At 73.2% G+C, this 57671-nt stretch carries 50 protein-coding genes, 1 tRNA gene and 2 pseudogenes (2 of these 53 cut by a window edge); 17 read left to right on the top strand and 36 right to left on the bottom strand.

Annotated features, from left to right (window positions below; genetic code table 11):
* Window positions 1-9: the start of a PadR family transcriptional regulator gene (locus tag ACGF5C_RS17015; RefSeq protein WP_393302589.1), read on the bottom strand. 333 nt of this gene lie to the left of the window's left edge; the window shows 9 of its 342 coding nt (coding positions 1-9); its start codon is at window positions 7-9; its stop codon lies beyond the left edge, outside the window.
* A 117-nt stretch (window positions 10-126) separates the two neighbouring features.
* Here ACGF5C_RS17015 and ACGF5C_RS17010 point away from each other — a divergent pair, with 117 nt between their 5' ends.
* The 3 genes from ACGF5C_RS17010 (at window position 127) to ACGF5C_RS17000 (ending at window position 4804) form a co-directional block, all read left to right on the top strand.
* Complete coding sequence (locus ACGF5C_RS17010; RefSeq protein ID WP_393302586.1) at window positions 127-1065, top strand: DNA primase; 939 nt, start codon at window positions 127-129, stop codon at window positions 1063-1065.
* Window positions 1066-1105: 40 nt separating this feature from the next.
* Complete coding sequence (locus tag ACGF5C_RS17005) at window positions 1106-3451, top strand: transposase (protein ID WP_393302583.1); 2346 nt, start codon at window positions 1106-1108, stop codon at window positions 3449-3451.
* A gap of 129 nt (window positions 3452-3580) precedes the next feature.
* Window positions 3581-4804 carry an ABC transporter substrate-binding protein gene (locus ACGF5C_RS17000; protein WP_393302580.1) on the top strand — a complete coding sequence of 408 codons (1224 nt, stop codon included), beginning with the start codon at window positions 3581-3583 and terminating at the stop codon, window positions 4802-4804.
* A 55-nt stretch (window positions 4805-4859) separates the two neighbouring features.
* Here ACGF5C_RS17000 and ACGF5C_RS16995 read toward each other — a convergent pair whose 3' ends face one another.
* The 5 genes from ACGF5C_RS16995 to ACGF5C_RS16975 all read right to left on the bottom strand — a co-directional run bounded on the left by ACGF5C_RS16995 (window position 4860) and on the right by ACGF5C_RS16975 (window position 11049).
* Window positions 4860-5729 carry a hypothetical protein gene (locus ACGF5C_RS16995; protein ID WP_393302577.1) on the bottom strand — a complete coding sequence of 290 codons (870 nt, stop codon included), beginning with the start codon at window positions 5727-5729 and terminating at the stop codon, window positions 4860-4862.
* A gap of 133 nt (window positions 5730-5862) precedes the next feature.
* On the bottom strand, window positions 5863-6456 hold the full coding sequence (locus ACGF5C_RS16990) for an ATP/GTP-binding protein (RefSeq protein WP_091260490.1): 594 nt from the start codon (window positions 6454-6456) through the stop codon (window positions 5863-5865).
* A 1-nt stretch (window position 6457) separates the two neighbouring features.
* On the bottom strand, window positions 6458-6835 hold the full coding sequence (locus ACGF5C_RS16985; RefSeq protein ID WP_393302770.1) for a DUF742 domain-containing protein: 378 nt from the start codon (window positions 6833-6835) through the stop codon (window positions 6458-6460).
* Between the two features lie 93 nt (window positions 6836-6928).
* Window positions 6929-7333: a roadblock/LC7 domain-containing protein gene (locus ACGF5C_RS16980; RefSeq protein ID WP_067370442.1), complete on the bottom strand. Its 405-nt coding sequence runs from the start codon at window positions 7331-7333 to the stop codon at window positions 6929-6931.
* Window positions 7330-11049 carry a nitrate- and nitrite sensing domain-containing protein gene (locus tag ACGF5C_RS16975; protein ID WP_393302574.1) on the bottom strand — a complete coding sequence of 1240 codons (3720 nt, stop codon included), beginning with the start codon at window positions 11047-11049 and terminating at the stop codon, window positions 7330-7332. The genes ACGF5C_RS16980 and ACGF5C_RS16975 overlap by 4 nt, the downstream gene beginning before the upstream one ends.
* A 459-nt stretch (window positions 11050-11508) precedes the next feature.
* On the opposite strand from ACGF5C_RS16975, the gene ACGF5C_RS16970 reads away from it, so the two are divergent.
* Window positions 11509-11847, top strand: a complete 339-nt coding sequence (locus ACGF5C_RS16970; protein ID WP_393302571.1) for a hypothetical protein — start codon at window positions 11509-11511, stop codon at window positions 11845-11847.
* Window positions 11848-11868: 21 nt separating this feature from the next.
* On the opposite strand, the gene ACGF5C_RS16965 is transcribed toward ACGF5C_RS16970, so the two are convergent.
* Complete coding sequence (locus ACGF5C_RS16965) at window positions 11869-12948, bottom strand: adenosine deaminase (protein ID WP_393302568.1); 1080 nt, start codon at window positions 12946-12948, stop codon at window positions 11869-11871.
* A 160-nt stretch (window positions 12949-13108) separates the two neighbouring features.
* A pseudogene (locus ACGF5C_RS16960) lies at window positions 13109-13522 on the bottom strand (PPOX class F420-dependent oxidoreductase).
* 62 nt (window positions 13523-13584) lie between these two features.
* On the opposite strand from ACGF5C_RS16960, the pseudogene ACGF5C_RS16955 reads away from it, so the two are divergent.
* From ACGF5C_RS16955 to ACGF5C_RS16935, 5 genes and pseudogenes are all read left to right on the top strand, one after another.
* Window positions 13585-13926 (top strand): annotated as a pseudogene (locus ACGF5C_RS16955) (MarR family winged helix-turn-helix transcriptional regulator); the annotation flags it as partial.
* Window positions 13927-14042: 116 nt separating this feature from the next.
* The gene (locus ACGF5C_RS16950; RefSeq protein WP_393302564.1) at window positions 14043-16214 is read left to right on the top strand and encodes an MMPL family transporter; all 2172 of its coding nucleotides are present in this window, start codon (window positions 14043-14045) and stop codon (window positions 16212-16214) included.
* Window positions 16211-17428 (top strand): sensor histidine kinase, encoded by a 1218-nt coding sequence (locus tag ACGF5C_RS16945; RefSeq protein ID WP_393302561.1) that lies wholly within the window; start codon window positions 16211-16213, stop codon window positions 17426-17428. The genes ACGF5C_RS16950 and ACGF5C_RS16945 overlap by 4 nt, the downstream gene beginning before the upstream one ends.
* Window positions 17416-18060: a response regulator transcription factor gene (locus ACGF5C_RS16940; RefSeq protein ID WP_350712079.1), complete on the top strand. Its 645-nt coding sequence runs from the start codon at window positions 17416-17418 to the stop codon at window positions 18058-18060. Before ACGF5C_RS16945 ends, ACGF5C_RS16940 begins: the two co-directional genes overlap by 13 nt.
* A gap of 1 nt (window position 18061) precedes the next feature.
* Entirely contained in the window at window positions 18062-18937 is an 876-nt protein-coding gene (locus ACGF5C_RS16935) for a putative RNA methyltransferase (protein WP_393302558.1), read from the top strand.
* Window positions 18938-19010: 73 nt separating this feature from the next.
* Here ACGF5C_RS16935 and ACGF5C_RS16930 read toward each other — a convergent pair whose 3' ends face one another.
* The 9 genes from ACGF5C_RS16930 to ACGF5C_RS16890 all read right to left on the bottom strand — a co-directional run bounded on the left by ACGF5C_RS16930 (window position 19011) and on the right by ACGF5C_RS16890 (window position 29083).
* Entirely contained in the window at window positions 19011-19691 is a 681-nt protein-coding gene (locus tag ACGF5C_RS16930) for a DUF4272 domain-containing protein (protein WP_357457322.1), read from the bottom strand.
* A gap of 110 nt (window positions 19692-19801) precedes the next feature.
* A complete protein-coding gene (locus ACGF5C_RS16925) occupies window positions 19802-21082 on the bottom strand; it encodes a thymidine phosphorylase (protein WP_393302554.1) in 1281 nt (426 codons plus the stop codon).
* A gap of 138 nt (window positions 21083-21220) precedes the next feature.
* The gene (locus tag ACGF5C_RS16920) at window positions 21221-21925 is read right to left on the bottom strand and encodes a cytidine deaminase (RefSeq protein WP_393258397.1); all 705 of its coding nucleotides are present in this window, start codon (window positions 21923-21925) and stop codon (window positions 21221-21223) included.
* A gap of 14 nt (window positions 21926-21939) precedes the next feature.
* Window positions 21940-23220, bottom strand: coding sequence for an ABC transporter permease (locus tag ACGF5C_RS16915; RefSeq protein WP_393302551.1), 1281 nt, complete (start codon window positions 23218-23220; stop codon window positions 21940-21942).
* 3 nt (window positions 23221-23223) lie between these two features.
* The gene (locus tag ACGF5C_RS16910; RefSeq protein ID WP_393302548.1) at window positions 23224-24555 is read right to left on the bottom strand and encodes an ABC transporter permease; all 1332 of its coding nucleotides are present in this window, start codon (window positions 24553-24555) and stop codon (window positions 23224-23226) included.
* Window positions 24552-26045, bottom strand: a complete 1494-nt coding sequence (locus ACGF5C_RS16905; protein ID WP_393302768.1) for an ABC transporter ATP-binding protein — start codon at window positions 26043-26045, stop codon at window positions 24552-24554. The genes ACGF5C_RS16910 and ACGF5C_RS16905 overlap by 4 nt, the downstream gene beginning before the upstream one ends.
* Window positions 26046-26311: 266 nt before the next feature.
* Complete coding sequence (locus ACGF5C_RS16900; protein ID WP_393302766.1) at window positions 26312-27376, bottom strand: BMP family protein; 1065 nt, start codon at window positions 27374-27376, stop codon at window positions 26312-26314.
* 277 nt (window positions 27377-27653) lie between these two features.
* Window positions 27654-27995: a hypothetical protein gene (locus ACGF5C_RS16895; protein WP_393302545.1), complete on the bottom strand. Its 342-nt coding sequence runs from the start codon at window positions 27993-27995 to the stop codon at window positions 27654-27656.
* 47 nt (window positions 27996-28042) lie between these two features.
* Window positions 28043-29083, bottom strand: coding sequence for a hypothetical protein (locus tag ACGF5C_RS16890; RefSeq protein ID WP_393302542.1), 1041 nt, complete (start codon window positions 29081-29083; stop codon window positions 28043-28045).
* Window positions 29084-29182: 99 nt separating this feature from the next.
* Here ACGF5C_RS16890 and ACGF5C_RS16885 point away from each other — a divergent pair, with 99 nt between their 5' ends.
* A complete protein-coding gene (locus ACGF5C_RS16885) occupies window positions 29183-29773 on the top strand; it encodes a TetR/AcrR family transcriptional regulator (RefSeq protein ID WP_393302539.1) in 591 nt (196 codons plus the stop codon).
* Window positions 29774-29849: 76 nt separating this feature from the next.
* Here ACGF5C_RS16885 and ACGF5C_RS16880 read toward each other — a convergent pair whose 3' ends face one another.
* From ACGF5C_RS16880 to ACGF5C_RS16865, 4 genes are all read right to left on the bottom strand, one after another.
* On the bottom strand, window positions 29850-31712 hold the full coding sequence (locus ACGF5C_RS16880) for a glycoside hydrolase family 13 protein (RefSeq protein WP_393302536.1): 1863 nt from the start codon (window positions 31710-31712) through the stop codon (window positions 29850-29852).
* 143 nt (window positions 31713-31855) lie between these two features.
* On the bottom strand, window positions 31856-32773 hold the full coding sequence (locus ACGF5C_RS16875) for a sugar ABC transporter permease (RefSeq protein ID WP_393302764.1): 918 nt from the start codon (window positions 32771-32773) through the stop codon (window positions 31856-31858).
* Between the two features lie 5 nt (window positions 32774-32778).
* Window positions 32779-34419 carry an ABC transporter permease subunit gene (locus tag ACGF5C_RS16870; RefSeq protein ID WP_393302533.1) on the bottom strand — a complete coding sequence of 547 codons (1641 nt, stop codon included), beginning with the start codon at window positions 34417-34419 and terminating at the stop codon, window positions 32779-32781.
* Window positions 34419-35672: an extracellular solute-binding protein gene (locus tag ACGF5C_RS16865; protein WP_393302530.1), complete on the bottom strand. Its 1254-nt coding sequence runs from the start codon at window positions 35670-35672 to the stop codon at window positions 34419-34421. Before ACGF5C_RS16865 ends, ACGF5C_RS16870 begins: the two co-directional genes overlap by 1 nt.
* A gap of 200 nt (window positions 35673-35872) precedes the next feature.
* Between ACGF5C_RS16865 and ACGF5C_RS16860 the strand changes: the two genes are divergently transcribed.
* Complete coding sequence (locus ACGF5C_RS16860) at window positions 35873-36964, top strand: LacI family DNA-binding transcriptional regulator (RefSeq protein ID WP_393302527.1); 1092 nt, start codon at window positions 35873-35875, stop codon at window positions 36962-36964.
* A 200-nt stretch (window positions 36965-37164) separates the two neighbouring features.
* A complete protein-coding gene (locus ACGF5C_RS16855) occupies window positions 37165-38799 on the top strand; it encodes a glycoside hydrolase family 13 protein (protein WP_393302524.1) in 1635 nt (544 codons plus the stop codon).
* Between the two features lie 182 nt (window positions 38800-38981).
* Here ACGF5C_RS16855 and ACGF5C_RS16850 read toward each other — a convergent pair whose 3' ends face one another.
* The 6 genes from ACGF5C_RS16850 to ACGF5C_RS16825 form a co-directional block, all read right to left on the bottom strand.
* Window positions 38982-39425, bottom strand: a complete 444-nt coding sequence (locus tag ACGF5C_RS16850) for a hypothetical protein (protein ID WP_393302521.1) — start codon at window positions 39423-39425, stop codon at window positions 38982-38984.
* Window positions 39426-39537: 112 nt separating this feature from the next.
* On the bottom strand, window positions 39538-39906 hold the full coding sequence (locus ACGF5C_RS16845) for a GntR family transcriptional regulator (protein WP_393302518.1): 369 nt from the start codon (window positions 39904-39906) through the stop codon (window positions 39538-39540).
* 14 nt (window positions 39907-39920) lie between these two features.
* A complete protein-coding gene (locus ACGF5C_RS16840; RefSeq protein ID WP_393302515.1) occupies window positions 39921-40844 on the bottom strand; it encodes a YihY/virulence factor BrkB family protein in 924 nt (307 codons plus the stop codon).
* A gap of 120 nt (window positions 40845-40964) precedes the next feature.
* Window positions 40965-41522 (bottom strand): 2'-5' RNA ligase family protein, encoded by a 558-nt coding sequence (locus ACGF5C_RS16835; protein WP_357694248.1) that lies wholly within the window; start codon window positions 41520-41522, stop codon window positions 40965-40967.
* Between the two features lie 46 nt (window positions 41523-41568).
* Window positions 41569-42594, bottom strand: a complete 1026-nt coding sequence (gene trpS / locus ACGF5C_RS16830; protein WP_393302512.1) for a tryptophan--tRNA ligase — start codon at window positions 42592-42594, stop codon at window positions 41569-41571.
* A 33-nt stretch (window positions 42595-42627) separates the two neighbouring features.
* The gene (locus ACGF5C_RS16825; RefSeq protein WP_393302510.1) at window positions 42628-43653 is read right to left on the bottom strand and encodes a hemolysin family protein; all 1026 of its coding nucleotides are present in this window, start codon (window positions 43651-43653) and stop codon (window positions 42628-42630) included.
* A gap of 174 nt (window positions 43654-43827) precedes the next feature.
* Between ACGF5C_RS16825 and galE the strand changes: the two genes are divergently transcribed.
* From galE to ACGF5C_RS16810, 3 genes are all read left to right on the top strand, one after another.
* Complete coding sequence (gene galE, locus ACGF5C_RS16820; protein ID WP_393302507.1) at window positions 43828-44811, top strand: UDP-glucose 4-epimerase GalE; 984 nt, start codon at window positions 43828-43830, stop codon at window positions 44809-44811.
* Window positions 44808-45968, top strand: a complete 1161-nt coding sequence (gene galK / locus ACGF5C_RS16815) for a galactokinase (protein WP_393302504.1) — start codon at window positions 44808-44810, stop codon at window positions 45966-45968. Before galE ends, galK begins: the two co-directional genes overlap by 4 nt.
* A gap of 77 nt (window positions 45969-46045) precedes the next feature.
* Window positions 46046-47323 (top strand): tetratricopeptide repeat protein, encoded by a 1278-nt coding sequence (locus ACGF5C_RS16810; protein WP_393302502.1) that lies wholly within the window; start codon window positions 46046-46048, stop codon window positions 47321-47323.
* Window positions 47324-47326: 3 nt separating this feature from the next.
* On the opposite strand, the gene cysN is transcribed toward ACGF5C_RS16810, so the two are convergent.
* The 9 genes from cysN to ACGF5C_RS16765 form a co-directional block, all read right to left on the bottom strand.
* Window positions 47327-48631, bottom strand: coding sequence for a sulfate adenylyltransferase subunit CysN (gene cysN / locus ACGF5C_RS16805; protein WP_357694155.1), 1305 nt, complete (start codon window positions 48629-48631; stop codon window positions 47327-47329).
* A complete protein-coding gene (gene cysD / locus ACGF5C_RS16800) occupies window positions 48631-49542 on the bottom strand; it encodes a sulfate adenylyltransferase subunit CysD (protein WP_357694153.1) in 912 nt (303 codons plus the stop codon). Before cysD ends, cysN begins: the two co-directional genes overlap by 1 nt.
* Before the next feature lie 80 nt (window positions 49543-49622).
* Window positions 49623-50456: an inositol monophosphatase family protein gene (locus tag ACGF5C_RS16795; RefSeq protein ID WP_357694150.1), complete on the bottom strand. Its 834-nt coding sequence runs from the start codon at window positions 50454-50456 to the stop codon at window positions 49623-49625.
* 111 nt (window positions 50457-50567) lie between these two features.
* Window positions 50568-51158: an aminoacyl-tRNA hydrolase gene (pth, locus tag ACGF5C_RS16790; protein ID WP_393302497.1), complete on the bottom strand. Its 591-nt coding sequence runs from the start codon at window positions 51156-51158 to the stop codon at window positions 50568-50570.
* A gap of 105 nt (window positions 51159-51263) precedes the next feature.
* Window positions 51264-51953, bottom strand: a complete 690-nt coding sequence (locus tag ACGF5C_RS16785) for a 50S ribosomal protein L25/general stress protein Ctc (RefSeq protein ID WP_393302494.1) — start codon at window positions 51951-51953, stop codon at window positions 51264-51266.
* A 298-nt stretch (window positions 51954-52251) separates the two neighbouring features.
* A complete protein-coding gene (locus ACGF5C_RS16780) occupies window positions 52252-53232 on the bottom strand; it encodes a ribose-phosphate diphosphokinase (protein WP_350712050.1) in 981 nt (326 codons plus the stop codon).
* A gap of 57 nt (window positions 53233-53289) precedes the next feature.
* On the bottom strand, window positions 53290-54876 hold the full coding sequence (gene glmU, locus ACGF5C_RS16775) for a bifunctional UDP-N-acetylglucosamine diphosphorylase/glucosamine-1-phosphate N-acetyltransferase GlmU (RefSeq protein ID WP_393302491.1): 1587 nt from the start codon (window positions 54874-54876) through the stop codon (window positions 53290-53292).
* 32 nt (window positions 54877-54908) lie between these two features.
* Window positions 54909-54979, bottom strand: a tRNA-Gln gene (locus tag ACGF5C_RS16770).
* 43 nt (window positions 54980-55022) lie between these two features.
* Window positions 55023-55778, bottom strand: coding sequence for a resolvase (locus ACGF5C_RS16765; RefSeq protein ID WP_393302488.1), 756 nt, complete (start codon window positions 55776-55778; stop codon window positions 55023-55025).
* A 133-nt stretch (window positions 55779-55911) separates the two neighbouring features.
* Here ACGF5C_RS16765 and ACGF5C_RS16760 point away from each other — a divergent pair, with 133 nt between their 5' ends.
* Window positions 55912-56871, top strand: coding sequence for an acyl-CoA desaturase (locus ACGF5C_RS16760; protein ID WP_393302485.1), 960 nt, complete (start codon window positions 55912-55914; stop codon window positions 56869-56871).
* Between the two features lie 226 nt (window positions 56872-57097).
* A protein-coding gene (locus ACGF5C_RS16755; protein WP_393302762.1) for a TetR family transcriptional regulator crosses the window boundary here: on the top strand, window positions 57098-57671 show its 5' portion. 110 nt of this gene lie beyond the right edge of the window; 574 of the gene's 684 nt are visible here — the first part of the coding sequence; the start codon lies at window positions 57098-57100; its stop codon lies beyond the right edge, outside the window.

Below are 57671 nucleotides of genomic sequence, written 5' to 3'. Positions count from 1 at the left end.
GGCCTTCATGCGTAGATAGGCTACTTGTTGGCGGGCCGCTCCGCCACCGGGGTGCGACCACGGTCACCCGGAGTCGCCCACTAGGGTATGTGCCCAGAGTCACTCGTCGGCGGCGCACGTCGGCGGGTGGGCAACCCGAAGCACACGGAGGTCAGCGTGGCCCGCCAGTCGCCCCAACGGCCCGACGCCGACGAGCCCGAGCTCGACGACGTGGACGACACGGCCGAGTCCGACACCGCAACCGTCTCGGCCGAGGCCGCCCGCGCCCTCTGGGACGAGCTGCGGATCGACCCGGTGGAGATCGCGCTGCCCGCCGGCACCGGCTACACGCTCCGGGCGTACCGGCCGGCTCGGGAGCTGACCCCCACCGACGTCGCCGAGCGCGACCAGGACGACCCGTTCCTGGCCCGCCGCCAGGTCGTCGAGGAGGACGAGGACGACGAGACGGTCGTCATCCTCGACGAGGAGGTCGCCCAGGAGTTCGCCGAGAGCGACGAGGAGGACGGCAAGGCCCGCCGAGGCAAGGCCGACGACGAGGACGCCGAGGCGGCCGCCGAGGACGAGGACGAGGCGGGCGACGAGGAGGTCCCGGTCTTCCTCAGCCATCGCGGCAAGCTGCTGCTGTTCAAGACGCCCGAGTCGCTGGTCAGTTTCATCCGTTCCGGCGCGCCCAACGACCTGTCCCAACTGGACAGTTGGAGCGAGCTTTCCGAACGGGTAGAGCCGGCCGACATCGCGCCGCTGGACGAGGACATCTACGAGCTCGACCTGGTGGTGGAGAACCTCCGCGGCGGGCACGACACCTGGGACCCGACGCTGCTCATCGAGGCCGGCGAGGTGGCCCGTGACCTGGCGTACGCGCTGCGCCTGCCCGCGGTGCTGGACATGCTCTCCGCCGGTTCCAGCCTGGACGACCTGGACGAGGCGCTGCGCGCCACGGTCGACGGCGGCGTCGGTGGGTTCTTCGGCCGCCGGCGGCTGAAGAAAATCGGGGCACAAACCGCAAGTCTGGGTTGGCGCACCATTGTCGGCAAGATCTCTGCGGTCGTGGACTGGCGCGACTGACCCTTTACGGGGAGCATCAGTCTCTGGCAGAAAAAGCCTTGTGTCCCGGGAGGAGGACGACGCCGTGGCGCTCGTGCGCGTGTACTGCGGTCTGGCCTCGGCGGATCCGGCCGACCGACCGGCTTCGGCCGGTTCGACGCTGACGTCCGCTGTGGTCGACGACGCAGGCCGTCTGCTGCATGTCTGCGAGATCGGCGACGACCCGGCTGGCTACGCCCAGCTGGTCGCGCTGCTCGTGGAGCGGTCGGGCGGGCCGAGCGGTGCGGCGATCGCCGCCGACAGCGACGACCACACGGTCACCTCGCTGCTCAGCGCCGCGGGTCGCCCCCTGGCGATCGCCGACGACGACTCCGTCGACGACTTCGCCGAACGGTTCGCCGACGACGACTCCCTGGAGGAGATGCAGTCGCCCCCGGCCGAGCGGCGCGCCGTCGGCCTGGCCCGCGCCCTGCAGGCCGGCGCGCTCTCCGCCGTCACCCTCCCGGCTCCCCGGGACCTCGCCGGATACAAGCAGGTGCTCGCCGCGCACGCCGCGCTGGCCAGCGGGCGGCACTCCGCCGCCGTCGCGCTGCGCGAGGTGCTCCGCGAGCTCTACCCGGCCGCGTTACGCGCGTACCCGGACCCGGCCGAGCCGGTCTCGCTGGCCGTCCTGGACGCGCTGCCGGAGCCGGGCATGCTGAGCGGGCGAGAGGTCCCGGTCGCCGCCGACGCGATCGCGGCGCAGCTCGCGGCCGACGGAGTCGCGGGCGCCGAGGAGCTCACCGAAGCCGTGACGGCCCTGCGGGTCGCCATCAGCGAGACGCCGCGGCGCGCCACGGTCAACCGCGTCCTCACCTCCGCCGTGGCGGAGACCGTGCGGCAGGCCGTCGCCTCCGTCCGGGCGTGCGACGCCGGCTGCGAGGCCCTGGTCGGCGCGCTCAACGCCCGCGCCGGCACGCCCGCCGCGGCGGCCCCCGGCCGTCGGGCCGCAGCCCGACGCGGCGAGCCGGTCGGCGGCCTGCCCGGCCTCGCCCCCGCCGGAGCGGGCCTGCGTCCCGTCCGGGCCACGGAGCCCGAGCCGGCCCCGTCCGGCGGTCGCCGGAGCCGGCCGGAACCCGTTTCCGGCGCGACGCCGCCCCCGGCGCCCCGGCCACTCGGCCCGCCGCCGGTCGCCCCGGCGCCCGTCGCGCCGCCGCCGGTCGCCCCGGCGCCGGTGACCCCGGCCGCGGTGGCCGGTCCCCCCGTCTCCGCGCCGCCCTCGCGACCGGCCTCGGCGCCGAGCCGGATCGACGGCCCGACCAACCGCCCGGTCTCCGCGCCGCCGCCCCCGCCGCCCGGCATCACCCCGATCGCCCCGGCACAGCGCGGCACCGTGCCCCCGGCCGAGGCCGGGGAGCCGTTCCGGCCCACGCTGACCACCGCGGCGATCCAGAGCGCCCGCGCCGAGCGGCAGCGCACAGTGATCCCACCCCGGCCCAAGACCACCGGCGAGCCCCCCGCACCCACGGGCGGCTTCAGCGCCACCGACCACAGCGTGCCCGTGCCCACGCCGCGGCCCGACCAGGAGTCCGCTCCCCCCGGGTCCCGGGCCAACTGGCCACTGGTCAACAACCCGGAGGACCCGTCCGACAGCCCGGCCAAGAACCCGGTCGGCGGCTCCTACGGCGACCGGGGCGGGAGCGGCATCGACGCGCCGACCGACCCGGGCGCCGAGCGTCGGATCACCCCGCCCTGGCTCGCCGACGACCTGCCCCAGGAACCGCCGATGCTGCGCCTGGTCGAGCCGCCGCCGCTGGCCGACCGCGCGCTGCGCGGCGGGCCGGGCCAGGCCGCGGACCCGGAGACGCCGCCGCTGCGGCTGGTCGACCGCGAGGAGCCCGGACGCAACGGCCGACCGGCCCCCCGCGCCGAGCGCCCGGTGGCCGAGCACCCACCGGCGCCGCCCGTGGAGCGGCGGCCCCCACCGGTCTCCGACGAGGGCGACGGCGACCTGCTGATCTTCGCCCAGGCGAAGTCCGCCTGGTTCGTCGGGCACGCCGAGGAGTCCGACCTGGACTGGTCCACCACGGCCGACACCGGCTGGCAGGCCGCCGAGCAGGCCGCCCGCCCGGCGGTCGGCGCGGAGACCCCGGCCGGGCTGCCCAAGCGGGTCCCGCAGGCCAACCTCGTCCCCGGGTCGCCGTTGCGGGACGAGCGTCCGCTGCGGATCGTCCGGGACGCGGCGAGCCTCGCCGAGAACACCACCGGCTACTTCCGCGGCTGGCGCCGCGGGCAGGAGATCGGCGGGTTCGCGGTCGGCGGCCGACCCGGCCGGGAGGCCGCCGGGGGCTGGGACTTCAGCCGCGACACCGGCGACCGCGACGACGACCGGGAATACGAGTACCGCTCCGCCGGCTACCGCTCCTGAACGGGCAAACCCCCTTCCACCTGCGTGTTCCTGCCCACACCCGGATAATTTGACGCCGGGTCGCGGCGGCCGGGAGCATACCCGGCGGAACAGCCGGCGGCAGGGGTCGCCGGGGTGGGAAGGCGACTCGTGGCGACATCGGCAACCAACCCCTCCGTGCTCACCCGTCGCGGCCTGCTGGCCGCGACGGCGGGCAGTCTGCTGCTCAGCGCCTGCGGGCGCGGCGACGCGGGCGAGGGAGATCCCGTCAGGACGGCCGCGCCGGGCGGTCAGGAACTGCTGATCGGGGCCAGCCTGGAGCTGACCGGGCCCGGTGCCGCGCTCGGCGTACTCCAGCAGCGGGCGCTGGACATCACCGTCGAGGCGCTCAACGACAAGGGCGTGCCGGTCGGCAACCTGCGCCGCACCGTACGGCTGGAGGTGCGGGACAACGCCGGCGATCCCCGGCTGGCGGCCCGGCAGGCCACCGAACTGGCCCGCGACACCGGCGTGCACGCCCTGCTCGGCGGCACCATGGCCGAGACCTCGATCGCCCTCGCCGAGGTGGCGCAGCAGCAGCGGGTGCCGTTCCTCTCGCTCGGCTTCGGCGACGGCATCGTGCTGCCGCTGCCGCAGCGGACGTACGTCTACAAGCTGACCCCGGACGCCGGTGACATGGCCCGGCGGCTGGCCCGGCTGGTCGCCTCGCAGCGGCTGCGCCGGGTGGCGGTGCTGGCCGCGCACGGGCTGCACGGCGACTCCGGGGTGCGGGCCATGACGGGGGCCCTGCGGACGGCCGGGGTGGAGCCGGCGGCCAGCATCCGGCTGCCCCGCACCGGCGAGGACTTCCGTCGCGCCGCCCGCTCGACGGTTGCCGCCCGCCCGGACGGCGTGGTGGTCTGGGCGACCGCCCCGGACTCCGCCGCCGCCGTCGGGGCGCTGCGCCGGGCCGGTTACGACGGGCCGGTGTTCCTCGACGCGGGCGCGGTCGCCGAGGAGACCCTGGAGGGCACGAACGCCTCCCTGATGGAGGGCGCGTACGCGGTCCACCCGGTCTCGCTGGGCGGGGCCATGCTCGCCAACACCACCATGTCGGCGTTGCAGCGCAAGGACTTCGTCTACCGCTACGTGCAGCTGCACGGCGGGTTCAGCGGCTTCGCCCCGTACGCGTCCGACGCGGTGCAGTTGATCGCCGACGCGGCCCGGCTGTCCACCAGCGTCGACCGTGGACGGCTGCGGGCGTTCCTGCAGAACCAGGTCACCGAGGGGATGGTGGGGATGTACTCCTTCACCCCCATCCGGCACGGTGGCATGGACCAGGGGTCGCTGGGTCTCTACACCGTCAGCTCGGGCGCCTGGACCCGGGTGTCCTGACACCCGCCGCCACAACGGTGCACGCCGGCCGCTGCGCGTCGAGTTCCCCGCTCACTCAGTCGGCATCCACGCTCACCACGGCCGTGGCCGCCCGGACGGCGGCGTACCGCAGGATGACATCCGGCGCCCGCATCCCGAAAAGCTGCAGCCGGTCACAGACCTCGACCACACTGAGCTCCAGTTCCTGCGACAACTCCATGACGTGCCGCAGCGGAACAGCCTTCTCGATCGTCCATCCGTCCCGACCGAAGTCGAGGGCCAGGAGACGGGCGTCGATCGAGGAGATCCGTTCCGGCAGGGCCGAGGCGTCGTCCGGGCGGAGCCCGAAACGGTCGATGTGCTCCACCACCGTGGGTACCGGAAGGCCACAGCGGTCCGCGGCGACGGCGATCGCGGTCACCGAGGTGGGCGGGCAATACTGGCGTATGCCGTCGAGCGCCACGACGATGGCGACGTCGTCACGATCCGGCACGTGTGCCGAGAACTCGTCCCCAGGAAGGGTGAAGCCGAAGAGCCTCAGGCGCCGTGCGACCTCGTCCAGTCCCAGACCCGCGCGCTGTGCGGCGCGGAAGAGCCGCAGCAGTGGGGGGCGTCGGGCGACGACCGGCCTCGTCCTCGCGGTCGGCCCGCCGATCCGTTGGCGGACCGTGACCGGCTGGGCGGCCGAGACCTCGAGTGCGCTCTCCACGATCGCCCTGTCCTCCGCGGACAGCGCCTCGGGGATGGACGCCTCCGCGGCGGCGAGGCCCAGTGCTTCCAACGCCGACCGGACGTACGCGAGGTCGACGTTCAGCTCCGTCATGGCCGCGAGTTGCCGTGCCGCGGTCACCGGCCGGTCCACGCGGAGCCACGTCGTGCCGCCCGGTCGCAGGACCTCGACCAGTTCCCTCTCCGTGAAGCGGGCCAGGCCGTCGACGTCGGGCACGCGGAAACCGAGGCCGACCTTCGTCCATCATCGCGCCCGACGACCGCCACGGCGCCGAGTCGCCTACCGACAGGCGGGCAGCGACGAGCGCCCGGTGACGGCCGAAGCCGATGCCGGGCGCTCGTCGAAGCGATCAGGCCGGGGCGACGGCGCGCGACCGCCGCATGGTGAGCACGTACTCGACCAGCGAGATCAGCACGTGCTTCGTCGACTCCCGGTTCCGGGCGTCGCAGGCCACCACCGGCACGTCGCTCGAGATCGCGAGCGCGTCCCGGACGTCCTGTGGGTCGTGGTACTGCATCCCGTCGAAGCAGTTGATGGCCACCAGGTACGGCAGCCGCCGGTGCTCGAAGAAGTCGATCGCCGCGAAGCAGTCGGCCAGTCGGCGGGTGTCCACCAGCACGACCGCGCCGATCGCGCCGCGCACCAACTCGTCCCACATGAACCAGAACCGGGTCTGACCCGGCGTACCGAACAGGTACAGGATCAGATCGCGGTCGATCGAGATGCGACCGAAGTCCATCGCCACCGTGGTCGTCGTCTTGCCCGGCACCTGCCGGGTGTCGTCGACGCCCACGCCGGCGGAGGTCATGATCGCCTCGGTCGTCAGCGGCGTGATCTCCGAGACCGAGCCGACCAGCGTCGTCTTGCCGACGCCGAATCCACCGGCGATAACGATCTTCGCCGACGTCACGCGCCCGCTCGGGGCCGGCGGCCGGTGCGACATGTCAGAGCCTGCGAAGTCCACTCAGCACCCTCTCCAGCAGTTCAGTGCCCACCGCGTCGTCCGAGTCGTCCAGAATGGTCGGCTCGTGGACCGCGACCAGGCCGTCCGTCGCCATGTCGGCGATGAGCACCCGGGCCACACCGAGCGGAAGCTGCATCCGCGCCGCGATCTCGGCGAGCGACTGCACACGTCCGTCACACAGCGCGGCGATGTACTGGTGCTCGCGGCCCTGGCCGCCGTTGCCATTGGCAGCGGCCCGGCCGCGCACCGTCGTCTCGACGAGCGCCTCCAGCGCGATGTCGAGACGGGGGCGGGTACGACCGCGGGTCACGGCGTATGGACGGACCAACGCTCCGGTCGGTTCGTCACGATCGGGCATGTCGCCGCTCACCTCCTTCGTACCCGGCACCGGCTCCGGATGGAGCCCGTCGTTGTCGTTGTCGCCCCGCCGACCTCACCGGTCAGCAGGTCGTCAGCCCAGCATCCCTGCGGCCGCACGCGGCTGCGGGGTCAACGCGTCGCCCACCCGGTCGACCAGCAGGGCCATCTCGTAGCCGACCTGCCCGACGTCGCAGCTACGGGCGGCGAGCACCGCGAACGACGAGCCGTCCGAGATGGACATCAGGAACAGGAAGCCGTTGTCCATCTCGACCACCGTCTGCAGCACCGCGCCTCCCTCGAAGCAGCGGGCCGCGCCCTGGGTGAGGCTGACCAGGCCGGACGCGATCGCGGCCAACTGGTCGGCCCGGTCACGCGGGAGGTCCCGAGACGACGCGAGGAGCAGGCCGTCCGCGGAGACGGCGACCGCGTGCGCGACACCGGGCACCCGGTCCGCGAAGTTGGCCAGCAGCCAACCGAGATCCTGCGTAGTTGTCATCCTTCTTGCTCCTTCTGCCTGCTCCCGGCCACCGGGCCTGAGCCAGACTGCGAGGATTGCTGCCCTCCCGGAGTCGCCTCCGGGCTGGTCGGGTTGCTGTCCGACGGGTGCGTACGCCCCCGCTGCACGCCCCGGTGGTATGCCGAGAGCAGGCCACGGACACCCTCCGGCGTGCGCCGCTGCACGGAGGTGGTGGGCTTCTCCACCGCGCCCGGCACCAACTGTGCCATGGGGGTGCGCTTGGGCAGCCCCGTCGAGGTGGTCGCCGCCACCGGCACCTCGGTCGCCGCCGAGGCCGCGCGCCACCCGTCGTCGGCGGCGGTCTGCCAGCCGCTGCCCTGCTGCTGCGAGGGCCGGCGATGACCGAAGCTGTCGGCGACACCGGGGCGGGCAGCCCCGTTGACCGTCGATCCGTTCTCGCTCGGCGCTCCTCCGGCCGTCGGCTTTTCTGCCATCGGTGCGTTACCTGTCCCGAGTGGTGTCTGCTGCGGGCCCCGACCGCCGGCGTCGACCCGGGCGAACTGCTGGGTCGCGGCGCCGTTGGCCGCCGTCTTCGCGGCGGGCGCTGCCGCCTCCTCCGGGCCCGGCCGACGGGTCCGGAACCAGGCGGACTCGAGCTCCCGGAAGATCGGCAGCTCCATCGTCTCGTCCGCGTACCGCTGCCGGTTCTGGGCCTGCTGCGGGGCAGTCGGCCGGGCCGGTGCGGCGGCCGGCTCCGGCTCCGGCGCCGGGGCCAGGGCCGGCTCCGGGGCGGCCGGGTGCTCCGCGCCGGGGCGAGGCACCCGCGGCAGCTCGGTGGTCATGTCCAGCGCGGCGGCGAGGCGCTCGGGCACCGGCGGGGTCACGGCGTCGCGCTCCGCCCCGGCGACCGGCGGCCAGGCCGGTGGTGCCGGCGTGGCCGGGCCCTGCGCACCGGGGACCGGGCGCTGCGGCAGCGGGCTGCTCGGCGGCGCCGAGACCGGCGGGCCGGAGAACGGCGCGGCCGAGACCGGGTGTCCGGAGACCGGCGACGCCGAGACCGGCATGCCGGAGACCGGCGGGCTGGACACCGGGGGCGCGGAGTAGGGAATCGGCGGGGTCGACACCGGCGGGCCCGCGTAGGGCACCGGCGGCGCGGAGGTCGGCGGGCCCGCGTAGGGCACCGGCGGCGCGGAGATCGGCGGGGCCGGCGGGGCCGAGTAAGGCCGGGCCTCGGGGCTGCTGGGCAGCTGCCGCGGGACGGCGGACTGCTGGCCGGCCGCATCCGGGTCGTCGCTGGACCGCCGCTGCGGCAGCGGGTCGATCGGCTGGCCGTTGGAGGTGCGCGGCCGGAATGCCTCGCCGTTGGTGGTGCCGCTGGCGCCGGTCAGGTCGGACCAGGCCGGCATGGACCGCGTCCCGCCCGTCGAGGCCGACGTGCCGGCCCCGTTGCGCGGCGCCGGGTCGAACGGCCGACCGCCCAGGGTGACCTGGTTGCCGGACTCGCCGGGGCGCTGGGTCGGCGTCGGGTTGGCCGGGCGGCTGCCGAGCGCCGGCAGCGCGCCGAAGGCCGGGGCGGGGCCGGACAACGGCCCACCGAACGCCGGGGCGGGGCCGGACAACGGCCCACCGAACGCCGGGGCGGGGCCGGACGACGGCCCACCGAACGCCGGGGCGGGGCCGGACGACGGCCCACCGAACGCCGACGACGGGCCGGACGACGGGGCGCCGGAGACGGGCAGGGCGGGCGACGGCTGCATGCGGCCGGAGAGGGCCCGGGGCACGAGCACCGACGTGGGCATGACCACCTCGGCGACGGTGCCCCGGTCGGTGCCGGGACGCAGCTCGACCTTGACGCCGTGGCGGGACGCCAGCCGGGCGACCACGACCAGGCCCATCATCCGCGAGACCGCCACGTCCACCTGCGGCGGCGTGGCGAGACGCTCGTTGAGCTCGTTGAGCTGCTCGGGGCTGATGCCGATGCCCCGGTCCTCGACGTAGAGCGACGCGCGGTCGCCGACCCGGCGGGCCTCGACCATGACGTGCGAGTCCGGCGGCGAGAACGCGGTGGCGTTGTCGAACAGCTCGGCGACCAGGTGCACCAGGTCGTTGACGGCGTGTGCGGCGACCTCGATGTCCCGGTCGATCACCCCGAACTCGATCCGGGTGTAGTGCTCGACCTCGGACTGGGCGGCCCGGAGCACGTCGATCAGCGCGGCCGGCTCGCGCTGCACGCGGGTGGAGTCGGCGCCAGCGAGCACCAGCAGGTTCTCGTCGTTGCGGCGCATCCGGGTGGCCAGGTGGTCGAGCTGGAACAGCTCGGCCAGCCGGTCCGGGTCCTCCTCGCCGCGCTCCAGCCGGTCCAGGTGACCGATCAGGCGGTCGACCAGGATCTGCGATCGGCGGGCCAGGTTGACGAACATCGTGGCGACGGACGCGCGCAGCGCGGCCTGCTCGGCGGCGGTGCGGACCGCCTCCAGGTGCACCGCGTTGAACGCCTCCGTCACCTGGCCGAACTCGTCCTTGCTGCGCACCGGCAGCGGCTCGGCGATCTGGTTGGCGAGCTGCACCGGGGAGAGCTGGCCGGTGACCTGGGGATCACGCAGCCGGGCCACCGCCTGGGGCAGGCCGTACTGGGCGATCGAGAGGGCGCCCTGCCGCAGGTCGCGCAGCGAGCGGGCCATCGAGCGGGCGACCAGGTAGGCGAAGAGGATGGCCAGCAGCAGCATGCTGAGCAGCAGGCCGGTCTCCAGGAACACCTGGCGCTGCACGTCCGAACGCAGGTCGTCGGCGACCGCGACGACGTCGCCGTCGATCTTCGACTCGACCGTGCGGATGAGCTTGGCGTTGGCCACCATGGCCGCGTCCCACTCGTCCGCGTCGAACGGCGCGCCGGTCAGGGTGTCGGCGGTGGTGATGCCGTTGAGCCAGCTGTTGTAGGTGTTCGCCTCGCGCAGGTCGGGGCCGGCGACCACCTGCGCGTAGTACTCCTGCTCGGACTGGGAGGCCACCACCCGGAAGCTCTGCAGCCACTGGCTGGAGCCGGTGCTGGCCGCGATGTACTCGTTGCGCAGGTTCGGCGTGAGCCGCTGCTGGATGAACGCGCGGTGCACCACGTCCCGGCGGCGGGACAGGAACTCCTTGTTCCGGGCGGTGGCGGTCGCGGCGCGCATCTGGTCGCTCAGCTCGTTGTCGCCGGCGAGCTGGGTGGCCGAGTCGCGGACGCTCAGCAGATTGTCGATCAGGCCGTCGTACGCCTGCATCGCCGGGACGAGCCCGAGCTTGCCGTTGAAGACCTGGCTGCGGGTGCCGGGAAGGTCGGTCAGGGTCTGGTCGATCTCGCCCAGCAGGGTTTCGAGGTTCGCCGGGAGGTCCTCGACCTTGCCCCGCTGCTGGGAGTACGGCCCCTTGACCTTGTCGACCCGGCCGTTGGCCTCCTCGTACGCCTGCTTGAAGCGGGCCGCGTCCTGGCCCTTCGGCACGCCCAGCAGGCGCAGCGCGTTGGTCCGCTCGTCCTGGAGCGTGTCGACCAGGTCACCCGAGTAGCCGACGAGATTGGCCAGGTCACCGGCGCGGTTGGCATTGTTGAGGGTCTCCAGGTGGTCCACCAGACCGCTGGTGCCCACGACGACCGTGGCGATGGTCGGCACGATCATGATGAGACCGAGCTTGGACCAGATCGGCATGTCACGGAGCCGGCCGGCCGGCCGGCGCAGCCGCGACAGGAAGGAGCCCGCCGCCTTTGGCCGTTTGCTCACGTCACCGCCCTCGCGATTAAGCGTCCGCGTCGCCCTCGGGCAACGCCCAGCGGCCGACCCGGCGGGTCGGACCATCCGAGATTCCATCACGCTACCCCTGAAAGAGAAAGCCCAGGTTGGCCGTCACTTGAGGTGTGATGAGATGTTGATGCAATTTGATCGCAGTCCGTCTGGCCGGAGTCACTGAAGGTAATGGATCACCCCCACCGCGTTGTCCTGCTCGCCGGCCCTTCCGGCTCGGGAAAGTCGTACATAGCGCAGCGAACCGGCCTCCCGGTGCTATGCCTGGACGACTTCTACAAGGACGGCGACGACCCTACGGTGCCGCGACGCGACGGCCTTGTCGACTGGGAGTCCCCCCGGTCCTGGGACGCCGAAGCGGCCGTGGAAACGATTGCCCGACTGGCCAGGGAGGGCAAGGCCGATGTGCCGGTTTATGCGATCGGTGAGGACCGCCGCGTGTCCACCCGGCCATTCGACATAGCTGGTTCGCCACTTTTCGTTGCCGAAGGGATCTTCGCTGCCGAGATCGTCGAGGAGTGCCGCCGGCAGGGTCTGCTCGCCGGGGCGTACGCCCTGCGCCGGCCGCGCGGCGCGACCTTCGTCCGCCGGCTGGCCCGCGACCTCGCCGAGCAGCGCAAGGCGCCCCGGGTGCTGGTGCGCCGGGGGCTGACGCTGCTGCGCAGCGAGCCGGCCGTGCTGCGCCGGCAGACCGGCCTCGGCGCGGAGGCCGCCCGGGCGGGCGAGGTGTTGCGCCGGGTGGCCGGCCTGCTCGCCGGCCACCCGCACCGCCCCTGACGCCGGCCGCGCGGCCCGCGCTCAGCCCAGCAGCTTGGCGTACGCCGGCTTGATCACCTCGTCGATGATCTTCAGCCGCTCGTCGAACGGGATGAAGGCGCTCTTCATCGCGTTGATGGTGAACCACTGGAGTTCCTTCCAGCCGTAGCCGAAGGCGTCCGCCAGCAGGGCCATCTCCCGCGACATCGAGGTGCCGCTCATCAGCCGGTTGTCGGTGTTCACCGTCACCCGGAAGCGCAGGTCCCGCAGCAGCCCTATCGGGTGGTCGGCGATCGAGGCGGCGGCGCCGGTCTGCACGTTCGACGACGGGCACAGCTCCAGCGGGATGCGCTTGTCCCGCACGTACGCGGCCAGCCGGCCGAGCACCGGCTCCGGGCCGGGTGTGATGTCGTCCACGATCCGCACCCCGTGGCCGAGCCGGTCCGCCCCGCACCACTGGATCGCCTGCCAGATCGACGGCAGGCCGAACGCCTCACCGGCGTGGATGGTGAAGTGGAAGTTCTCCCGCTGGAGGTACTCGAAGGCGTCCAGGTGCCGGGTGGGCGGGAATCCGGCCTCGGCGCCGGCGATGTCGAAGCCGACCACCCCGGCGTCCCGGTGCCGGACGGCCAACTCGGCGATCTCCTGCGACCGGGCGGCGTGCCGCATGGCGGTGAGCAGGGTGCCGACCCGGATGGGGGTGCCCGCCTCGGCGGCCAGCGCGCTGCCCTCGGCGAAGCCGGCCAGCACCGCCTCCACCACCTCGTCCAGGGTCAGGTCCCGTTCCAGGTGCTGCTCGGGGGCGAACCGCACCTCGGCGTAGACCACCCCGTCGGCGGCCAGGTCCTGCGCGCACTCCCGGGCCACCCGGCGCAGCGCCGGAGCGGTCTGCATGACGGCGACGGTGTGCGCGAACGTCTCCAGGTAACGCTCCAGGGAGCCGGAGTTGGCCGCCTCGACGAACCACCGGCCGAGCGCCTCGGGGTCGGTGGTGGGCAGCCCGTGGCCCGCCTCGGCGGCCAGCTCGACGATTGTCGCCGGCCGCAGGCCGCCGTCGAGGTGATCGTGCAGCAGCGCCTTCGGGACCTTGACGATGTCCTCGTAACGGATTGTCGCGACCATGCCCAGACCCTAGTCGGCCCCGTCCTCCCGGCCCACGCTGCCGTACTGCAGAGCCAGACCGAGAGGCCCCAGACCGCGCCGGCGACCGGCGGGGGGCGGGGTCACGCGCCCCGGGAGGCCGCCCGTGTCATGCCGGCCCGACCGGGTGACGGCGCGCCGGTCAGGGGCGCCAGCCGTAGAGCCGGTCGACGGTGAGCTGGAGCACCAGCCGGCCGTCGGCGACCATCGCCGCCCGTTAGTCGGCCCAGTCGGGGTGCTCGCCGCGGATCCGCCGGTAGACCTCGACCAGCTCCTCGACGGTGGCGTCGTCGGGCGCCGCCGCCGGCGGGGTGAGCGCGGCCATCCCCTCCGCCACGGCGTACGCCCCGCCGTCGGCCGTGGTGACGTGGAGGCTGACCCGGGGGTCGCGGCGCAGGTTGCGCACCTTGGCCCGGCCGGCGGTGGTGGAGCACCGGATCAGGCCGGGCTCGGCCAGGTAGTCGACGTTGGAGAGCCGCGGCCGGCCGTCCCGGCGCAGGGTGACCAGCACGCCCCGGCCGCGTTCGCCGAACAGCTCCCACAGCCGGCCGGTCACGCCGACACCCGCAGCGGGGCGAGGGCGGCTGTCAGCACGAGGCCGGTCAGCAGCCGGACTACGACGTCCTGTCCGACCTCTCGGAGACCCCCGACCAGCGGCTGCGCCTCAGCGAGCTGGCCGACCGGATGCTCTGGTCCCGCAGCCGGCTCTCCCACCACCTCACCCGGATGCAGCAGCGCGGCCTGGTCACCCGCGAGGAGTGCGCGACAGACGGCCGGGGCGCGGTCGTCGCGCTCACCCCCGAGGGCCGGCGTGCGATCGAGGCAGCCGCCCCGGGCCACGTGGCGGCCGTCCGCCGGCACCTCATCGACCTGCTGACCCCCGACGAGGTCGCCGCGCTGGACGCGCTGACCCACCGAGTGGTCGACCACCTGACCGGGATGGACCGGGCCCGACGGTGAACCCGATGGTGGTGCAGGCACCACCATCCGACCGGCGTGCGCGCACCATCGAAGTGACCCGTCCGGCTGCCTAGCGTCACTGGCATCACCAAAAGCCGACGCGGGGAGAGTTACACGTGTTCACGACATTGGCCACGGCGGTGGTCCGGCGTCCGGGGCGGGTGATCGCCGGCTGGCTGCTCGCCATCGCCGCGCTGACCGCCGCCACCTTCGTCGTCTACGGGCCGGAGGGACCTCGGCCCGCCGACAGCCAGGCCGAGTTCCTGCCCGACCGGTACGAGTCCGCGCGGGCCGCCGGGATCGGATCCCGGATCTTCCCCGAACCACCGGGCAGCAGCGCCGTGCTGGTCGTCCGACGGGCCGACGGGGCGGCGCTGACCGCCGACGACAGCGCCCGGATCGACCGGCTGCCGCAACAACTGCGGGTCGTCGGCGTCACCGGGGTGACCGCCGGCGCGACCGCCCCGGACGGGCGGCTACGCCTGGCCGAGGCGCGCCTGCCCGACGCCGCGCACGCGGAGACGACCGTCCAGACGGTCAAGCGGCTGCGGGCGGCCACCGACGACGCGCTGGCGGGAACCGGCCTGGTCGGCGGCTGGACCGGGGAGGCCGCCGGCGCGGCCGACAGCTTCCTGCTCGACCTGATCGTCCACGGCGCCATGATGCTGGTGATCCTGGTCCTGCTGCTGGTCGTCTTCCGCAGCCCGGCGATCGCGCTGCTCAACCTGTTCCTCGTGCTGCTGGTCGCGCAGGCCGCCGTGGGCCTGCTCGCCCTGGGCGGGAAGGTCTTCGGATACGCCCTGGACGCCTCCACCACGGGCCTGCTTCCGGTCGTGCTGCTCGGCATCGGCACCGACTACGCCGTCTTCCTGCTCTTCCGCTACCGGGAACGTCTCCGGGCCGGCGACGACCGCCGTACCGCGATGGTCCACGCGGCCAGCCGGATCGGCGGGGTGGTCACCGTGTCCGCGCTGGTCGTGGCGGTGGCGTTCGGCGCGTTGGTGCTCTCCCAGCTCGCCTCCTTCCAGGTGCTCGGCCCGGCGCTGGCCGTCGCCGTCCTGCTCATGGTGGCCGCCGCGCTGACCCTGTTCCCCGCGGTCTACTCCCTGCTCGGCCGCCGGGCCTGGTGGCCGGCGAAGCTGGTCGCGCCGGGCGCCGGGTCGACGCCCGGCCACGGCGGCGACGAGCCGACCGGGCGATCGGCCCGGACCGCCCGCCTGGTCGCCCGCCGGCCGGCCCGGGTCGCGCTGGCCACGGTCGCCGCCCTCCTGCTGCTCGGTCTCGGCGCGCTGCAGCACCGGCCCAGCTACGAACTCGACACGCTGCCGCCCGGCTCCGAGTCGGCCCGGGCCCTGGAGTGGCTCCACTCGGGCCTGCCCGCCGGGACGCTCTCCCCGACGGTCGTGTACCTCACCGGCGCCGGGGTGGACGCGGCCACCACCGAACGGTTCGCCGCACGGCTCGCCGAGGTGCCGATCGTGGCGGCCCCAGGCGGGGTCGAGATCGAGGGGGACGTGGCCCGGGTGCAGCTGCTGCTCACCGAGCCGCCGTACTCGCAGCGGGCGATGGACGCGGTGGAGGACCAACTACGCCCGGCCGCGCACGCCGCCGCACCGGCCGGCACCCGGGCGTACGTCGGTGGGGAGACCGCCACCTTCGCCGACATCCGGACCGTGCTCGACGAGGACCTCCGGCTGATCTTCCCGGTGGCCGCCGGGCTGATCGGGCTGCTCCTGCTGCTGATGCTGCGCGGCCTGCTCGCCTCACTGGGCCTGCTCGCGGCGGTCGCGCTCGGGTTCGCCGCCACCCTCGGCACCAGCGTGCTGGTGTTCCAGGTCCTCGGCAACCAGTCGGGGCTCAACTTCCAGCTGCCGCTGGTCGTGTTCCTCTTCGTCACCGCGATCGGGACCGACTACAACATCCTGATGATCGCCCGGTTCCGGGAGGAACTGCGTGCGGGACGGCCGCCCCGTCAGGCCGCAGCGGAGGCGGTACGTCGGGCCGGCCCGGCGGTCGCCGCCGCCGGGGTCATCCTGGCCGGCAGCTTCGGGGTGCTCGTGGCGTCGCCGATGCTGGCCCAGATCGGGCTCGCCGTCGCGGTCGGCGTGCTGATCACGACGTTCGGGCTCTCCTGGCTCCTGGTGCCGGCGCTGGCCGCGCTCACCGGTCGGGCCGCCTTCTGGCCGGCCCGTACCCGCCCCGCTCCCCTGCCGGGCCACGCACCGGAGGCCGGGCCGGTACCCGCGCCGGCGGGGCACACCGTGCCAGCTGGGACAATGGCCCGATGAGCGGGGTGCGGCGGGCATGGCGGGAGCTGCACCAGTTGGCCGTCGCGGCGGGGCTGGCCGGGGCGGGCATCGGGTTCGCGCTGGCCACGCTCCTCACCGCCGGGCTCAGCCTGCTCGGCGTCGGCCTGCCCCTGCTCGACCGCACCCTCGCCGGCACCCGGACGCTGCTGGACCGGCAGCGCCACCGGGTGCCGGGCCCACCGGTCCGGTCCCCGTACCGGCCGGTGACCGGCGGGCTGGCGGCCCGGTTGCGGACGGTGGCCGGGGATCCGGCCACCTATCGGGACCTGGCGTTCCTGTTCGCCCACTTCTGCTTCGCCCCGGTCGCCGTGGTGCTCGCCGCGGGGCTCTGGCTCGGCGCCGCGCAGGGCCTGGTCATGCCGCTGATCCACGCGGTGTGGCCGGACGCCGTCGACAACTACCTCGGCATCCCGGTCGACTCCCCCCGCAACGCCGGGCTGGCCGTCGTGGGCGGGCTGCTGGTGGCGGTCGGGGCGTACTGGCTGCCCCGGGGGCTGCTCCACCTGGAGCACCGGCTGACCCGTGCACTGCTCGCGCCGACCGCCCGGGCGGCCCTCGCCGAGCGGGTGGAGGAGCTGGCCGACACCCGCGCCCAGACCGTCGACGCCCAAGCGGCCGAGCTGCGCCGAATCGAGCGCGACCTGCACGACGGCGCACAGGCGCGGCTGGTCGCGATGGCGATGAACCTCGGCCTCGCCGAGGAACTGCTGGCCCGGGACCCGGAGGCGGCCCGTGGGCTGGTCACCGAGGCCCGCTCCGCCGCCGGCACCGCCCTGTCCGAGCTGCGCGACGTCGTACGCGGCATCCACCCACCGGTGCTGGCGGACCGGGGGCTCGCCGGGGGCGTCGCCGCCCTCGCCCTCGGCGCGGCCCTCCCCGTCGACCTGGACGTCGACCTGCCCGAGCGGCTGGCGCCCCCGCTGGAGTCGGCGCTCTACTTCACCGTCGCCGAGCTGATCACCAACGCCGCCCGGCACAGCGGCGCGGCCCGGGTGGCGGTGCGGCTGCACCGGGTCGACGGCACGGTCCGGCTGACCGTTTCCGACGACGGTCGGGGTGGCGCCGACCCGGCGCGGGGCACGGGCCTGGCCGGCATCCGGCGGCGGCTCGCGGTCTTCGACGGCCGGGTGCGGATCAGCTCGCCGGACGGTGGGCCTACCGTGGTCGACGTGGAGCTGCCGTGCGCATCGTGATCGCCGAGGACCTGGTGCTGCTGCGCGACGGGCTGATCCGGCTCTTCACCGCGTACGGCGACGAGGTGGTGGCCGCCGTGGAGACCGGTGACGACCTGCTCGCCGCCCTGCTGGAGCACCGCCCCGACGTAGCCGTGGTGGACGTCCGGCTGCCGCCCGGGCACACCGACGAGGGGCTGCGGGCGGCGCTGGCCGCCCGAGCCCGGGTGCCCGGCCTGCCGGTGCTGGTCCTCTCCCAGTACGTCGAGCAGCTCTACGCCCGGGAGCTGCTCTCCGACGGCGCGGGCGCGGTGGGCTACCTGCTCAAGGACCGGGTGGCCGACGTGGCGCAGTTCGTCGCCGCGGTGCACCGGGTGGCCGGGGGCGGCATGGCGATGGACCCCGAGGTGGTCTCGCAGCTGCTCGCCCGGCCAGCCCACGCCGCGCCGCTGGGCCGGCTCACCCCGCGCGAGCACGAGGTGCTGGCGCTGATGGCCGAGGGACGCTCCAACGGCGCGATCGCGCAGCGCCTGGTGGTCACCGAGAAGGCGGTCAGCAAACACATCAACTCGATCTTCACGAAGCTCGACCTGCGCGACTGCGACGACGACCACCGGCGGGTACGCGCGGTGCTGACCTACCTGGACGCCTGACGTGGACCCCCGCATCGTCGACCGGCTCCGCTGCCCGGTCTGCGCCGAGCCGCTGGCGGAGGCCGCCGCCGGCACCGCCACCGCGCTGCGCTGCCCGCGCCGGCACAGCTTCGACGTCGCCCGGCAGGGCTACGTCAACCTGCTCGCCGGCCGCGCCCCGCACACCGGGGACACCGCCGAGATGGTGGCCGCCCGCGCCGACTTCCTGGCCGCCGGCCACTACGACCTGATCTCGACCGCGCTCGCCACCGCCGCCACCGAGGCCGCGGACCGGGTCCGCCCGGCGCGGCCCAAGGCGTACCCCCTGGTGGTGGACGCCGGGGCGGGGACCGGCCGGCACCTCGCGGCGGTGCTGGCGGCGCTGCCGGACGCGGTGGGCCTGGCCCTGGACGTGTCGAAGCCGGCACTGCGCCGGGCGGCGCGGGCGCATCCCCGCGCGGCGGCGGCGCTGGCCGACACCTGGCAGCGGCTGCCGCTGGCCGACGCCGGCACCGCGTTGCTGCTGAACGTCTTCGCCCCGCGCAACGGCGCGGAGTTCCACCGGGTCCTCGACCCGGCCGGGTCCCTGCTGGTGGTGACGCCGGCCGAGGACCACCTCGCCGAGCTGGTCGGCGCGCTCGGCCTGCTCCGGGTGGACCCGGCCAAGGCGGACCGGGTCGCCGAGAGCCTGGGCGGGCGCTTCGCGCAGGTGGCGTCGACCGGGCACCGGCGGGAGCTGGCGTTGACCGGGCCGGAGGTCGCGACGCTGATCGGGATGGGGCCGAGCGCGTGGCACACCGACCCGGCCGGGCTCGCCGCCCGCGTCGCCGCGCTGCCCGAGCCGGTCCGGGTGACCGTCGCGGTGGACCTCACCGTCTGGCGGCCAGCCCCCCGCTGAGGTGTAAGGAAGGGACCCTTCCTCTACCTCAGGCGTTAGTAAGGTGCCCTTCCTTACACCTCAGTCCGTCCGGTCAGGTGGAGAGGTCGACCTCTTCCCAGCCCGGGGGCTCGTCGTGGTAGGGCCCCCGAAGGATCACCGCCCACTCCAGCGCCCACCGGCGCTGGCCGATGGCGTTGGCGTCGACCAGGCCGGGCGGCGTGCGGCCGGCCCGCTCCGTCTCCAGGTACGCCCAGTCGAGGCAGTAGTGCAGGTCGAGCAGCGCGGCCGCGTCGGCGGGGTGCTGCGGGGCCGCGAGGATCCGGGCACGCCACTGGCCGAAGGTCTCCCCGCCGGGGATGTGCGGCATCCGCTCCACCAGCCGCTCGTCCACGGGCAGGGTCGGATCGAGCTGCTTGGTCAGGCCGAGCACCCAGGCCAGCGCGAAGAGCGCGTCGTGGTGCAGCACGAACGACCGGTGGTCGCCCTTGCCGCCGGTCACGAACTGGAACTCCGGCGGCGTGACCATCTCGACCAGGTGCGAGGTGAGCAGCCAGCTCATCGCGGCCTGCGGCGGCATCCCGAAGCAGCGCGCGAGGATCAGGTGCAGCACGGCGATCCGGGCCTCGATCTCCGCGGTGGGTCGCAGTTCGATCTGGTCGCCGGGCTCCCACACGAGCGGGAACTGGGGTGGCGGCAGCGGGAGACGCAGCCGGGACAACTCGTCCAGGCTCGCCTCACGCACCTCCCGTGGATCGGGGGCAGGTACGGTCACGGCGGAAATGTCCTGTCTGCTCGCGACGACTCGGCGCCGGTTGTCCCCCTGGCCAGGGAGGATAGCGCTCCGAGCCGGCCGGCACCATGCCGCCCCGGCGACCGCCCCGCTCAGCCGACGCGCTCGATGACCAACGGCGTCGCGGCGGGCGCGGTCGGCGAGATCCGCACCGCCCGCGCGGCGTCGTCCCGCGCCGCCGGGATCCGGGCGGCGTGCTCCGCGCGCAGCTCGTAGAGGGGGTCGCCGGCCCGCACCGGGTCGCCGGGCCGCTTGTGCAGCACCACCCCCGCCGGCACGCTGACCGGGTCCTCCTTGCGGGCCCGTCCGGCGCCGAGCCGCCAGGCGGCCACCCCCATGGCGTACGCGTCGACCGAGGCGACGAAGCCGTCCGCGTCCGCGCGGACCACCTCGACCTCGTTCGCGGTCGGCATCGGGGCGTCCGGGTCGCCGCCCTGGGCGCGGATCATCGCGCGCCAGGAGTCCATCGCCCGGCCGTCGCGCAGCGCGGCCTCCGGGTCGGCGTCCGGCAGCCCGGCCGCGTCGAGCATCTCCCGGGCCAGCGCCAGGGTCAGCTCGACCACGTCGGCGGGGCCGCCCCCGGCCAGCACCTCGACCGACTCGGTCACCTCGACGGCGTTGCCGATGGCCAGGCCGAGCGGGGTCGACATGTCGGTGAGCAGCGCGACGGTCCGCACGCCGTGCGCACCGCCCAGCTCCACCATCGTCCGGGCCAGCTCGCGGGCGTGTTCGACGGACTTCATGAACGCGCCGGAGCCGACCTTCACGTCGAGCACCAGTGCCCCGGTGCCCTCGGCGATCTTCTTGCTCATGATCGAGCTGGCGATCAGCGGGATGGCCTCGACGGTGCCGGTCACGTCGCGCAGCGCGTACAGCTTGCGGTCGGCCGGGGCGAGCCCCGCGCCGGCCGCGCAGATCACCGCGCCCACGTCCCGGAGCTGGGCGATGAACTCGTCGTTGCGCAGCGCCGCCCGCCAGCCGGGGATGGACTCCAGCTTGTCGAGCGTGCCGCCGGTGTGGCCGAGGCCACGGCCGCTGAGCTGCGGCACGGCCGCGCCGCACGCCGCCACCAACGGGGTCAGCGGGAGGGTGATCTTGTCGCCGACGCCGCCGGTGGAGTGCTTGTCGACGGTCGGCCGGTCGACGGCGGAGAGGTCGAGCCGCTCCCCGCTGGCGATCATCGCGGCGGTCCACCGGGCGATCTCCGGCGCGGTCATGCCGCGCAGCAGGATCGCCATGGCCAACGCCGACATCTGCTCGTCGGCGACCAGCCCCCGGGTGTACGCATCCACCACCCAGTCGATCTGCGCGTCGGAGAGCACACCCCCGTCGCGCTTCACCCGGATGACATCAACCGCCGCAAAACCACTCATCACAAAGATCTTCCTAGTCGTATGCAGATACCGATCCGCGAACCGCGACCACCGACGGCTGGGGCCTGCCGTGCCCGGCGGAGGGATCAAGCCTGACCGCCCGGAGCCGGGCACGGCAGGCTCCAGCCGGCCTTGAGCTCAACCACCCCAGCGGATCGGGATCTCCATCGGCGGCTCGCCCTCGCCGGCCCAGAAGATCGTGCCGGAGGCGTCCACGACCACGACCCGGGGCGTGCGGGCGTGCCCCCAGGCGATCGCCTCCGCCGGGTCGTCCCAGCTCGGGCCCTCCTCCAGCACGCCGGTCTCGGCGCCCTCGCTGTCCCCCGCGGACCGCTCCCAGTAGGCCGTCCAGACCTGCTGGCCGGCGGACAGGTCGGGGTGCACGAAGACCGTGCCCCGGCCGCGCCAGGCCGCCAGCCGCTCCGGCACCACCGGCACCGGCGCCTCCCCGGTAACCGCCTCGAGGTCGGCCACGTCGAAGGCGTGCGGCAGCAGCTCGGCCATCCGCAGCGGGCCGCCCTTGGCCTCGATCAGGCACTCCGGGCCGCCCTGCTCCCACAGCAGCTGGCGGCACCGGCCGCACGGCATCAGCGGCTCGCCGGTGGCGTCGACGCAGGACAGGGCCACGATCCGGCCGCCGCCGGTGGCGTGCAGCGAGGAGACCACGCCGCACTCGGCGCAGAGCACCACGCCGTACGCGGCGTTCTCCACGTTGCAGCCGACCACCACGCGGCCGTCGTCGACCAGGGCGGCCGCCCCGACGGGGAACTTCGAGTACGGCACGTACGCGTGCCGCATCACGTCCGTGGCGGCGGCCCGCAGCCGCTCCCAGTCGATCTCCATGTCGTGCTCCCCCGTCAGCCCTTGATGTACGGCTTGCCGTCGGCGGCCGGCGCCCGGACCCGGCCGACCAGACCGGCCACCGCGAGGATCGTCGCCAGGTAGGGCAGCATGGCCAGGAACTGGCTCGGGATGGCGCTGTTGATCGCGCCCAGGTAGGTGGCGAGCTGGTCGGCGAAGCCGAAGAAGAGCGCCGCGAGCAGCGCTCCCGTCGGGCTCCACCGGCCGAAGATCAGCGCGGCCAGGGCGATGAAGCCCTTGCCGCCGATCATGTTCTTGGTGAACGAGTAGAGCGCCAGCGTGTACGAGGCGCCGCCGATGCCGGCGACCACCCCGGCGAGCAGCACGTTGCGGTAGCGCAGCCCGAGCACCCGGACGCCCAGCGTGTCGGCGGCGGTCGGGTGCTCGCCGACCGAGCGGGTCCGCAGGCCCCACCGGGTGCGGAACAGTGCGATGTGGATGACCAGCACGAGCAGCAGGCCGAGGTAGAGGAAGATGTTGCCCCGGAACAGCGCCGGCCCGATCAGCGGGATGTCCGACAGCAGCGGGATCTCCCAGTTGCTGAACCGGGGCGCGCTGTTGTACTTCTGCGCGTTGGTCTGCATCAGCCGCTCGTAGAGGAAGCCGGTGACGCCGACCGCCAGCAGGTTGAGCACGATGCCCATGACCACCTGGTCGACCAGGTAGCGGATCGAGAACACGGCCAGCAGCAGCGAGATGAACGCGCCGCCGAGCGCCGCCGCGACCAGGCCCACCCAGACGTTGCCGGAGAGGCTGCCGAACAGGGCGCCGCTGAAGGCGCCCATCAGCAACTGCCCCTCGATGGCCACGTTGACCACGCCGGAGCGCTCGCAGAGCACGCCGGCCAGCGCGCCGAAGATCAGCGGCAGGGCCAGGAAGAACGTGCCCCGGACGATGTTGACCAGCGGCATGAAGTTCTGCCCGTTCGGCGCGGCCGAGACCTGCCAGCAGAGGAACGACAGCACGAAGCCGACCAGGCCGACGCCGAGCACGAGGGTGAACCAGCGCTTCGGCAGCCCGGCGAGCATCGCGACGCCGGCGGCCACCGCGACGATCCCGAAGAGGATCGCGCCGAGCGTGCCGTCGATCTTCAGCGCGGCGCCGGCGGCATCCTCGCTGAGGGTGAAGCGGGCCTGCTCGCCGGTGGCGAGTGCCCCGAACAGCACCGTCGCCAGCAGGCCGAGCCCGAGCAGCACGGCGCCGACCTTGCGGGTGCGGGTCCAGAATCCCAGGTCGACGGGGGCGACGGCGACGTCTTCGACAGCCATGGTGGACATGAGTTACCAGCCCTTCGCCAGGCTCGTCTGCAACCGGGCGGCGCGGGCGGCCCGGAGCTGGAAGATCGCCTTCACCAGGGCCGGCGCGGCGATGAAGATGACGATCAGCGCCTGGAGCACGGTGACCAGCTCCAGCGAGATCCCCGAGTACGACTGCATCCGGTTGCCGCCGGCCTGGAGGGCGCCGAAGAGCAGCGCGGCCAGCGCCACGCCCCACGGCTTCACCCGGCCGAGCAGCGCCACCAGGATGCCGTCGAAGCCGATCTGCGCAACCACCAGCGGGGTCAGCGCGCTGGCGGTGGTGCCGAGCACCATGTTCGAGCCGCCGAGGCCGGCCAGGATCCCGGCGAAGACCATGATCAGGACGTACGTCCGGGTGACGCTGATGCCGGCGGTCCGCGCGGCGTCCGGGTTGGCGCCCACCGCGCGCAACTCGAAGCCGAGCGTGGAGCGGTTCAGCAGCCACCAGACGGCCCAGGTGGCCAGCACCGCCAGGATGATGCCGGCGTGCACCCGCAGCCCGTCGCCGAGCAGCCGGGGCAGCTGGGCCGACGGGTCGACCGGCCGGCTGATCGCGTCCGTACGGTTCGGGTCCTGGATGCCGTTCTGCACGATGATCCAGGTCAGGAAGTACATGGCGATGTAGTTGAGCATGATCGTGTTGATCACCTCGTGGGCGCCGGCGCGCGCCTTGAGGATGCCCGGGATGAAGCCCCAGATCGCCCCGCCGAGCGCACCGGCGAGCACCGCGACGAGCAGGTGCAGGCCGGGTGGCAGCGGCAGCAGGAAGCCGGCCAGCGCGGCCATGATCACGCCCATCGTGGCCTGGCCCTGGGCACCGATGTTGAACAGGCCGCCCCGGAACGCCAGCGCCACCGACAGGCCGGTGAAGACCAGCGGCGCGGTGTAGGTGAGCGTCTCGGAGATCGGGCTCATCACGGCCTGGAAGCCGACCGCCTCGGGGTCGAAGACGGCGCCCTTGAACAGGTTGCCGTACGCCTCGCTGACCAGCGTCCAACTCGCGTTCAGCGCGTCGGACGGCCGGGCGGTGATGTAGCTGTAGGTGGCCAGCACCTCGGGGTCGGAGACGATCATCAGCACGGCGCCGACGACCATCGCCAGGACCAGCGACAGCAGGGTCACCGTGAAGGTGTTGGCGGCCCAGAGGTTGTCCAGGAACAGCCGCCCCAGCGAGGGCTTCGCCTCCGGGGCCGGCTGCTTCGGGGAGGTGGCCGCCTCGGCGCGTTCGGTGTTGCCGAGCGCGGTCTGCGCGGCCTGCGCCTCGGTCGCCGGCTCCTTGTCCGGGGAGCCCGACGGGGGGTTCGGGTTCGTCATGCCTCGTCCTCGCTACCAGGGCCCTCGGCAGCGGCGGGCGCCGCGTCGGGGGTGATGCCGGCCATCAGCAGGCCGATCTCCTCCCGGGGGGTGTCCGGGCCGACGATGCCGATGATCCGGCCGCGGTACATCACGGCGATCCGGTCGGCCAGGCCGATCACCTCGTCGAGTTCGCTGGAGACCACCATGACGGCGGTGCCGACGTCCCGCTCGCGGATGACCCGGCTGTGGATGAACTCGATGGACCCGACGTCGACGCCCCGGGTCGGCTGGGCGGCGATGAAGAGCTTCAGCGGCCGGGACAGCTCCCGGGCCACGATCACCTTCTGCTGGTTGCCGCCCGAGAGGGTGCCGACCGGCGCGTCGGCCGAGGAGGTGCGGACGTCGAACTGCGCGATCCGCTCCTTCGCCGACTTCGCGATGGCGTCCGGCCTGAGCGCCAGGCCCTTGCCGAAGGGCGGCCGGTCGTAGATGTCGAGCACCAGGTTCTCCGCGACGGAGAACTCCTTGACCACGCCGTCGACGCTGCGGTCCTCCGGCACGTAGCCGACGCCGGCGCGGAGCACCTTCTTGGTCGACCAGCCGTTGACCTGCTGCCCGTCGAGCGTGATCGTGCCGGCGAGCGTCGGGCGCAGCCCCATGATCGCCTCGATCAGCTCGGTCTGACCGTTGCCCTGCACACCCGCCACGCCGAGCACCTCGCCCGCGCGTACGGTCAGGTCGACCCCGTCGACCGCCCGGATATGCCGGTCGTCGTCGACGACCAGGCCGGCGACCTCCAGGATCGGCTTGCCGGGGGTGGCCGGCTCCTTCTCCACGGTGAGCCGGACGCTGCGGCCGACCATGAGCGCGGCCAGTTCGTCCCGGCTGGCCTCGGGCGAGGCGGTGCCGACGGTCTTCCCGCGCCGGATGACGGTGATCCGGTCGGCGATCGCCTTGACCTCGCCCAGCTTGTGCGTGATGAAGACGATCGACTTGCCGGCGGCCTTGAGCGACCGCATGACGGTGAGCAGTTCCTCGGTCTCCTGCGGGGTGAGCACCGCCGTCGGCTCGTCGAGGATGAGCAGGTCGACGTCGCGGGTGAGCGCCTTGACGATCTCCACCCGCTGCTGGATGCCGACCGGCAGGTCCTCGATCACCGCGTCCGGGTCGACCCGCAGGTTGTAGCGCTCGGAGACCTCGGCGACCTCGCGCCGGGCCCGCCGCCGGTCCAGGAAGCCGGCGATGCCGCCCCGGACCTGCTCGGCGCCGAGCATGATGTTCTCGGCGACGGTGAAGACCGGCACCAGCATGAAGTGCTGGTGCACCATGCCGATCCCGGCCGCGATCGCGTCGGACGGCCCCCGCAGCTTCAACGGCTCGCCGTCGACCAGGATCTCGCCCTCGTCGGGCTGGTAGAGCCCGTAGAGCACGTTCATCAGGGTCGACTTGCCCGCGCCGTTCTCGCCGAGCAGGGCGTGGATCTCTCCAGGCTCCACCGTCAGGTCGATGTGGTCGTTGGCGACCAGATCACCGAACCGCTTGGTGATGCCGCGCAGTTCGAGTCTCAGCGCAACCTCCTGGAGTGCGAAGCGATGGTGCAGCGTAGCTGCCGGGGGACCGCTCGCGGCGCGGGGCCGCCGTCGGGGGTGGAGCGGATCGGCCGCCCCGGCGCCGTGGGGGTTCCCCGCGACGCCGGGACGGCCGGAACGTCGTGCTGTACCGCTCGCCGGCCCCTATCCCGGTGATCGTCTCACCGGGGTGGGCCGGCGGTGCCTCACTTCGGCTGGGCTGCGGAGGTGACGGTGACGGTGCCGGCGGCGATGTCCGCCTTCAGCTTGTCGATCTCCGCCTTCAGCTCGGCCGGGACCTTGCTGTCGAACTCGTGGTACGGGGCGAGCCCGACGCCGTTGTTGGCGAGGTTGCCCAGGTAGCCCGGGTCGTGCGAGAGCTTCTCGCCGTTGGCGGCCTTGACGACGGCCTCCTTGACGGCCTCCGGGATGTTCTTCTCGACCGTGGTGATGATGGCCGCGCAGTCCGGGGTGCTCTCGCAGCCGTCGACGTCCACCCAGATGGTGTTGTACTTGCCGCCCGACGCCTTCGCCGCGCCGGTGGTGCCGAGGCCCGAGCCGCCGGCGACCGGCATGATGATGTCGGCGCCCTGGGCGAACAGCGCGTCGCTGACCTTCTTGCCCTCGTCCTGCTTGACGAAGTCGTTGGTGAAGGAGCCCTTCTGGGCGGCCTTGTCCCAGCCGACGACCTTGACGGTCTTGCTCTTCGTCTTGTTGTAGTGGGCGACGCCGTCGACGTACCCGTCCATGAAGATGGTGACCGGCGGGATCGGCAGGCCGCCGTAGGTGCCCACCGTGCCGCTCTTGGTCATGCCGGCGGCCAGGTAACCGGCGAGGAAGCCGGCCTGGGCGGTGTCGAACTGCATCGGGTAGACGTTGCTCTCCGGCAGCTTCGCGTCGACGATGCCGAACTGCTGGTTCGGGTTCGCCTTGGCGATCTTGGAGGTGGCGTCACCCATCAGGCCGCCGACGGCCAGGATGAAGTCGCACTTCTGGTTGACGTACTGGGTCAGGTTGACCTCGTAGTCGGCCTCGGCCTTCGACGCGACGTACTTGATGTCGATGTTGTCGTTGGCCTTCTTGGCGGCCTCGAGGCCCTGCCACGCCGAGGTGTTGAACGACTTGTCGTCGATGCCGCCGACGTCCGTCACCATGCAGGCGCTGTACTTCTTGTCGCCGCTGCCGGCGTTGTTGCTGTCGTCGGGAGCCTCACCGCACGCGGCGGCGCTCAGCACGAGCCCACCCACCGCGAAGACCGAGGCAATCCGCATCCCACGCACCGAGCGCAAGACGTCTCCTTCCCATTGCACACCGCGTCCTGCACGGTGGCAGCCCTATGAGCCGGCTGCGCTGCGCCGCCGGCGTCCCACGTTACGGACGGGAGCGTACGCCCGCGCCCACCCACCGGCCGACAATCGTGCACGAACGTTGAGCGCTTGTTACCCCTACGTAACCCTTAGGTGGGGCAGATCACTCTGAGTGCTGGTAGGTGGGCGCCGGGACATCGCGGAAACGTCCGTTTTTCCTGGTCAGCCCTTGGCGGAGACGTTACCGCCAGAAGACCGCCACCGCCGCGTTGACCAGGGTCAACCCGACGATCGCAAGGAAGTGGCCGCGGCTGACCACGTCGCGCTTCCGGGAAAAGAAGACCATGACGAAGATCAGCAGGGCGAGCACCAACTTGGTAACAAGTTTGGCCGGGTCCGGCTCGTCGCCCTCGCGCAGCGGCGCGGAGAGGCCGATGCCGGTCAGCAGCATGATCACGGCTCCCCAGAGCATGGCCGGGTTGATCCGCAGCTTGCCGCTGACGTACTGGACGATCGCGCCGCCGAGCAGCAGGGCGAAACCGATCAGATGGATGTAGCGCAGTATCAGTCTGAGAGCTTCCACCCGCACATCCTCCCCCATCAACGACGGATCGTAGTAGCGGGGCGGGATCAACGCATGTCGGTCGCCGCCTTCGAGTCGGCCGGGCGCGACGGCCCGGTCACGGCGGCGTCGGCCGGGCGGGACGACCCGGCGGCCACGGCGGCGTCGGCCGGGCGGCGCGACACCGCCACCAGCAGCAGCCCGACCAGCGCGTACCCGGCCAGCACGGCGAGCGACCGGCCGGACCCGGCGCCGTCGAAGAAGGTCACCGAGCGCAGCAGGGTGCCGCCGGCACCCACCGGCAGGAACTGACCAACCGCGCCCCACGGCTGCGGCAGCAGCTCGGGTGCCGCGCTGACTCCCGAGAGCGGGTTGCCGACCAGGAAGACCAGCAGCGCGCCCAGGCCGATGCCCGGCCGGCCGAGCAACGCCCCGAGGCCCGCCACCGTGGCCGCGCCGGCCAGCGCGAAGAGCCCGACCGCCGCCGCCTCGGCGAGCGGGTCGCCGCCGAGCACGCCGAGCCAGCCGTGCAGCACGGCCGCGCCGACACCCCCGGCGAGGACGGCGAAGACCACCAGGCCGAGCAGCCGGGCGGCCCGGTTGGCGACGGCGAGGGTCAGCAGCGCGCCGGCCAGCACGCTCGCCATCGCGAACGGCAGGAAGCCGGCCGCGAATCCGGCGCCCCGCGGATCGTCCGGGTCGGCGGGCACCACCTCGACCACCGGCACCGAGTGGCCGGCGGAGAGCTGGGCCGCCGCCTCGGTGAGCAGCGCGGCGACCGTCGGGCTGGCGGCCGGCGCGGTGTGCAGGGAGACGCCCTCGGGGCCGGCGACGAAGGCCGCGTACACCTGCCGGTCGCGCAGCGCCCGGTCGGCGGCCGCGGCGTCCGGCAGGGTGGTCACGTCGAAGGCTCCGGGCCGGGCGGCGACGAGCCGGGCGGCGAGGCCGTCGGCGGCGGGCGTCGGGCCCGCGACGGCGACGGGCAGGTCGCGCGGCGCCAGGTTGACCACCGGAGCGGAGAAGAGGGGTACGAGCAGCGCCACCAGGACGGCCGCCAGGGCGGCGACGCCGAGGGCGACCGACAGGGGTGGCCGGGTGCGGGTCGACATGATGAACTCCTAAAACGAACGCTCATTCTCTTATGGATCCAGGCTCCTCCCCTCCTTGGCCGACTGTCAAGAACGAACGTTCGCTTTACGATGTATCCCGTGCCACGCGTCTCCCCGGAACACCTCGCCGCCCGCCGCCGCCAGATCGTCGACGCGGCCCGCCGGTGCTTCCTGCGGGAAGGCTTCCACCGCACGACGATGCAGGACGTGATCGCCGAGGCGGGCCTCTCGGTGGGCGCCGTCTACCGCTACTTCCCGAGCAAGGCGGATCTGATCAACGCGATCGCCGAGGACGCGGTCGGCGGAGCCGAGGTCGTGCTCGACGAGGTGCTCCGGCAGGAGCCACCGCTCCCCCTGGTCGAGGCGCTCGACCGCGCGCTGGCGTACGTGGAGATGCAGCTCGGCGACGACGGCGTGCTGCGGATCGCGATCCAGGTCTGGGGCGAGGCGCAGCGGGACCCGGCGCTGGCCGCGTTCGTCGCCGGCAAGTACGACGACATCCGCCGCCACTTCGAGGCGCTCGTCCGGCGCGCCCAGCGCACCGGCGAGGTGGCCGCGGACGCCGACCCGGAGGCCGTCGCGGCAGCCCTGTTCGGCCTGGTTCCCGGCTGGTTCCTCCAGCGGCTCCTCACCGGCCGCCCGGACCGCGCCACCTACCTCGCCGGCGTCCGCGCCCTCCTCGCCTCCTGACCGACCCCTACCCCACCCGGCCCCGCCCCGCCCCGGCGGCGAGCACAGGGCAGGGCGGGGCGCGGGCGGCCCCGGGTCAGGGGAGGCGCCAGGCCTGGAAGGTGGGGCCGTCGGCGGGCAGGGTGACCGTGCCGTCCGGATCGGGGCGGAGTGCGGGGGCGCCGCCGTAGACGTTCTCCGCCGCCCGCAGCCCGGCCAGGCGGACCGGAGCGCCGGCGGCCCGGCGGGCCAGCACCAGCACGGTGCCGGTCGCCGCCTCCCGCAGGAAGACCAGGGTGTCCGCGTCGTGGTGCAGCCAGCGCAGGCCGCCGTGGCGCAGCGCGGGCTCGGCACGGCGCAGCGCGACCAGCGCCCGGTAGCCGGCGAACGTCGACTCGTCCCAGGTATCGGGCCGGTGCCACGGCATCGGGGTTCGGGAGCCCTCCCCGTTGGTGCCGGTCAGGCCCAGCTCGTCGCCGGCGAAGATCACCGGGGTGCCCGGCATGGTGGCGAGCAGACCGGCGGCGACCTCCTGTCGCGCGGCGTCGCCGACCACGGTGCGGATCCGGGCCGAGTCGTGCGAGCCGAGCAGCTGCCACGAGTGCGTGTACGACCGCCACGAGACCAGCGACCGGTAGGCGTTCATGGTGGCCAGCACGGCGTCGGCGTCCCGCCGCAGCACCCCGCCCGGGGTGCCGAGAAAGTTCGGCAGCGGGTCGTCGCCGTGCCGCAGCCAGGACCAGACGGGGTCGGTGAAGCCGACGTAGTTCATCGTCCCGTGCCAGCCGTCGCGGTCCAGGTCGCCGGTGTGGTCGTGGCCGTGCTCGGCCAGCAGCAGGCCGTCGGCCCGGGTCTCGGCGACCACCCGGCGCAGCAGCGCCGCCACCTCGTGGGTGTACGCGTCGGCGCCCCGCCGCCCGGTCATGTTCGCCACGTCCACCCGCCAGCCGTCCAGCCCGTACGGCGGGCGCAGCCAGCGGCGCAGCAGCGAGTCCTCGGCGGTCGCGAAGCGCCGGCGCAGCTCGGCGCTGCCCCAGTTCAGCTTCGGCAGCGACTTGACCCCGTTCCAGGACTCGTACGACAGCTCCAGGTCGCCGCGCGGCGTCAGACGCGCCGAGCTGGAGTTGTCGAAGCCGGTCACCTCGTCGAAGTAGTACAGCTCCCGCTCCGGCGCGGACACGTCCGAGGCGGCCCGGGTGAACCACTCGTGCGCGTCGCCGGTGTGGTTGCTGGTGATGTCGCCGAGCAGCCGCCAGCCCCGGGCGCGTACGGCGTCGGCGAGCCGGGCCAGCGCGGCGTTCCCGCCGAGCAGCGGATCGACGGTGTCGAAGCTGGACGCGTCGTAGCGGTGGTTGGAGCGGGCCGGGAAGATCGGCGTCAGGTAGACGGTGTTCACGCCGAGCCGGTCCAGGTGGTCCAGCCGCCCGGTGACGCCGTCCAGGTCGCCGCCGTAGAACTGGTAGGGGGTCTCCGGGCCGCGCCCGATCACCGGGGTGTCCCAGTCGCACGGGATCGCCCAGTCCGGCAGGTCGCGCCCGTCGGCGGCGGCGGAGCGGGCGAACCGGTCCGGGAAGATCTGGTAGATCACCGCGTCCCGGGCCCAGGCCGGCGGCGGGGCGTGGGTGACCAGCTTGAAGTCGCCGTTGTCCGGCACGTCGTGGTGCGCCACGCCGGCGGCGTTCAGCCAGCGGTAGCCGCGGCGGCCGGTGAGCATGAACCGGTAGTTGCTGACCGGGTTGCGGGCCTCGACCGGGACCCGCCACCAGACGTCGTCGCCGTCGGTGCGGTCGACGACCGCCTCGGTGAACCGGGGCTCACCGTCGCCGGTGGTGCGCACGTGCACCTGGCGGACGTCGGCGCCGGCCGGCACCCGGACGAAGACGTCGACGGTGTCGCCGAGCGAGGGCTCCTGCTCGGGGACGTACAGGGCGGATCCGTCGTGGTGCGGCAACAGGGACATGGCGGTGCCTTTCGCGTCGATCGGACGGGGAGAGAAAGGGGCCACCAGCCGCGGCCGGTTTCCCGACCGCGGCGGTCGACCCGCGACTGCTCCGGTGTACGTCGGACGCCGACGCCCTTGCCGCAGCGGTGAGCCGAGGAGGCTCAGCCTTTGACAGCTCCGGCGGTGAGGCCGGAGACGATGTAGCGCTGGACCAGTTGGAAGACCAGCACCGTGGGTATGGCGGTGAGCAGGGTGCCCGCCGCGAAGATGCCGAAGTTGTTGTTCCGCTCCCCGGCCACCAGGCCGAACATGCCGACCGCGAGGGTCTTGGACTCGCTGTTGGTCAGGAAGACGTTCGCCATCAGGAACTCGTTGATGGTGCCGATGAAGGCGAGCAGGCCGGTCACCGCCAGGATCGGGGCGACCAGCGGCAGCATGATCCGGAAGAAGACCTGGGCGTGCGTGGCGCCGTCCATCGTGGCCGACTCGTCCAGCTCCCGGGGGAGCGTGTCGAAGAAGCCCTTCATCAGCCAGGTGTTCACGCCGAGCGCGCCGCCCAGGTAGAGCAGCAGCAGGCCCCACGGCGTGTTGAAGCCGATCGCCGGCCACAGGTCGGTGATCGTGGTGAAGATCAGGAAGATCGCCACGATCGCCAGGAACTGCGGGAACATCTGGATCAGCAGGAGCGACAGCAGCCCGACGCGCCGCCCGGAGAACCGCATCCGCGAGAAGGCGTACGCCGCCAGCGCCGACAGGAACACCGACGCGAACGAGGCCACCCCGGCGATCAGCAGCGAGTTGAAGAACCACCATTCGAACGCCGTGCGGTCGAACAGGTCCACGAAGTTGTCGAAGGACGCGCCGGTCGGCACCAGCTCGGTCGAGGAGAGCGTGCCGAGCGGGTTGAGCGCGGCGGAGAGCACGAACAGGATCGGGAAGAGGCTGAACGCGACGGCCAGCACGCCGACGAGGTGGCGCCAGCCGACCTGGGCGAACCACCGGTTGCGGCCCCGGCCCGCGGTGCGGTTGCCGGCCGGGGCGGCGCCGGTGCCGCCGCCCGCGACCGAAGTGCCGTGCAGCGAGGTCACGAGTACACCTCCTCCTGCTTGCGGGTGCGCCGGAAGCTCACCGCCGAGACCACCGCGACGATGGTGAAGATGAAGATCGACACCGCGGCCGCCAGGCCGAACTGGGCTCCCTGGGCGCCGAAGGCCAGCCGGTAGGTGTACGTGATGAGCAGGTCGGTCGCCCCCGCGGTCGGGTTGTCCGCCGGGAAGGGGCCACCCTCGGTGGTCAGGTAGATCGCGTTGAAGTTGTTGAAGTTGTACGCGAACGACGCGATCAGCAGCGGGGAGAGCGCGACCAGCAGCAGCGGCAGGGTGACCGACCGGAACGACTGCCAGGGCGACGCGCCGTCGACCGACGTCGCCTCGGTCAGCTCCTTCGGGATGGCCTGCAATGCGCCCGTGGCGACCAGGAACATGTACGGGTAGCCCAGCCAGAGCTGCACCAGGATCACCGCGATCCGGGCCGACCACTCCTGGCCGAACCAGTCCACCCCGATCCCGAACAGGTTGTTGATCAGGCCGAAGTCCGTGTTGAACATGTCCCGCCAGACCAGCAGCATCGCGAAGGACGGCATGGCGTACGGCAGGATCAGCAGGACCCGGTAGAGGTTGGTGCCCCGCATCCGGGGCGAGTGCAGCGCCAGGGCGATGAACATGCCCAGCAGGAACGTGCCGCCGGTCGAGGCGATGGCGAAGGCGAAGTTCCACAGCAGGGTGCCGAAGAACGGCCCGGAGATGGCCGGGTCGGTGAGCACCCGGGAGAAGTTCTCCAGCCCGACGGTGACCTTCCAGCCCTGGGCCAGCCGCTCGCCGTCGGCGGCGACGAAGGCGCCGGTCTCCTCGTCCGCCGTCCAGGTCTTGCCGGTCTCGGTGTCCCGGATGCAGTCGCAGCCGGCGTCGTACGCCCGGACCGCCCTGCCCTCGTAGGCGCGGGACAGGCCGGCGGAGCGCAGCGCGCCCCCGGAGGTCGGCACCACCAGGTCGGTGATCTCCTGGCTACGCGCGCTGGCCTGACCGAAGTTGAGCACGGTGTAGCCCTCGGCGGCGGTGACCTTGCCGCCGGGCGCGACGGTGACCTGGCCGGCGTCGAGCTGGCGCAGCCCCCCGCTGTCGCCGGCCGAGACCACGCCGGTGGCCGGGTCGGAGACCAGGAAGACGAGCGGCCCGGTCGCCGGGTCGCCCTTGGTGGCGATCGACAGGGCGTACTCGGTGGAGCCGGGCACCTGCTTGACCGAGGCGGTCTGGATGGCGACGACGGCCTCGTCCTTGGTGCCGCGGTGACCGTCGCCGAAGTTCGTGAAGGCGGTGCTCGCCGTGTAGAGCACCGGGACCACCTGGAACGCGATCAGGAAGAGCGTGCCGGGGACCAGGTACTTCGCCGGGATGTGCCGCCGGGTCAGGTAGAGGTAGAACAGCCCGGCGGTGGTGGCGGCCAGGACTGCCAGCCCGATCCACTTCTCCGCCTCGACGAGCGGGAAGGCCGCCCAGATCGCGATCCCCGCGGTCAGGCCGAGCAGGATCACCTTGACGAGCAGACCGGTCGCGGTGATCGGCGCGTGGTGCCGCGCGGTGCGGGACGGGCGCGGGAGCCCGGAGCCGACGGGCTCCCGGCCCGGGTCCTGTGTGGCAGGTCCCGGGCCGGACAGCGACGTGCTCATTACTTGATCTGGCCGGAGATGGTCTTGCCGGCCGCGGTGATCGTCTTGGTCGGGTCGGCGCCGCCGATGATGGCGGCCTCGGCCTTACCGAACGGGTCCCAGATGGTGGCCATGGCGGGGATCGCCGGGAGCACCTGACCGTTCTTGCCGGCCTCCTGGAACTTGGCCAGGTCCGGGTCGGTGCCCTTGACCTGGTCCAGCGCGGCGGTCAGCGCCGGCGGACGGGGCTCGGCGTTGTAGAGCGCCACGGCCAGCTCGGGGGTGGTGACGTGGTTGGCCACGAACTCCTGGGCCAGGGCCTTGTTCTTGCCCTTCGACGCCACGTAGAACGCCTGGACGCCCACGAACGGCTGGGCCTCCTTGCCACCGGCGAAGCCGGGGACCGGGGAGATGTCGTACTTGATGTTGGCCTTCTTGGCGTCCGCGACGGCCCACGGGCCGGAGACCAGGTAGGCGCACTTCTTGCCGGTGAAGGTGGCGATCGAGTTCTCGGCGGTGATCGACCGCTTCAGCGCGCCCTCGCCCTTCTCACCGAGCTTGGCGATCTTCTTGAACGCCTCGATCGACTCCGGCTTGCCGACGCCCAGGTCCTTCGGGTCGTAGTCGCCGTTGGCGCCCGTGCCGAAGAGGTACCCGCCACCGGAGGTGTAGAGCGGGTAGATGTGGTACGCGTCGCCGTTCTGGCCGGACTGGAGGCAGAGGATCTCGCTGGCCTTCTTCTCGGCCTTGAGCTTCTTGCCGGCGGCGACCAGGTCCTCGATCGTCTTCGGTGCCTCGGGGGCCAGCTCGGTGTTGCGGATCAGCGCCAGGTTCTCCATGGCGTAGGGCACGCCGTAGAGCTGGCCGTTGAAGGTCACGGCCTTGACGGCGGTGGAGTTGAAGCCGCTCTTCTGCTCGGCGGCGAGCTGCACCGGGTCGATGGCGCCGTTCTGGACGAGGTTGCCGATCCAGTCGTGCGCGCCGACCACGACGTCCGGGCCGCTGCCCTGCTGCGAGGCGGTGACGAAGTTGGTCTGGAGGTCCTTGGAGACGGCCTGGACCTCGACCGTGACGCCGTTCTCCTGGCCGAACTTCTCGGCGAACGGCTTGAGGGCGGCGGTGCGCTTGTCGTCGGCCCAGATCACCAGCTTGCCGCCGGCGGCGGCCTTGGTGGATTCCTTCGCGGCCGGCTCGTCGCTGCTGTCGCTGCCGCAGCCGGAGGCGGCGAGCGCCAGGCCGAGGACGGCGACCACACCCGCGGTACGGATGCGCATCGGTACTCCTGTCGTCATGGCGGCCCGCGGGGGAGGGCGACCCGCCAGTGGAAACCTCTGTAAATTTCTTGCCAAACCGGCGCCCGATGTGCTGCGCCGCTGCTCTCGCGTGTTGCGGGGACGTTAGCAAGGGGTTTCAGAGAATGGAAGGGCTTGCAGGAGTGTACGCAAGATCTTGCTCGTGAGCTAAAGTGCGGGCCATGCGCGCTCGACTGTCCGACATCGCCCAGCAGGCCGAAGTCAGCGAGGCCACGGTGTCGCGGGTGCTCAACGACCGCCCGGGCGTGGCCCCCGAGACCCGGCAGGCCGTCCTGACCGCCCTCGACGTGCTCGGCTACGAGCGCCCCGCCCGGCTACGCAAGCGCAGCGCCGGCCTGGTGGGCCTGGTGGTGCCCGAACTGGACAACCCGATCTTCCCCGCCTTCGCCCAGGTGATCGAGTCGACGCTGGCGCAGAGCGGGTTCACCCCGGTGCTGTGCACGCAGACGCCGGGCGGGGTCACCGAGGACGAGTACGTCGAGATGCTGCTGGACCGGCAGGTCTCCGGGATCGTCTTCGTCTCCGGCCTGCACGCCGACACCGCCGCCAACCACGACCGGTACCGCGCCCTGATCGCCCGTCCGCTGCCCATCGTCATGATCAACGGGTACGCGCCGGGCATCCCCGCCCCCTTCGTCTCCTGCGACGACGGCGAGGCCACCGAACTGGCCGTGGCCCACCTGGTGGCGCTCGGGCACCGCCGCATCGGCCTGATCACCGGCCCGGACCGGTTCGTGCCGGTGCAGCGGCGGGTGGCCGGCTTCCGGGCCGCGATGGGCCGGCTGGCCGGCGCGGCCGAGGCGGATCTCGGCGAGCTGGCCGAGCTCTCCCTGTTCGGTGTGGAGGGTGGCGAGGCAGCCGCCGCGCGCCTGCTGGACCGGGGCGTCACCGGCATCGTCTGCGGCTCGGACCTGATGGCGCTCGGCGCGATCCGGGCCGCCCGGCAGCGCGGCCTGTCGGTGCCGACCGACCTCTCGGTGGTCGGCTACGACGACTCCCCGCTGATGGCCTTCACGGACCCGCCGCTGACCACCATGCGCCAGCCGGTGGCCGCGATGGCGGTCGCCGCCGTCCGGGCCCTGGTCGACGAGATCAACGGGCACGCCGCCCCGCACTCGGAGTACGTGTTCCGGCCCGAGCTGGTGGTGCGCGGCTCCACCGCGGTCGCCCCGGCCGACGGCACCCGCCCGGCCGGCGGCGGCGCCCCGGGCCGCCAGCGCCCCGCGCCGCCCGCGCTCGCCGTCCCCGCCTGACCGCCCGCCGCCGTTGGCGCCCCGCCCGGGCCCCGGCGGACCGGCCGTGGGCACTCGCGCGGCGCGACCCGGGCCATTCCTTGCGCAAGAAATGCTTGACTCTTGCAGCACCCGGGCGGCATCCTGCTCAGACCGCGCCTTCCACCCGCACCGCGCCGGGTGTGCTGTCCCGCGCGTCACAGAACGGGGAACCACCTCCGATGACCGTCAGCAACCCCACGCCGCTGACCTCCGACGACGACTGGTGGCGTTCCGCGGTCGTCTACCAGGTCTACGTCCGCAGCTTCGCCGACTCCAACGGCGACGGGATGGGCGACCTGCAGGGCATCCGCGAGCGCCTGCCGTACCTGCGCGACCTCGGCGTGGACGCGCTCTGGCTGACCCCCTTCTACACCTCCCCGATGGTCGACGGCGGCTACGACGTCGCCGACTACCGCGACGTCGACCCGATGTTCGGCACCCTCGCCGACTTCGACGCGATGATCACCGACGCGCACGCGCTCGGCCTGCGGATCATCGTCGACCTGGTGCCCAACCACACGTCCGACCGGCACCCGTGGTTCCAGGCCGCCCTGGCCGCCGGCCCGGGCTCCGCCGAGCGCGAGCGCTACCTCTTCGCCGACGGCAGGGGCGCGGACGGCGAGCTGCCCCCGAACGACTGGGAGAGCATCTTCGGCGGCCCCGCCTGGACGCGGGTGGACGACGGCCAGTGGTACCTGCACCTGTTCGACCCGGCGCAGCCGGACCTGAACTGGCGCCACCCCGAGGTCCGCACCGAGTTCGAGGACATCCTGCGCTTCTGGCTGGACCGGGGCGTGGACGGCTTCCGGATCGACGTGGCGCACGGCATGATCAAGGCCGAGGGCCTGCCCGACGTCGGCTTCAGCACGATGACCACGGGGCAGCGCCAGGTGGAGCTGCTCGGCAAGGGCCGGCTCCCCTACTTCGACCAGGACGAGGTGCACGAGATCTACCGCGCCTGGCGGCCGATCCTGGACAGCTACCCCGGCGGCCGGATGGCCGTCGCCGAGGCGTGGGCCGAGACCCCGCAGCGGCTGGCCCGCTACATCGGCCCCGACGAGCTGCACCAGGCGTTCAGCTTCGACTTCCTCGACGCGACGTGGTCGGCCGAATCGTTCCGCAAGGTGATCGACACCGCGCTCGCCGAGTCGACCATCGTCGGCGCGCCGACGACCTGGGTGCTCTCGAACCACGACAAGCAGCGGCACGTCACCCGCTACGGCGACGGCGCCGAGGGGCTGCGCCGGGCGCGGGCCGCCACCCTGCTGATGCTCGCCCTGCCCGGCTGTGCCTACGTCTACCAGGGCGAGGAACTGGGCCTGCCGGAGGTGCTCGACCTGCCGGACGAGCTGCGCCAGGACCCGGCGTTCCTGCGCACCGGCGAGAGCCGGGACGGCTGCCGGGTGCCGATCCCGTGGAGCGGCGAGCTGGCCCCGTACGGCTTCGGGCCGGAGGGCAGCGAGCTGAGCTGGCTGCCGGCCCCGGCGACCTGGCGCGCCCTCTCGGTCGCCGCCCAGGCCGGCGTGCCCGGCTCGACGCTGGAGCTCTACCGCACCGCCCTGCGGATCCGCCACGCGCACCCGGCGCTGGCCGCCGACGCGGGCGGGGTCACCTGGCTGGAGACCCGGCCGGGCGTGCTCGCCTTCGGCCGTGCCGCCGGCGACACCGTGCTGACCTGCGTGGTCAACATCAGTGGTGCCCCGGCCCTGATCGACGGGTACGGCGAGCCGATCGTCGCCAGCGAGGCGCTCACCGGCCAGGGCACAGGTCACCTGCTCCCGGTCGACGCGGCTGCCTGGTTCGAACGGCGCTGAGCGGGTAACCCGTCATCGACCTGGTCGTCCGTTGTGCCCCGCGCCGACGGGCGGCTGGGCCACTGACCCCTTGTGGTGGGGGGTGAGGTGGCGCCGGCGCCTCGTGGAGTCCGCTCCCCGGGGCGCCGGCGTCCATCCCGGACAGGTGTCGCCCCGGCCCGCCCGGGTCGCCGCCGGTCGGCTCAGGCGGCGCCGCCGGTGAGCTTCGCGGCGATACGGCTGAAGCCGGCCCGCAACTCGGCCTCGCTGGGCGGGGCGAGCGGCTCGGTGCGGTGCTCCTCCGCAGCTGCCGCCTCGAGTTCCTCGTCAATGGTGTCCTCGAAGTCGCCGTAAAGGTCGGCCTCCTCGATCCGCGCCGCCTCGTCCTCGGCCGCGACCTGCGCGGCGGCGATCTCGCCCCGGATCTCCTCCGCCGACACCGCCGGCAGCAGCGGCTCGACCACCGCCATCAACTGCTCCTCGGCGACCACCGCCTCGGCCAGCGCGAGGGCGTGCGGTCGCTCGTAGGGGCCGCAGACCACCGGCTCCCACTCGTCGGCGTTGCCGAGCGGGCCGAAGGTGATGATCCACGGCAGGCCGAGCATCGGGGAGTCTTCCGGCAGGTCCAGTGTCACGAGTGCGCCCACGCGCCCATCATCGTCCGTACCACCGGAGACGCGGGTGGCATTCGGCTCAATCGCGGCCACCGTGACGGTCGGATCCTGGTCCGCGCGGCCACCCGCCTCCGCCGTCGCACCGTCAGCCCGGCCGCGCCGCGTCCAGGGCCGCGCGGACCAGGGCGAGCGCCGCCGACGGCGGCACCCCCAACCGGGCGGCCTCGGCGGCGTAGTCGGCCGCCACCCGCTGCAACCGGTCCAACGCGTCATCGCGGCCGGGCGCGACGAAGGTGCCGTGCCGGCCCCGGGTCTCCAGCAGACCGGCCGCCTCCAGCTCCCGGTAGGCCCGGGCCACCGTGTTGGCCGCCAGCCCGAGGTCCGCCGCGAACTGCCGCACCGTCGGCAGCCGGGTGCCGACCGCCAGCCGGCCCGTCCCGATCAGCTCCGCGAGCTGCCCGCGCACCTGCTCGTACGGCGGCACCGCCGAGCCCGGGTCGACCGAGATCCGCACGCCCGCTCCCCCGTTCATCCGGCCCCGCCGGGGGCGCCGGGATCCGTGTCCGCGTCGAGGTCGGCCGGCGGCGGGCCCTCCGCCAGGTCCACCACCCGGCCGCGCCGGCTCGTCGCGGCGAGCGCCGCGCCGAAGAGCACCAGCTGGTTGAGCAGGTAGAGGTAGAGCAGCAGCCCCACCGCGCCCGCCACCACCGTGTACGCCGGATTGCGCTCGGTGCGCACGACGTAGTAGCGCCCGACGGTGTTCAGCAGCGTGATGCCGACCGCGACGAGCAGCACCACCGGGCGCAGCCGGACCCGGCTCATCCGCAGCCTCGGCACCGCCACCAGCAGCAGGGTGGCCAGCACCGCGTTGACCAGCACGCTGAGCACCGCGCTGACCGTGGTCAGGCCGACCGAGCCGGTGCTGCGCAGCAGGAAGCGCAGCAGCGACTCCAGCGCGTCCACCGCCGCCACCGAGACGCCGAGCAGCACGAAGACGACGAGCAGCACGCCCAGGTCGACCAGCCGGCGCACCACCAGGTTGCCGGGCTGCTGGTTGAGCCCGTACATCAACCGCTGGGAGGAGCGGATGGCCTCCACCCAGCCGATGCCGGTCAGGACGAGGATGATCAGGCCGACCACCCCGACCGTGCCGCTGCTGTCGGCGATCTGCACCGGGTCGAGGAACGGCAGGTTCTCCCGCAGGAAGTCGGCGGCGGCGGCGCTGACCTCGTCGTTGTCCTCCAGGATGGCCCCGAAGATCGAGTACGCGACCAGCGCGAGCGCGAACACCGCGAAGAAGCCGTAGTAGGCGATCGCCGCCGCCAGCCGCCCGCCCAGCACCTCGGCGTAGAGCACGCCGGCCCGCCACAGGTGGTCGACGGCACCGGACCGGCGGCGCGCGGCGCTGATCCGGCGGTCGACGCCCGCCTCGATGCGGCCCCACACGTTCACGCCGTCATCCTCGCCGATCCGTCGCCGTCACGGGGGAAACCTGCCGCCGGCCCTCGCCGGCCCGGCGCGTCGCCCGGTCGGCGTCGTCGCCCCGGCCGCCCGACGCACCGGCGGACGGGATCAGCCGCCCAGCCGGAAGTCCCGGCGCGGCTGCCACCGGGTCTGCCCGCTGTGCGAGAAGAGGGTGAACGCCTCCACCTCGAACATCGCGGAGAAGTCGGCCAGGTCCTCGTACGCCTTGTCCAGCGCCTCCGGCGCGACGTCCTGCGCCACGGTGACATGCGGGTGGTACGGGAAGCGCGCCTCGCGGCGCAGCTCCGGGGCGGCGCTGATCGCGGCGGCGAGCAGCTCGCACTCGCTGATCCCGGCGGCCACCGCCACGAAGACCACCTGGGTCACCGGCCGGAACGTGCCGGTGCCCCGCAGGTGCAGCGTGAACGGCAGGTGGGCGGCGGCGACCGCGGTGAGGTGCCGCTCCACCGCCGGCAGCGCCGCCACCGGGATCTCGGTCGGCCCTAGCAGGGTCACGTGCGCGGGCACGACCTGGGGGTCGCCGGCCTCGACCCGGCGTCGGGTGAGGGTGCCGCCCCACGGCTCCGGGATGTCCACCGCGATGCCGATCTGGATGGTGTCACCGGCGTCCGGCGCCCCGTCCCTGCGATCCACGCTCCGCGCCATCCCTCCGGCCACCGACCTGTCCACCCTCACCCGTCGCGCCGCGGCGCTACTCGCCGCGCACCGGCGGGAAGAAGCCCACCCGCTCGTACGCGGCCCGCAGCGTCGCCGCGGCGACCACGCGGGCCTTCTCCGCGCCGGCGGCGAGCAGCTTGTCCAGCTGCGCCGGGTCGTCGAGGTAGGTCCGGGTGCGCTCCTGGATCGGCGTGACGAACTCCCGCACCACCTCGGCGAGGTCCTTCTTCAGGTCGCCGTAGCCCTTGCCGGCGTACGCGGCCACCAGGTCGTCGATGTTCCGCCCGGTCAGCGCCGAGTAGATGGTGAGCAGGTTGGAGATGCCCGGCTTGGTCTCGGTGTCGAAGACGATCTCCCGGCCGGTGTCGGTGACCGCCGAGCGGATCTTCTTGGCCGAGCGGGCCGGGTCCTCCAGCAGGTCGATGATGCCGGCGGGCGAGGACGACGACTTCGACATCTTCGCCGTCGGGTCCTGCAGGTCGGTGATCTTCGCGGTGTCCTTGACGATGTGCGGCGCCGGCACGGTGAAGGTCTGCCCGAACAGCGAGTTGAACCGCTGGGCCAGGTCGCGGGAGAGCTCCAGGTGCTGGCGCTGGTCCTCGCCCACCGGCACGGCGTGGGCCTGGTAGAGCAGGATGTCGGCGGCCTGGAGGATCGGGTAGGTGAACAGGCCGACGCTGGCCCGCTCGCCGCCCTGCTTCTGCGACTTGTCCTTGAACTGGGTCATCCGGCTCGCCTCGCCGAACCCGGTGATGCAGCCCAGGACCCAGGCGAGCATCGGGTGCTCGGGCACCTGCGACTGCACGAACAGCGTGCTGCGCTCCGGGTCGAGGCCCACGGCGAACAGCTGCGCGGCGGCCAGCCGGGAGCGCTGCGTGAGCACCTTCGGGTCGTGGCCGGCGGTGATCGCGTGCAGGTCGACCACGCAGTAGTACGCGTCGTGGGTGTCCTGCAGGGCCACCCAGTGCCGCACCGCGCCCAGGTAGTTGCCGAGGTGGAACGAGTCGGCCGTCGGCTGGATGCCGGAGAAGACGCGGGGGCGGGCGGGAACGTCGGACATGCCGGCAATTCTGTCAGCAACGCCTGGCGTACGTCATGACGGGCCGGCGGGTCGGCTCGGACCCACCGGCGCCGGAGCGGTGACCTCGCGCCGGGGTTCCGGCACGCGCACGGCGGAGACGGTGAGCCGGGCCACGCGGCGACCCTCCAGCGTGTGTACCCGCAACAGCCAGCCGCCGGGCGGGTCGTCGGCTGCCGGGCCGCCGGCGCCGGCCGGGCTGCCGGCCACCGGCACCTCGTCGCCGGCGACCGGGAGGCGGCCGAGCGCCGCCATCACGAAGCCGCCCACCGTCTCGTACGGCCCCGGGGGCAGGGTCACCCCGGTGCGCTCGGCGAAGTCGGCGAGGTTGAGCCGGCCGTCCACCACGGCGGGCAGGCCGGCGTGCACCGGGTCGGGGGCGGTGTCGTACTCGTCGTGGATCTCCCCGATCAGCTCCTCGATCAGGTCCTCCAGGGTGACGATGCCGGCGGTGCCGCCGTACTCGTCGACCACCACGGCGAGGTGGTGGCGCTCCCGGCGCATCTCGCTGAGCGCGGCGAGCACCCGCTTGCTGCCGGGCAGCCGCTTCACCTCCCGGGTCAGCTCGCCGACGGTGGTGCAGGGGTCGAGGTCGGGGCGCAGCAGCACGTCGCGCAGGTGCACGAAGCCGACCACGTCGTCGTGGGTGCCGTCGACGACCGGGTAGCGGGTGTGCGTCTCGGCCCGGACCAGCCGCTCCGCCTCGGCGATGGTCAGCCGGGCGGAGAGGAAGACCACCTCGGTGCGGGGCATCATCACCTCGCGGACCAGACTCGCGCCGGCGACCAGCACCTCGTCGATGATCCGGCGCTCGACCGGGTCGAGCAGGGTGTTGGCGGCGACCAGGTCGCGCAGCTCCGCCTCGCTGATCCGCTCCCGACCGGCCGCGGGGCTGGCGCCGAGCAGGGCCGTCACCGCGCGGGTGGCGCCGTCGGCGGCGCGGACCACGATCCGGGCGACGGCCCGGGCCAGCGGGCCCGGCTCGCGGCGCGGTCGCGTCCGGGCACGTCGACGCGGCCCGGGACCACCCGCTTCCCGCATGACAGTGATGGTAGACATCGCCGGGCCGCCGGGCGCGCCATGTTCGGCTCTGTTCGGACATGGGAGTTCGTGCTGGAATGGCGGAGGCGTCGACGGAGCGCGGAAGCACGGCGACCGGCCGTAGGGTGATCACGACATGGCCGCGACGCGGCGGCCGGGCGGGAGGAGACCGACGTGAAACTGCTCGTCACCGGCGGCGCCGGCTTCATCGGCAGCGTGGTGACCCGGATGCTGCTCGACGCCGGCCACCAGGTGGTCGTCCTCGACGACCTGCGCACCGGCCACCGGGAGGCGCTCGCCCCCGACGCCACCCACGTCGACGCCGGCCTCCACGACGCCGCCCGGGTGCTCACCCCGGAGGCGGGCTTCGACGGGGTGCTGCACCTAGCCGCACTCATCGCCGCCGGCGAGTCGATGGTGAAGCCGGAGCTCTACTGGGACACCAACACCGTCGGCTCGCTCGCCCTGATCGACGCCGTCCGGGCCGCACGCGTGCCCCGGCTGGTCTTCTCCTCCACCGCCGCCGTCTACGGCAACCCCACCGAGCTGCCGATCCCGGAGACCGCGGTCAAGGCCCCCACCAACACCTACGGGGCCACCAAGCTCGCCGTCGACATGGCGCTCACCTCCGAGGCGGTCGCGCACGGCCTGGCCGCCGTGTCGCTGCGCTACTTCAACGTGGTCGGGGCGCACCTCGACGGCGACGTCGCGCTCGGCGAGCGGCACGACCCGGAGACCCACCTGATCCCGATCGCGCTGCAGGTGGCCGCCGGGCGCCGGGAGAAGCTCCAGCTCTTCGGCGACGACTACCCCACCGTCGACGGCACCTGCGTCCGGGACTACATCCACGTCGCCGACCTGGCCCGCGCCCACCTGCTCGCGCTCGACGCGGCGACCGCCGGCCAGCACCGGATCTACAACCTGGGCAACGGCAACGGCTTCACCAACCGCCAGGTCGTCGACGTGGTCCGCGAGGTCACCGGGCACCCGGTGCCCGTCGAGGTGGCCCCGCGCCGCGAGGGCGACCCCGCCGAGCTGGTCGCCTCGTCCGCGCTGGCCCGCGAGGAGCTGGGCTGGGTGCCGCAGAAGCCGACCCTGCACGACATGGTGGGCGACGCCTGGGCCTTCTACCGCACGCACCTCGTGGCGCCGCGGTGACCGACGGCGTCGCGGCGCGTGCCGCCGCCGGCTTCCATTCGGCGTACGCCGAGCCGTCCGCCGGCCGCTGGGCGGCTCCCGGACGGGCCAACCTGATCGGCGAGCACACCGACTACAACGACGGCTTCGTGCTGCCCTTCGCCCTGCCGCTGCGCACGGTCGCCGCCGCCGCGCCGCAGCCCGGCGAGCGCTGGACGGTCTGGTCCGAGCTGTCCGGCGAGACGGTCGCCTTCGGCGCCGACGAGGTCGCCGAGCCGGGCCGGGTCACCGGCTGGGGCGCGTACGTGGCCGGGGTGGTCTGGGCGCTGCGGGAGGCGGGGCACGCCGTGCCGGGCGCCCGGCTGGCGATCGCCTCCGACGTGCCACTCGGCTCGGGGCTCTCCTCCTCGGCGGCGCTGGAGGCCGCCGTGCTGGCCGCCCTGGTCGACCTGGGCGGGCTGGACCTGCCCGCCGACCGGCAGCCCCGGCTGGCCCAGCGCGCCGAGAACGGCTACGTCGGCGCGCCGACCGGGATCATGGACCAGTCGGCGGTGATCCGCTGCCGCGCCGGGCACGCGCTCTTCCTGGACTGCCGCGACGAGTCCGTCGAGCACATCCCGTTCGACCTGGACGCGGCCGGCCTGGCGGTGCTGGTGGTCGACAGCCGGGCCCCGCACCGGCACGCCGACGGCGAGTACGCCGCCCGCCGCGGGTCCTGCGAGGCGGCGGCCGGGCTGCTCGACGTCGCGGCGCTGCGGGACGTCCCCACCGACGGGCTGGCCGACGCGCTGGCCCGGCTCGACGACGCCGAGACCCGCCGCCGGGTGCGGCACGTCGTGACCGAGGACCAGCGGGTGCTCGACACCGTCGCCCTGCTGCGTGCCGGCAAGGTACGCGAGATCGGCCCGCTGCTGACCGCCTCGCACGCCTCGATGCGCGACGACTTCGAGATCACGGTGCCGGAGGTCGACACGGCGGTCGAGGCGGCCCTGTCGGCCGGTGCCCTGGGGGCACGGATGACCGGCGGCGGCTTCGGCGGCTGCGTCCTCGCCCTGGTCGACGCGGAGCGCGCCGACGCGGTCGCCGCCGCCGTCACGGCCGCGTACGCCGAACGCGGCTTCGCCGCGCCCGGCCACGTCACCGTCCTGCCCGGGGCGGGAGCGGCCCGGCTGGACTGACCGCGCGGGTCGACCATCCGGTCAGGACGGTCGGTAGGGTGTGGCGTCGACCGGATCGTGCCGGAACGGGAGGCGACGTGAGCGATGCCGGAACGGTCGCACAGGAGCGCGCCCAGGCGCTGAGCCGCGTCGGACGGCACGCCGAGGCGGCGCAGGTGCTGCGCGGCGCGCTGGCCGAGCAACCCCAGCACGCCGGGTTGCTGCTCCACCTGGCCCGCTGTCACCGGTCGACGGGCCAACTGGCGGAGGCCATGCGCCTGGTGGACCAGGCCCTCGGCGTCGCCCGCGCCCAGGAGCACCTGCTCGCGGAGAAGGCCCGGATCCTGCTGGCGGCCGGGCACCCCGGCCACGCGGCGGCCGCCGCCCAACGCGCCCTGGAGTTGGCGCCGCGGTCCTGGGAGGCCCACGCGCTGTTCGCGGAGGCGCTGCTGACCCTCGGCAACCCCACCCGCGTCGTGGTCGCCCGCCGGCACGCCGACACCGCGCGGGAGATCCGCCACGACATCCCCGACGTCCACCTGCTGGACGCCCGGATCCACCTGCGGATGGGCCGGCTCCGGGCGGCCCGGGAGGCATGCCGGCAGGCCCTCGTCCTGGACCCGGCGTACGAGCCTGCGCTGGCCCTGCTGGCGCGGATGGACGCGTCGCGGGACCGGGTCGGCCGGGCCGCCCGGGGGTTCACCGACGCCCTGGCCGCCAACCCGCACGCGCGGGGGGCCGCCGCGGCGCACGAGGCCGTCGCGGCGGCCCTGTGCTGGCGCCTGTTCGACGTGGCGGCGCTGGCCGGCATCGGCCACTGGGCGCTGTTCGCGCTGGTCGACGGCGGGCGGCCCGGGCGGCTCGCCGCCGCCCTGGCGCTTCTGGCGGTCGTCGCCGGACCGGCCCTGCCGGTGTGGCGGCGGCAGCCGCCGGCGGTCCGCCTCCAACTACGCCGCCAGCTCGGCTCGACGTCCGTCGTGCTCTGCCTGGCGCTCACCGCGACGGCACTCGGCGGGCTGGTGGTCAGCGGCCTCGCCCCGGCGAGGGACACCTCTGCCGGCGGGGCGGCCGCGCTGTTGCTGATGCCGGCCGGCACTGTCTTCGCCTTCCGCGCCTGGCGGCAGCTCACGCGCCGGGCCGTCCCGCTGGTCCGCTGGGTCGGCTACCGGGTCTGGACGCGCCTCATGGCCCGCGCGGTCACGCGGGCCACGGCCGCCGGCACGGCCAGCCCGGCGGAGGGCACGGCCAGCCCGGCGGAGGGCACGGCCAGCCCGACGGAGGGCACGGCCAGCCCGACGGCCGGCGTGGTCAGCGCGACGGCCGGCGTGGTCAGCGCGGCGGGCGACGGGCGGGCGTCGGCATCCGCCCGTCGTTGAGGCTCACTGCGCCTCGACGATCATCCCCGCGCCGACCGTGCGGTTGGTGGTCTCGTCGATGATGACGAACCCGCCGGTGGTGCGGTTGCGGCGGTACTCGTCCGCGAGCAGCGGCACGGTGGTGCGCAACCGCACCCGGCCGATCTCGTTGAGCCTCAGCTCGCCGGCCGAGTCGTCCCGGTGCAGCGAGTTGATGTCCAGCCGGTAGTGCAGGCCGCGCACGATGGCCCGCGCCGAGCGGGTCGTGTGCTTGACGGCGTACTTGCCGCCGACCTGGAGCGGGCGGGTCTCGTCCATCCAGCAGACCATCGCCTCGATGTCCTGGGCCACCGCCGGGGCGTTGTTCGGCCGGCAGATCATGTCACCCCGCGAGATGTCGATCTCGTCTTCGAGGCGTACGGTCACCGACATCGGCGGGAACGCCTCCGCGACCGGCCCGTCGGCGGTCTCCACGGCGGAGATCCGGCTGGTGAAGCCGGACGGCAGCACCATCACCTCGTCACCCGGCTTGAGCACGCCGGAGGCGACCTGACCGGCGTAGCCCCGGTAGTCGGTCACGGTGGTGGACTGCGGCCGGATCACGTACTGCACGGGGAACCGGACGTCGACCAGGTTGCGATCGCTGGCGATGTGCACCCGCTCCAGGTGGTGCAGCAGCGACGGCCCCTCGTACCAGGGCATGTTCTCCGACCGGCTGACGATGTTGTCGCCCTTGAGCGCGGAGATCGGCACCACGGTCAGGTCGGGGGCGTCGAGCTTCGCGGCGAACGCCGTGAACTCGTCCGCGATCCGCTCGAAGACCTCCTGCGAGTAGTCGACCAGGTCCATCTTGTTGACGCAGAGGACCAGGTGCGGCACCCGCAGCAGCGAGCAGAGGAACGCGTGCCGGCGGGACTGCTCGACCAGGCCCTTGCGGGCGTCCACCAGGATCAGCGCCAGGTCGGCCGTCGACGCCCCGGTGACCATGTTGCGGGTGTACTGGATGTGCCCGGGGGTGTCGGCGATGATGAACTTCCGCCGCGGCGTGGCGAAGTAGCGGTACGCCACGTCGATGGTGATGCCCTGCTCCCGCTCGGCCCGCAGTCCGTCGGTGAGCAGCGCCAGGTTGGTGTACTCGTCGCCGCGCGCCGCGCTGACCGCCTCCACGGCGGCGAGCTGGTCGGTGAAGAGCGACTTGGTGTCGTAGAGCAGCCGCCCGATCAGGGTCGACTTGCCGTCGTCCACGCTGCCGGCGGTCGCGAAGCGCAGCAGGTCCATGGGGCGACCGGCCGTCTCGGAGGTCGCCGGAGCGACGGTCTCGGTGGTCATCAGAAGTAGCCCTCCCGCTTGCGGTCCTCCATCGCGGCCTCGCTGACCCGGTCGTCGCCGCGGGTCGCGCCGCGCTCGGTGATCCGGGTGGCGGCAACCTCCTCGATGACCTTCTCCACCGTGTCGGCGTCGGAGCGGACGGCCGCGGTGCAGGACGCGTCGCCCACCGTCCGGTAGCGCACCCGCGCCTTGAACCGCTCCTCGCCCGCCCGGGGACGGAAGAACTCGTTGACCGCGTAGAGCATCCCGTCCCGCTCGATCACCTCGCGCTCGTGCGCGTAGTAGATCGACGGCAGGGCGATCCGCTCGCGGGCGATGTAGTGCCACACGTCCAGCTCGGTCCAGTTGGACAGCGGGAAGACCCGGATCGACTCGCCCGGGTGGTGGCGGCCGTTGTAGAGCGCCCACAGCTCGGGACGCTGGTTCTTCGGGTCCCACTGGCCGAACTCGTCGCGGAAGCTGAACACCCGCTCCTTGGCGCGGGCCTTCTCCTCGTCGCGGCGGGCGCCGCCGAAGAGTGCGTCGAAGCGGTGCTTCTCCACCGCCTCCAGCAGCACCGGGGTCTGGATCCGGTTGCGCATCCCGTCGGCCGACTCGCGGACCAAGCCGCTGGCCAGGGCCTCCGGCACGCTCGCCACCACCAGTTGCAGCCCCAGCTCCGCGACCCGCTGGTCCCGGTATTCCAGGACCTCCGGGAAGTTGTGGCCGGTGTCCACGTGCATCACCGGGAACGGGATGTTGGCCGGGGCGAACGCCTTCTGGGCCAACCGGAGCATGACGATCGAGTCCTTGCCGCCGGAGAAGAGCAGCACCGGCCGCTCCATCTCGGCGACCACCTCGCGCATCACGAAGATGCTCTCGGCCTCCAGCGCGTCGAGATGGGACACCTGGTAGGCGGCGGGGGCGGTCATGACACGGGCTCGCTTCGGTCGAATCCGCTCATCTGATTCCAGACCTTTCCGGTCGGGCATGCCAGGAAGTGCCGCTCAGGCTACCCGGAATGACGCTGCAACGCTGCAAGCAACCGACTGGCGAGATCCTTGCGACAGACCAGCAGGTCCGGCAGACGTGGATCCGCCTCGTTGTATCTCAGCGCAGAACCGTCGATCCGGGAAGCGTGCAGTCCGGTGGCCGTCGCCACAGCCACCGGCGCCGCCGAATCCCACTCGTACTGCCCGCCCGCGTGGATGTAGGCGTCCACCTCACCGGTCACCACCGCGGCGATCTTCGCCCCGGCCGAGCCCATCGGCACCAGGTGCGCCCCGACGTCCTCCGCCAGGTCGGTCAGGAACACCGGCGGCCGGCTCCGGCTCGCCGCCAGGCGGATCGTCCGCCCGCCGGGCGCGGTCGCCGCCTCCACCGTCATCGGCGGGTACGCCGGCGGATAGTCCGTGCCCAGCACCCGGTGCTGCGCCGGCAACCCCACCGCTCCCGCGACCAGGCCGTGCGGCGTCGGCGCGGTGCGCGCCCAGAGCGCCACGTGCACCGCCCAGTCCGACCGGCCCTCCTCGGCGAACTCCCGGGTGCCGTCCAGCGGGTCGACGATCCACACCCGGTCCGCGGTCAGCCGGGACACCGCCCCGGCGTTCACCTCCGCCGCCCAGGCCAGCCGCGACCCTTCGTCCTCCTCGGAGAGCACCGCGTCACCCGGCCGCCACTTCGCCAACTCGGTGCGGATCAGGTCGTGCGAGACCTTGTCGCCCGCCGACTTCAGCGCGCCCGCGTCCGCGAAGCCCATCTCGGCCCGCAGCGCGAGCAGCGCCTGGCCGGCCCGGGCCGCCAGCCACCGGGCGAACGCGCCGTCGATCATCGGAGGACTGCCCATGATTCCCGCTCCCGTCGCCTCGCCACGCTCCGCGCCGGCGCGCCGAGCCGCGTCGCCGGTGCGCCACGCCGAAAGGCGAAGACTACCGGCTCACCGCGGGCGATCCGGCCCTCACACCCCGTGGTAGAGGTTCTGCGTCGGCTCCACGCCCCTGGTGATCACCGACTCCACCACGTCCGCCGCCCGGTCCACCAGGAACTCCAGTTCCTTGCGCTCGGCCGCGCTGAAATCCGACAGTACGTAGTCCGCCGGGTCCTGCCGTCCCGGCGGCCGGCCGATACCGAACCGCACCCGGACGTACTCCTTCGTGCCCAGCGACTTCGACATCGACCGCAGGCCGTTGTGCCCGCCCTCGCCGCCGCCGCACTTCACCCGCACCTGGCCGTAGCCGATGTCCAGCTCGTCGTGCACGGCGATCACCTGGCCAGGCGGCACCTTGTGGAACTGGGCCAGGCCGGCCACCGGCCCACCGGAGAGGTTCATGTAGGTCAGCGGCTTGACCAGCACCAGCTTCGGCCCACCGAGCCCGAGCCGCCCCTCGGCGACCTCCGCCACCGCCCGCTTGTGCCGGCCGAACCTCGCGCCGAGCCGACCCGCCAGCAGGTCGGCCACCATGAAGCCGACGTTGTGCCGGTTGCCGGCGTACTCCCGACCGGGGTTGCCCAGGCCGACCACCAGCCACGGCCCCGTCTCGTCCGTCACGCCCCGCCCCTCCCGCTGCTCGCCCTCACCCACCTGCCCGGGCACCGATACGCCGACAGGCGCCCCCGACCGCGCGGGGACGCCTGTGGCAACGATGCGGACCGATCAGGCCTCGGTCTTCGCCTCGGCGGTCTCCTCGCCCTCGGCGGCCGGAGCCTCGGCGCCCTCGGCGGTCTCCTCGCCGACCTCGGCCTCGGCCTCCTCGGCGGCCTCCTCGACCTCGGGGAGGGTGGCCTCGAGCTGCTCGGCGGTCGGCGCGGCGGTCACCGCGGCGACCGGCAGCTCCGGGTCGGCGACCAGCTCGACGCCGGCCGGCAGCTCCACGTCGCCGGCGGTGACCTGGGTGCCCGCCTCCAGGCCCTCGATCGACGCCTCCAGGTGGTCCGGCACCTTCGTGGCGTCGGCGGTCACCGAGAGGGTGTCGTGGTCGTGCACGATCAGGGTGTCCTTCGCGGCCTCACCGATCAGCTGGACCGGGACCTCGACGGTGACCTTCTCGCCCCGGCGGACCAGCAGCAGGTCCACGTGCTCGAAGGTGTCCTTGATCGGGTCACGCTGGATCGCCTTCGGCAGCGCCAGCACCTGGGTGCCGTCGCTGACCTCGATCGCGAAGAGCTGGTTGGCGCCGCCCTTGCGGATCGCGGCCGCGAACTCACGGGCCGGCAGCGCGATGTGCTTGGGCTTCTCGCCGTGGCCGTACAGCACGGCGGGCACCTTGCCGGCCCGGCGGGTACGACGGGCACCACCCTTGCCGAACTCGGTACGGGGCTCGGCGCTGATCTTTACCTCGGACACGGGGAAACTCCTGATGCTTCGCTGCGGCGGCTTGTCGACTGGCGGTGCTGGGGCGAGGGGCTCGCTGGGGCTCATGCGTCGAGAACGACTGCCCGGAGCACCGCGTCGATGACGGTGCCTCCGTGCGGCGCTTGTCAGCGGCCCGCCGGGCACCCTCGCCGTGGCAACCGCACCAGTCTACCCGAGCTGATTCCGCGCTTTCCGGCAGTCCCCATATCACCGTTCCCGCCGGCCCGCAGGACGACGCGGACGCCGGGCCGGGAGACCACCCCCGCCCCGGCTCACGCGCGTCAGGTGGTCAGCTCAGGCCACCGAAGAGAGTGGTCACCGAGCCGTCGTCGAACACCTCGCGGATCGCCCGCGCCAGCAGCGGCGCGATCGACAGCACGGTGAGCTTGTCGAGCTGCTTCTCCGGCGGCAGCGGCAGCGTGTTGGTCACCACGACCTCGCTGATCGGGCTGTTCTTCAGCCGCTCGGTCGCCGGGTCGGAGAGCAGGGCGTGGGTGGAGGCGACGATCACGTCGGCGGCCCCGGACTCCCGGAGGATGTCCGCCGCCTTGCAGATCGTGCCGCCCGTGTCGATCATGTCGTCGACGATCAGGCAGACCCGCCCCTCGACCTCGCCGACCACGCGGTTCGCCACCACCTGGTTCGGCTTCAACGGGTCCCGGGTCTTGTGGATGAAGGCCAGCGGGCAGCCGCCCAACCGGTCGGTCCACCGCTCCGCCACCCGCACCCGGCCCGAGTCCGGCGCGACCACCGTCATCGGGCGGCCCGCGTACTTGTGCTGGACGTACTCGGCCAGGATGTCCATCGCGAACAGGTGGTCGACCGGGCCGTCGAAGAAGCCCTGGATCTGCGCGGTGTGCAGGTCGACGGTGAGGATGCGGTTGGCCCCGGCCGTCTTCAACAGGTCCGCGATCAGGCGCGCCGAGATCGGCTCCCGGCCGCGGTGCTTCTTGTCCTGCCGGGCGTACGGGTAGAACGGCAGGACCACGGTGATCCGCTTGGCCGAACCGCGCTTCAGCGCGTCGATCATGATCAGGGTCTCCATGACCCAGGTGTTGACCCCGTGCGTCACGGACTGCACCACGAAGGCGTCCGAACCGCGCACCGAGTCCTTGTACCGTACGAAGATCTCACCGTTGGCGAAGTCGTACGCGTCGGCCGGCGTCGGCGCGACGCCGAGCACCTCACCGATCTCCTTGGCCAACTCCGGAAAGCCACGTCCGGAAAAAAGCATCAGGCTCTTGCGGTTTTCGGCGACGATGCTGCCCATGGGCCCGTCTGCTCCCGTTGGTCGGTGGTACCCGGCACGGTGGTGGTGGGCCGGGGACTATTCGGTTGCAGTATCCCCCGCGCCGGACGCCGGGCTGACCGCCTCGGCATCCCCGTGGATTGCCTCACCTTCACTTGCCCCGAAAACGCGCGCCGACGCATCCTCTTCGGCCCGACCAGCGCCGCCGGCCCGCTCGGCCGCCTCAGCGGAGGCCGTGCCGGCCCGCTTGCGGGCCACCCAGCCGTCGATGCTGCGCTGCGGCGCCCGGGTCACCCCGAGCGCGCCGGGCGGCACGTCCTGGGTGATCGCGCTGCCCGCCGCCACGTACGCCCCCGCGCCCACCTCGACCGGCGCGATCAGGCTGGTGTCGCAGCCGATGAAGGCGGCCTCGCCGACCGTCGTGCGGTGCTTGTTCACCCCGTCGTAGTTCACGAAGATCGTCGCCGCGCCGATGTTGGCCTTCGCGCCGATCGTCGCGTCCCCCACGTACGACAGGTGCGGCACCTTCGCGCCCGCGCCCACCTCGGAGTTCTTCACCTCGACGAACGTGCCCACCTTGGCCTTCTCCGCCAGCCGGGCGTCCGGCCGCAGGTACGCGTACGGCCCGACGGTGGCGCCCGGACCGACCTCGGCGCCCACCGCGTGGCTGCGCAGCACGGTGGCGCCCGGGCCGACCACGGTGTCGATCAGCGTCACGTCCGGCCCCACGACCGCGCCGGTGCCGACCACCGTGCCGCCGCGCAGCTGGGTGTTCTGGTCGACCACGGCGTCCCGGTCCAGGGCGACCGTCACGTCGATCCACGTGGTGTCCGGGTCGAGCAGGCTGACCCCCGTCCGCATCCAGGCCTCGTTGACCCGGTCGCGCAGCAGGCGGCGCAGCGCGGCCAACTCGACCCGGTCGTTGCAGCCCAGCGTCTCGACGTGGTCGGCGGCGACGTGCACCGCCACCGGCTCGCCGGCCGAGACCAGCAGACCGAAGACGTCCGTCAGGTACTCCTCGCCCTGGTCGTTGTCGGTCGACAGCTTGCCGAGCGCGTCGCGCAGCCGGGCCGCGTCGAACGCGTAGATGCCGGCGTTGATCTCCCGGATCGCGCGCTGCGCCGGGGTGGCGTCCCGCTCCTCGACGATCTGCTCCAGCCGCCCGTCGGCGTCCCGCACGATCCGGCCCAGGCCGGTCGGGTCGGGCACCTCCGCGGCGAGTACGGTCGCCGCCGCGCCCACGCCCTCGTGCGCCTCGACGAGCGCGGCCACCGTCTCCGGGCGGAGCAGCGGCACGTCGCCGTTGATCACGACGACGGTGCCCGTCGCGTCCGGCACGGCGTCCAGGGCGATCCGGACGGCGTGCCCGGTGCCGAGTTGCTCGGCCTGGAGCACCGGCGTGGCCTGGGGGGCGATCTCCGCCAGGTGCGCGCGGACCTGGTCGGCGCCGTGACCCACCACGACCACCGTGCGGTCGGCGGCCAGTGGCGTGGCCGCGGCGAGCACGTGGCCGACGAGGGTACGACCGAGCAGCGGGTGCAGCACCTTGGGCAGCGCCGACTTCATCCGCTTGCCCTCCCCGGCGGCGAGCACGACAACGGTGCGGAGGTGGGGCTGGGACACGACGCGGGCTCCCGTCGGGACGGCGGACACTCTCGCGGCCATGCTAACCAGACATCGTCCGCGACGAGCGGAAGCTCCCGGGAGAGGACTCGAACCCCTACAATCAGGACCAAAACCTGACGTCCTGCCATTAGACGACCCGGGACGGTCTAAAACGGACAAGAATTCGGCCCGCCGGCCCCTACACCTTAGCGCCCCCAGCCCGGGACGCCATCGCTCATTCCCTTCATGATCCCCTCGACCTTCCAGTAGAGGCGACTCGATCGCAGGACGTTGACGGTGAGACAGCCTCGGTAACCCTCTCCGGCGTCTTGCCGTTTCGTCTCCGGCCGGTGCCGCTTGAGCGACGAGCGTTGGAACTCCTCTGCCGGCACCCCGACCAGCTCGGCCCACCACCGCACCGCCTCCGCCTCGTCCGCGTTCTCGTGGATGCTGACCCGGAACCGCAACGCGGCCGGGCCGACTCCGAGCGCCTCCACGAACCGGAGGAACAACAACACCAGAGCCGGGTCGCTGTTGATGAACTTGACCCGGCAGTCGTTGGGGCGCCATGGCTTGGCCTTGCCGCCCTCGCACCAGTAGATCGCCGCGCCGACGAGGACCAGCTCGCGGTGGCGCAGCTGCTTGACCCAGGCCGCAGCCTTCGCCACCGTCTCCGCCCGGGCGGCGTCGCGGGCCGCGCGGTGCTGACCCCACTGCGCGTCGGTCATCACCTTGGAGTGCGCCCGCCGGCGCGCCCTCACCTCTTCCGAGTCGCGGTCGATCGGGAGGTGACGGACCCACTGGTAGGCGATGGAACGAGCCACGCCGACGCGCTTCGCGATCTCCGGAACGGTGCATCCGCGCTGGCGCAGACGGAGTGCCTCCTCGTGCAGCTCGGGGATTGGCCCGCGATAACTCCGGGCGGGCTGCGGCGACGGCCCGTTGGCCAATGAATCGGTCATGAGCAGCACGTTAGAACGCGCGTACGACACTACTGAACATTCATGCCCGACGCTGTCCGCTGCGCTCCCCGGGAACCTAAGTTACGGTGACGTAGGCGTAACTTCGTGATCTCCCGTCCCTCTGCGAGGTGCCATGTCCACCACACTCCTCGAGCCCGCCGCCGGCGGCCCCAAACCCCTCACCCAGGGCAGCCAGTCCCGAGGCATCCTCGTTGCCCTCTGGGCGTTCGTGGTGGTCCCCTTCCTGGCCCTCGTCGCCGCCGTACCGGTCGCCTGGGGCGGCTGGCTGAGCTGGACCGACGTGGCCGTGGCCGCGGTCTGGTACGCGATCTCGGGGCTGGGCATCACCGTCGGCTACCACCGGTACTTCACGCACGGCTCGTTCAAGGCCAAGCGGTGGCTGCGGGTGGCGCTGGCGGTCTCGGGCTCGCTGGCGGTGCAGGGCGAGATCATCCAGTGGGTGGCCGACCACCGGCGCCATCACGCCTTCTCCGACCTCGACGGCGACCCGCACTCGCCGTGGCGGTTCGGGGAGAACGTCCGTGGCCTGGTCAAAGGCCTGTTCCACGCGCACGTCGGCTGGCTCTTCGGCCGGGAGTTGTCCAACCGGAAGCGGTTCGCCCCGGACCTGCTCGCCGACCGGGACATCAACCGGGTGGACCGGCTCTTCCCGCTGCTGGTGACCGTCTCGGTGCTGGGGCCCGCGCTGACGGGCGGCCTGCTCACCTGGTCGTGGCAGGGCGCGCTGACCGCGCTCTTCTGGGGCGGCCTGGTCCGCATCGCCCTGCTGCACCACGTGACCTGGTCGATCAACTCGGTGTGCCACGTCTACGGGGAACGGCCGTTCGCGATGCGTCAGGGCGACCGGGCGTCGAACTTCTGGCCGCTGGCGATCCTGTCGCTCGGCGAGAGCTGGCACAACCTGCACCACGCCGACCCGACCAGCGCCCGACACGGCGTACTGCGGGGCCAGGTGGACATCTCGGCCCGGGTGATCTGGCTGTTCGAGAAGGTCGGCGCGGCCTGGGACGTGCGGTGGCCGAAGCCCGAACGCATCGCGGCGAAGCTCGTCAAGCCGGTCACCGAGCGGTGAACCGGGCGGTGCCGGGGAAGGTTACCTGGCAGTATGGCCGGGTGACCGAGCACAGCGGGGGCAACGACGGACAGCCCGGCACCATGGGAGCCGGGCCCGGCGGGGACACGGTCGGACGGCGCGGCAGCGCCACCGGACCGGCCGACGGTGGGGCGACCAGATGAGCCAGCACACCGGCGGCTCCATCCCACGACAGGGCGTCACCGAGCGCCGGCGGAGTGACGACATGGCGGATGCCCCTGGCAGCGACGGCAGCACCGGCAGGCGGCGAGCGGCCCCCGCCGGCAAGCCCTCCTCACGGGTACGCATGTCGGCCGCCCAGCGCCGCGAGCAGTTGATCTCGACCGCCCGGCAGATCTTCGCCGAGCGCGGTTTCGACGCCACCTCGATAGAGGAGGTGGCGGCCCGCGCGAAGGTCTCCAAGCCGGTGGTCTACGAGCACTTCGGCGGCAAGGAGGGGCTCTATGCGGTGGTGGTGGACCGGGAGGTCCGGGCCCTGCTGGACCGGATCACCACGGCCCTGACCGCCGGCCACCCGCGGGAGCTGCTGGAGCAGGCGGCGATGGCCCTGCTGACGTACATCGAGGAGGAGACCAGCGGCTTCCGGGTGCTGGTGCGCGAGTCTCCGGTGCTGTCGGCGACGGGCAACTTCAGCAGCGTGATGAACGACGTGGCACACCAGGTGGAGCACATCCTGGGCGCGGAGTTCTCCAGCCGCGGGTACGACCCGAAGCTGGCCGAGCTCTACTCGCAGGCACTGGTGGGCATGGTGGCGCTGACGGGCCGCTGGTGGCTGGAGG

Source organism: Micromonospora sp. NPDC047620 (genome assembly GCF_043205005.1).
Classification (GTDB): domain Bacteria; phylum Actinomycetota; class Actinomycetes; order Mycobacteriales; family Micromonosporaceae; genus Micromonospora.
This window is presented reverse-complemented; position numbering and strand designations above follow the sequence as displayed.

Bases quoted from the DNA above. Each gene is read 5' to 3' on its own strand.
- ACGF5C_RS16990 (WP_091260490.1), bottom strand. From the start codon at position 6,456: ATGTCGCACCGGCCGCCGGCCCCGAGCGGGCGCGTGACGTCGGCGAAG.
- ACGF5C_RS16985 (WP_393302770.1), bottom strand. From the start codon at position 6,835: ATGCCCGATCGTGACGAACCGACCGGAGCGTTGGTCCGTCCATACGCC.
- ACGF5C_RS16980 (WP_067370442.1), bottom strand. From the start codon at position 7,333: ATGACAACTACGCAGGATCTCGGTTGGCTGCTGGCCAACTTCGCGGAC.
- ACGF5C_RS16965 (WP_393302568.1), bottom strand. From the start codon at position 12,948: ATGGTCGCGACAATCCGTTACGAGGACATCGTCAAGGTCCCGAAGGCG.
- ACGF5C_RS16945 (WP_393302561.1), top strand. From the start codon at position 16,211: ATGAGCGGGGTGCGGCGGGCATGGCGGGAGCTGCACCAGTTGGCCGTC.
- ACGF5C_RS16925 (WP_393302554.1), bottom strand. From the start codon at position 21,082: ATGAGTGGTTTTGCGGCGGTTGATGTCATCCGGGTGAAGCGCGACGGG.
- ACGF5C_RS16920 (WP_393258397.1), bottom strand. From the start codon at position 21,925: ATGGAGATCGACTGGGAGCGGCTGCGGGCCGCCGCCACGGACGTGATG.
- ACGF5C_RS16915 (WP_393302551.1), bottom strand. From the start codon at position 23,220: ATGTCCACCATGGCTGTCGAAGACGTCGCCGTCGCCCCCGTCGACCTG.
- ACGF5C_RS16910 (WP_393302548.1), bottom strand. From the start codon at position 24,555: ATGACGAACCCGAACCCCCCGTCGGGCTCCCCGGACAAGGAGCCGGCG.
- ACGF5C_RS16900 (WP_393302766.1), bottom strand. From the start codon at position 27,376: ATGCGGATTGCCTCGGTCTTCGCGGTGGGTGGGCTCGTGCTGAGCGCC.
- ACGF5C_RS16890 (WP_393302542.1), bottom strand. From the start codon at position 29,083: ATGTCGACCCGCACCCGGCCACCCCTGTCGGTCGCCCTCGGCGTCGCC.
- ACGF5C_RS16880 (WP_393302536.1), bottom strand. From the start codon at position 31,712: ATGTCCCTGTTGCCGCACCACGACGGATCCGCCCTGTACGTCCCCGAG.
- ACGF5C_RS16870 (WP_393302533.1), bottom strand. From the start codon at position 34,419: ATGAGCACGTCGCTGTCCGGCCCGGGACCTGCCACACAGGACCCGGGC.
- ACGF5C_RS16865 (WP_393302530.1), bottom strand. From the start codon at position 35,672: ATGCGCATCCGTACCGCGGGTGTGGTCGCCGTCCTCGGCCTGGCGCTC.
- ACGF5C_RS16860 (WP_393302527.1), top strand. From the start codon at position 35,873: ATGCGCGCTCGACTGTCCGACATCGCCCAGCAGGCCGAAGTCAGCGAG.
- ACGF5C_RS16855 (WP_393302524.1), top strand. From the start codon at position 37,165: ATGACCGTCAGCAACCCCACGCCGCTGACCTCCGACGACGACTGGTGG.
- ACGF5C_RS16835 (WP_357694248.1), bottom strand. From the start codon at position 41,522: ATGGCGCGGAGCGTGGATCGCAGGGACGGGGCGCCGGACGCCGGTGAC.
- trpS (WP_393302512.1), bottom strand. From the start codon at position 42,594: ATGTCCGACGTTCCCGCCCGCCCCCGCGTCTTCTCCGGCATCCAGCCG.
- ACGF5C_RS16825 (WP_393302510.1), bottom strand. From the start codon at position 43,653: ATGCGGGAAGCGGGTGGTCCCGGGCCGCGTCGACGTGCCCGGACGCGA.
- cysN (WP_357694155.1), bottom strand. From the start codon at position 48,631: ATGACCACCGAGACCGTCGCTCCGGCGACCTCCGAGACGGCCGGTCGC.
- cysD (WP_357694153.1), bottom strand. From the start codon at position 49,542: ATGACCGCCCCCGCCGCCTACCAGGTGTCCCATCTCGACGCGCTGGAG.
- ACGF5C_RS16795 (WP_357694150.1), bottom strand. From the start codon at position 50,456: ATGGGCAGTCCTCCGATGATCGACGGCGCGTTCGCCCGGTGGCTGGCG.
- ACGF5C_RS16780 (WP_350712050.1), bottom strand. From the start codon at position 53,232: ATGGGCAGCATCGTCGCCGAAAACCGCAAGAGCCTGATGCTTTTTTCC.
- glmU (WP_393302491.1), bottom strand. From the start codon at position 54,876: ATGGCCGCGAGAGTGTCCGCCGTCCCGACGGGAGCCCGCGTCGTGTCC.
- ACGF5C_RS16765 (WP_393302488.1), bottom strand. From the start codon at position 55,778: ATGACCGATTCATTGGCCAACGGGCCGTCGCCGCAGCCCGCCCGGAGT.
- ACGF5C_RS16760 (WP_393302485.1), top strand. From the start codon at position 55,912: ATGTCCACCACACTCCTCGAGCCCGCCGCCGGCGGCCCCAAACCCCTC.